This is a genomic window from Paenibacillus sp. TY11 (assembly GCF_059772165.1).
This window is the reverse complement of record NZ_JCBAIQ010000006.1, coordinates 57,672-115,191: the sequence shown is the minus strand read 5'-3', so window position 1 is coordinate 115,191 and position 57,520 is coordinate 57,672. Positions and strand designations below refer to the sequence as shown.

64 protein-coding genes, 1 pseudogene and 1 riboswitch are annotated in these 57,520 nt (G+C 44.0%); of the genes and pseudogenes, 12 read left to right on the top strand and 53 right to left on the bottom strand.

The genetic code is table 11. The annotated features are described in order from the left end of the window. Positions 1-104: 104 nt before the first annotated feature. The 7 genes from AC6EJC_RS08165 to pdhA form a co-directional block, all read right to left on the bottom strand. Positions 105-593, bottom strand: a complete 489-nt coding sequence (locus AC6EJC_RS08165; RefSeq protein WP_444953518.1) for a dihydrofolate reductase — start codon at positions 591-593, stop codon at positions 105-107. Positions 594-610: 17 nt separating this feature from the next. After that, entirely contained in the window at positions 611-1,405 is a 795-nt protein-coding gene (gene thyA / locus AC6EJC_RS08160; protein WP_444953517.1) for a thymidylate synthase, read from the bottom strand. Position 1,406: 1 nt separating this feature from the next. Next, positions 1,407-1,544 (bottom strand): hypothetical protein, encoded by a 138-nt coding sequence (locus AC6EJC_RS08155; RefSeq protein ID WP_444953516.1) that lies wholly within the window; start codon positions 1,542-1,544, stop codon positions 1,407-1,409. 113 nt (positions 1,545-1,657) lie between these two features. Continuing rightward, positions 1,658-3,079, bottom strand: a complete 1,422-nt coding sequence (gene lpdA, locus AC6EJC_RS08150; protein ID WP_444953515.1) for a dihydrolipoyl dehydrogenase — start codon at positions 3,077-3,079, stop codon at positions 1,658-1,660. A 3-nt stretch (positions 3,080-3,082) separates the two neighbouring features. Next, entirely contained in the window at positions 3,083-4,696 is a 1,614-nt protein-coding gene (locus tag AC6EJC_RS08145) for a 2-oxo acid dehydrogenase subunit E2 (RefSeq protein ID WP_444953514.1), read from the bottom strand. 34 nt (positions 4,697-4,730) lie between these two features. Further along, complete coding sequence (locus AC6EJC_RS08140) at positions 4,731-5,711, bottom strand: alpha-ketoacid dehydrogenase subunit beta (RefSeq protein ID WP_013310510.1); 981 nt, start codon at positions 5,709-5,711, stop codon at positions 4,731-4,733. A 100-nt stretch (positions 5,712-5,811) separates the two neighbouring features. After that, positions 5,812-6,879: a pyruvate dehydrogenase (acetyl-transferring) E1 component subunit alpha gene (gene pdhA / locus AC6EJC_RS08135; RefSeq protein WP_013310511.1), complete on the bottom strand. Its 1,068-nt coding sequence runs from the start codon at positions 6,877-6,879 to the stop codon at positions 5,812-5,814. A gap of 255 nt (positions 6,880-7,134) precedes the next feature. On the opposite strand from pdhA, the gene AC6EJC_RS08130 reads away from it, so the two are divergent. After that, positions 7,135-7,869 (top strand): alpha/beta hydrolase, encoded by a 735-nt coding sequence (locus AC6EJC_RS08130; protein WP_444953513.1) that lies wholly within the window; start codon positions 7,135-7,137, stop codon positions 7,867-7,869. Positions 7,870-8,021: 152 nt separating this feature from the next. Here AC6EJC_RS08130 and AC6EJC_RS08125 read toward each other — a convergent pair whose 3' ends face one another. Next, positions 8,022-8,486, bottom strand: coding sequence for a low molecular weight protein-tyrosine-phosphatase (locus AC6EJC_RS08125; RefSeq protein WP_444953512.1), 465 nt, complete (start codon positions 8,484-8,486; stop codon positions 8,022-8,024). 148 nt (positions 8,487-8,634) lie between these two features. Here AC6EJC_RS08125 and AC6EJC_RS08120 point away from each other — a divergent pair, with 148 nt between their 5' ends. Continuing rightward, positions 8,635-9,276, top strand: a complete 642-nt coding sequence (locus tag AC6EJC_RS08120) for a thiamine diphosphokinase (RefSeq protein ID WP_444953511.1) — start codon at positions 8,635-8,637, stop codon at positions 9,274-9,276. Positions 9,277-9,557: 281 nt separating this feature from the next. Next, on the top strand, positions 9,558-10,055 hold the full coding sequence (locus AC6EJC_RS08115; protein ID WP_442436819.1) for a C40 family peptidase: 498 nt from the start codon (positions 9,558-9,560) through the stop codon (positions 10,053-10,055). 65 nt (positions 10,056-10,120) lie between these two features. Here the strand turns inward: AC6EJC_RS08115 and AC6EJC_RS08110 are convergent, their stop codons facing one another. The 26 genes from AC6EJC_RS08110 to metH form a co-directional block, all read right to left on the bottom strand. Continuing rightward, positions 10,121-10,813 carry a response regulator transcription factor gene (locus AC6EJC_RS08110; protein ID WP_444953510.1) on the bottom strand — a complete coding sequence of 231 codons (693 nt, stop codon included), beginning with the start codon at positions 10,811-10,813 and terminating at the stop codon, positions 10,121-10,123. Positions 10,814-10,950: 137 nt separating this feature from the next. Next, positions 10,951-12,009 (bottom strand): ThiF family adenylyltransferase, encoded by a 1,059-nt coding sequence (locus AC6EJC_RS08105; protein WP_444953509.1) that lies wholly within the window; start codon positions 12,007-12,009, stop codon positions 10,951-10,953. Beyond that, the gene (locus AC6EJC_RS08100) at positions 12,006-12,773 is read right to left on the bottom strand and encodes a thiazole synthase (RefSeq protein WP_444953508.1); all 768 of its coding nucleotides are present in this window, start codon (positions 12,771-12,773) and stop codon (positions 12,006-12,008) included. Before AC6EJC_RS08100 ends, AC6EJC_RS08105 begins: the two co-directional genes overlap by 4 nt. A 2-nt stretch (positions 12,774-12,775) precedes the next feature. Beyond that, positions 12,776-12,979 carry a sulfur carrier protein ThiS gene (thiS, locus tag AC6EJC_RS08095; protein WP_444953507.1) on the bottom strand — a complete coding sequence of 68 codons (204 nt, stop codon included), beginning with the start codon at positions 12,977-12,979 and terminating at the stop codon, positions 12,776-12,778. After that, entirely contained in the window at positions 12,976-14,124 is a 1,149-nt protein-coding gene (gene thiO, locus AC6EJC_RS08090; protein ID WP_444953506.1) for a glycine oxidase ThiO, read from the bottom strand. The genes thiS and thiO overlap by 4 nt, the downstream gene beginning before the upstream one ends. 64 nt (positions 14,125-14,188) lie before the next feature. Beyond that, positions 14,189-14,782 carry a thiamine phosphate synthase gene (locus AC6EJC_RS08085; protein WP_444953505.1) on the bottom strand — a complete coding sequence of 198 codons (594 nt, stop codon included), beginning with the start codon at positions 14,780-14,782 and terminating at the stop codon, positions 14,189-14,191. Positions 14,783-15,048: 266 nt separating this feature from the next. Further along, positions 15,049-15,157, bottom strand: a riboswitch (TPP riboswitch). 95 nt (positions 15,158-15,252) lie between these two features. Continuing rightward, positions 15,253-16,806 (bottom strand): ABC-F family ATP-binding cassette domain-containing protein, encoded by a 1,554-nt coding sequence (locus AC6EJC_RS08080; protein WP_444953504.1) that lies wholly within the window; start codon positions 16,804-16,806, stop codon positions 15,253-15,255. Positions 16,807-16,989: 183 nt separating this feature from the next. Continuing rightward, a complete protein-coding gene (locus AC6EJC_RS08075; RefSeq protein WP_444953503.1) occupies positions 16,990-17,979 on the bottom strand; it encodes a hypothetical protein in 990 nt (329 codons plus the stop codon). Further along, on the bottom strand, positions 17,966-18,520 hold the full coding sequence (locus tag AC6EJC_RS08070) for a hypothetical protein (protein WP_444953502.1): 555 nt from the start codon (positions 18,518-18,520) through the stop codon (positions 17,966-17,968). The genes AC6EJC_RS08075 and AC6EJC_RS08070 overlap by 14 nt, the downstream gene beginning before the upstream one ends. 1 nt (position 18,521) lies before the next feature. Continuing rightward, entirely contained in the window at positions 18,522-18,917 is a 396-nt protein-coding gene (locus tag AC6EJC_RS08065) for a hypothetical protein (protein WP_444953501.1), read from the bottom strand. Positions 18,918-18,957: 40 nt separating this feature from the next. After that, the gene (locus AC6EJC_RS08060) at positions 18,958-19,437 is read right to left on the bottom strand and encodes a hypothetical protein (protein WP_023988985.1); all 480 of its coding nucleotides are present in this window, start codon (positions 19,435-19,437) and stop codon (positions 18,958-18,960) included. Positions 19,438-19,488: 51 nt separating this feature from the next. Further along, complete coding sequence (locus AC6EJC_RS08055) at positions 19,489-21,573, bottom strand: hypothetical protein (RefSeq protein ID WP_444953500.1); 2,085 nt, start codon at positions 21,571-21,573, stop codon at positions 19,489-19,491. Beyond that, positions 21,563-23,398 (bottom strand): pilus assembly protein CpaF, encoded by a 1,836-nt coding sequence (locus AC6EJC_RS08050; RefSeq protein WP_444953499.1) that lies wholly within the window; start codon positions 23,396-23,398, stop codon positions 21,563-21,565. The genes AC6EJC_RS08055 and AC6EJC_RS08050 overlap by 11 nt, the downstream gene beginning before the upstream one ends. Beyond that, positions 23,399-24,256: a hypothetical protein gene (locus AC6EJC_RS08045; protein ID WP_444953498.1), complete on the bottom strand. Its 858-nt coding sequence runs from the start codon at positions 24,254-24,256 to the stop codon at positions 23,399-23,401. It lies immediately after the preceding gene. After that, positions 24,253-24,966 (bottom strand): hypothetical protein, encoded by a 714-nt coding sequence (locus AC6EJC_RS08040; protein WP_444953497.1) that lies wholly within the window; start codon positions 24,964-24,966, stop codon positions 24,253-24,255. Before AC6EJC_RS08040 ends, AC6EJC_RS08045 begins: the two co-directional genes overlap by 4 nt. A gap of 21 nt (positions 24,967-24,987) precedes the next feature. Next, positions 24,988-25,974, bottom strand: a complete 987-nt coding sequence (locus tag AC6EJC_RS08035; RefSeq protein WP_444953496.1) for an SAF domain-containing protein — start codon at positions 25,972-25,974, stop codon at positions 24,988-24,990. A 41-nt stretch (positions 25,975-26,015) separates the two neighbouring features. Next, positions 26,016-27,509, bottom strand: a complete 1,494-nt coding sequence (locus AC6EJC_RS08030) for a protein kinase domain-containing protein (protein WP_444953495.1) — start codon at positions 27,507-27,509, stop codon at positions 26,016-26,018. Positions 27,510-27,715: 206 nt separating this feature from the next. Then, on the bottom strand, positions 27,716-28,774 hold the full coding sequence (locus AC6EJC_RS08025) for a 23S rRNA (cytidine(2498)-2'-O)-methyltransferase RlmM (protein WP_444953494.1): 1,059 nt from the start codon (positions 28,772-28,774) through the stop codon (positions 27,716-27,718). 22 nt (positions 28,775-28,796) lie between these two features. Next, positions 28,797-29,570, bottom strand: a complete 774-nt coding sequence (locus AC6EJC_RS08020; protein WP_444953493.1) for an ABC transporter ATP-binding protein — start codon at positions 29,568-29,570, stop codon at positions 28,797-28,799. Then, entirely contained in the window at positions 29,567-29,881 is a 315-nt protein-coding gene (locus AC6EJC_RS08015; RefSeq protein ID WP_444953492.1) for a thioredoxin family protein, read from the bottom strand. Before AC6EJC_RS08015 ends, AC6EJC_RS08020 begins: the two co-directional genes overlap by 4 nt. Further along, a complete protein-coding gene (locus AC6EJC_RS08010; RefSeq protein ID WP_444953491.1) occupies positions 29,878-30,216 on the bottom strand; it encodes a cyclic-phosphate processing receiver domain-containing protein in 339 nt (112 codons plus the stop codon). The genes AC6EJC_RS08015 and AC6EJC_RS08010 overlap by 4 nt, the downstream gene beginning before the upstream one ends. Before the next feature lie 76 nt (positions 30,217-30,292). Continuing rightward, a complete protein-coding gene (locus AC6EJC_RS08005; RefSeq protein ID WP_444953669.1) occupies positions 30,293-31,141 on the bottom strand; it encodes a deoxyribonuclease IV in 849 nt (282 codons plus the stop codon). Then, the gene (locus AC6EJC_RS08000; RefSeq protein ID WP_444953490.1) at positions 31,131-31,949 is read right to left on the bottom strand and encodes an Fpg/Nei family DNA glycosylase; all 819 of its coding nucleotides are present in this window, start codon (positions 31,947-31,949) and stop codon (positions 31,131-31,133) included. Before AC6EJC_RS08000 ends, AC6EJC_RS08005 begins: the two co-directional genes overlap by 11 nt. 70 nt (positions 31,950-32,019) lie before the next feature. Further along, a complete protein-coding gene (nucF, locus tag AC6EJC_RS07995) occupies positions 32,020-32,844 on the bottom strand; it encodes a 5' nucleotidase NucF (RefSeq protein ID WP_444953489.1) in 825 nt (274 codons plus the stop codon). Between the two features lie 491 nt (positions 32,845-33,335). After that, complete coding sequence (gene rnz / locus AC6EJC_RS07990; protein ID WP_444953488.1) at positions 33,336-34,265, bottom strand: ribonuclease Z; 930 nt, start codon at positions 34,263-34,265, stop codon at positions 33,336-33,338. 79 nt (positions 34,266-34,344) lie between these two features. Beyond that, positions 34,345-37,785: a methionine synthase gene (gene metH / locus AC6EJC_RS07985; RefSeq protein ID WP_444953487.1), complete on the bottom strand. Its 3,441-nt coding sequence runs from the start codon at positions 37,783-37,785 to the stop codon at positions 34,345-34,347. 280 nt (positions 37,786-38,065) lie between these two features. Between metH and AC6EJC_RS07980 the strand changes: the two genes are divergently transcribed. Continuing rightward, positions 38,066-38,608, top strand: a complete 543-nt coding sequence (locus tag AC6EJC_RS07980) for a 1,2-dihydroxy-3-keto-5-methylthiopentene dioxygenase (protein WP_444953486.1) — start codon at positions 38,066-38,068, stop codon at positions 38,606-38,608. Between the two features lie 101 nt (positions 38,609-38,709). Here the strand turns inward: AC6EJC_RS07980 and AC6EJC_RS07975 are convergent, their stop codons facing one another. The 4 genes from AC6EJC_RS07975 to AC6EJC_RS07960 all read right to left on the bottom strand — a co-directional run bounded on the left by AC6EJC_RS07975 (position 38,710) and on the right by AC6EJC_RS07960 (position 40,973). Next, positions 38,710-39,504 (bottom strand): HAD family hydrolase, encoded by a 795-nt coding sequence (locus AC6EJC_RS07975; protein ID WP_444953668.1) that lies wholly within the window; start codon positions 39,502-39,504, stop codon positions 38,710-38,712. A gap of 152 nt (positions 39,505-39,656) precedes the next feature. After that, positions 39,657-40,166 (bottom strand): hypothetical protein, encoded by a 510-nt coding sequence (locus tag AC6EJC_RS07970; RefSeq protein WP_444953485.1) that lies wholly within the window; start codon positions 40,164-40,166, stop codon positions 39,657-39,659. A gap of 123 nt (positions 40,167-40,289) precedes the next feature. Continuing rightward, a complete protein-coding gene (locus AC6EJC_RS07965) occupies positions 40,290-40,496 on the bottom strand; it encodes a DUF896 domain-containing protein (RefSeq protein WP_444953484.1) in 207 nt (68 codons plus the stop codon). A 108-nt stretch (positions 40,497-40,604) separates the two neighbouring features. Continuing rightward, the gene (locus AC6EJC_RS07960) at positions 40,605-40,973 is read right to left on the bottom strand and encodes a LysM peptidoglycan-binding domain-containing protein (protein ID WP_444953667.1); all 369 of its coding nucleotides are present in this window, start codon (positions 40,971-40,973) and stop codon (positions 40,605-40,607) included. 189 nt (positions 40,974-41,162) lie between these two features. Here AC6EJC_RS07960 and lexA point away from each other — a divergent pair, with 189 nt between their 5' ends. From lexA to AC6EJC_RS07940, 4 genes are all read left to right on the top strand, one after another. Continuing rightward, positions 41,163-41,789: a transcriptional repressor LexA gene (lexA, locus tag AC6EJC_RS07955; protein WP_013310545.1), complete on the top strand. Its 627-nt coding sequence runs from the start codon at positions 41,163-41,165 to the stop codon at positions 41,787-41,789. A 278-nt stretch (positions 41,790-42,067) separates the two neighbouring features. After that, the gene (locus tag AC6EJC_RS07950; RefSeq protein WP_444953483.1) at positions 42,068-42,370 is read left to right on the top strand and encodes a hypothetical protein; all 303 of its coding nucleotides are present in this window, start codon (positions 42,068-42,070) and stop codon (positions 42,368-42,370) included. Positions 42,371-42,604: 234 nt separating this feature from the next. Beyond that, positions 42,605-42,769 carry a hypothetical protein gene (locus AC6EJC_RS07945; RefSeq protein WP_444953482.1) on the top strand — a complete coding sequence of 55 codons (165 nt, stop codon included), beginning with the start codon at positions 42,605-42,607 and terminating at the stop codon, positions 42,767-42,769. 41 nt (positions 42,770-42,810) lie between these two features. Beyond that, positions 42,811-42,951, top strand: coding sequence for a hypothetical protein (locus AC6EJC_RS07940; protein WP_444953481.1), 141 nt, complete (start codon positions 42,811-42,813; stop codon positions 42,949-42,951). A 383-nt stretch (positions 42,952-43,334) separates the two neighbouring features. Here AC6EJC_RS07940 and AC6EJC_RS07935 read toward each other — a convergent pair whose 3' ends face one another. The 5 genes and pseudogenes from AC6EJC_RS07935 to AC6EJC_RS07915 form a co-directional block, all read right to left on the bottom strand. Beyond that, positions 43,335-44,138 (bottom strand): discoidin domain-containing protein, encoded by an 804-nt coding sequence (locus AC6EJC_RS07935; RefSeq protein ID WP_444953480.1) that lies wholly within the window; start codon positions 44,136-44,138, stop codon positions 43,335-43,337. Positions 44,139-44,253: 115 nt separating this feature from the next. Then, positions 44,254-44,475 carry a hypothetical protein gene (locus AC6EJC_RS07930; RefSeq protein ID WP_444953666.1) on the bottom strand — a complete coding sequence of 74 codons (222 nt, stop codon included), beginning with the start codon at positions 44,473-44,475 and terminating at the stop codon, positions 44,254-44,256. A gap of 280 nt (positions 44,476-44,755) precedes the next feature. Next, positions 44,756-45,022, bottom strand: a complete 267-nt coding sequence (locus AC6EJC_RS07925) for a transposase (protein ID WP_444953665.1) — start codon at positions 45,020-45,022, stop codon at positions 44,756-44,758. Between the two features lie 137 nt (positions 45,023-45,159). Next, positions 45,160-45,279, bottom strand: a complete 120-nt coding sequence (locus AC6EJC_RS07920; RefSeq protein WP_444953664.1) for a transposase — start codon at positions 45,277-45,279, stop codon at positions 45,160-45,162. A gap of 274 nt (positions 45,280-45,553) precedes the next feature. After that, positions 45,554-45,670 (bottom strand): annotated as a pseudogene (locus AC6EJC_RS07915) (excalibur calcium-binding domain-containing protein); the annotation flags it as partial. Between the two features lie 188 nt (positions 45,671-45,858). Here AC6EJC_RS07915 and cysK point away from each other — a divergent pair. Beyond that, complete coding sequence (cysK, locus tag AC6EJC_RS07910) at positions 45,859-46,797, top strand: cysteine synthase A (RefSeq protein WP_444953479.1); 939 nt, start codon at positions 45,859-45,861, stop codon at positions 46,795-46,797. Positions 46,798-47,263: 466 nt separating this feature from the next. On the opposite strand, the gene AC6EJC_RS07905 is transcribed toward cysK, so the two are convergent. Further along, entirely contained in the window at positions 47,264-47,614 is a 351-nt protein-coding gene (locus tag AC6EJC_RS07905) for a YolD-like family protein (protein ID WP_444953478.1), read from the bottom strand. Between the two features lie 120 nt (positions 47,615-47,734). On the opposite strand from AC6EJC_RS07905, the gene AC6EJC_RS07900 reads away from it, so the two are divergent. Next, positions 47,735-48,337 carry a bZIP transcription factor gene (locus tag AC6EJC_RS07900; RefSeq protein ID WP_444953477.1) on the top strand — a complete coding sequence of 201 codons (603 nt, stop codon included), beginning with the start codon at positions 47,735-47,737 and terminating at the stop codon, positions 48,335-48,337. A 188-nt stretch (positions 48,338-48,525) separates the two neighbouring features. On the opposite strand, the gene AC6EJC_RS07895 is transcribed toward AC6EJC_RS07900, so the two are convergent. The 4 genes from AC6EJC_RS07895 to AC6EJC_RS07880 form a co-directional block, all read right to left on the bottom strand. Continuing rightward, the gene (locus AC6EJC_RS07895) at positions 48,526-48,786 is read right to left on the bottom strand and encodes a CPCC family cysteine-rich protein (RefSeq protein ID WP_444953663.1); all 261 of its coding nucleotides are present in this window, start codon (positions 48,784-48,786) and stop codon (positions 48,526-48,528) included. A 503-nt stretch (positions 48,787-49,289) separates the two neighbouring features. Then, positions 49,290-49,673, bottom strand: a complete 384-nt coding sequence (locus AC6EJC_RS07890; protein ID WP_444953476.1) for a hypothetical protein — start codon at positions 49,671-49,673, stop codon at positions 49,290-49,292. Between the two features lie 14 nt (positions 49,674-49,687). Further along, a complete protein-coding gene (locus AC6EJC_RS07885; RefSeq protein WP_444953475.1) occupies positions 49,688-50,017 on the bottom strand; it encodes a hypothetical protein in 330 nt (109 codons plus the stop codon). A gap of 208 nt (positions 50,018-50,225) precedes the next feature. After that, the gene (locus AC6EJC_RS07880; RefSeq protein WP_444953474.1) at positions 50,226-50,528 is read right to left on the bottom strand and encodes a hypothetical protein; all 303 of its coding nucleotides are present in this window, start codon (positions 50,526-50,528) and stop codon (positions 50,226-50,228) included. Positions 50,529-50,956: 428 nt separating this feature from the next. Between AC6EJC_RS07880 and AC6EJC_RS07875 the strand changes: the two genes are divergently transcribed. After that, on the top strand, positions 50,957-51,229 hold the full coding sequence (locus AC6EJC_RS07875; RefSeq protein WP_444953662.1) for a tyrosine-type recombinase/integrase: 273 nt from the start codon (positions 50,957-50,959) through the stop codon (positions 51,227-51,229). Positions 51,230-51,271: 42 nt separating this feature from the next. Beyond that, positions 51,272-51,616 carry a tyrosine-type recombinase/integrase gene (locus tag AC6EJC_RS07870; protein WP_444953473.1) on the top strand — a complete coding sequence of 115 codons (345 nt, stop codon included), beginning with the start codon at positions 51,272-51,274 and terminating at the stop codon, positions 51,614-51,616. Between the two features lie 113 nt (positions 51,617-51,729). Here the strand turns inward: AC6EJC_RS07870 and glnA are convergent, their stop codons facing one another. From glnA to AC6EJC_RS07845, 5 genes are all read right to left on the bottom strand, one after another. After that, positions 51,730-53,058: a type I glutamate--ammonia ligase gene (glnA, locus tag AC6EJC_RS07865; RefSeq protein ID WP_444953472.1), complete on the bottom strand. Its 1,329-nt coding sequence runs from the start codon at positions 53,056-53,058 to the stop codon at positions 51,730-51,732. A 117-nt stretch (positions 53,059-53,175) separates the two neighbouring features. Continuing rightward, positions 53,176-53,589, bottom strand: a complete 414-nt coding sequence (locus AC6EJC_RS07860) for a MerR family transcriptional regulator (RefSeq protein WP_007430683.1) — start codon at positions 53,587-53,589, stop codon at positions 53,176-53,178. 83 nt (positions 53,590-53,672) lie between these two features. After that, positions 53,673-54,926, bottom strand: a complete 1,254-nt coding sequence (locus AC6EJC_RS07855; RefSeq protein ID WP_444953471.1) for a methionine gamma-lyase family protein — start codon at positions 54,924-54,926, stop codon at positions 53,673-53,675. A gap of 111 nt (positions 54,927-55,037) precedes the next feature. Then, positions 55,038-56,324: a GTPase HflX gene (gene hflX / locus AC6EJC_RS07850; protein WP_264453672.1), complete on the bottom strand. Its 1,287-nt coding sequence runs from the start codon at positions 56,322-56,324 to the stop codon at positions 55,038-55,040. A gap of 113 nt (positions 56,325-56,437) precedes the next feature. After that, positions 56,438-57,421: an AAA family ATPase gene (locus tag AC6EJC_RS07845; RefSeq protein ID WP_103048819.1), complete on the bottom strand. Its 984-nt coding sequence runs from the start codon at positions 57,419-57,421 to the stop codon at positions 56,438-56,440. Between the last annotated feature and the right edge of the window lie 99 nt (positions 57,422-57,520).

The following is a 57,520-nucleotide window of genomic DNA, read 5'->3' as shown; positions in this document are numbered from 1 at the left end:
GTAAAAGTAATGAAAACTTATGCAACTTTTTGCATCAACACCAAAAGGATTTTTTATATGGTTTATTAATTTTTCAAATGAGTGGGGTCGGATACAGTCTATTCTTATTCCGTTCTCTCGTAAACAACAAAACGGTACTCATATGGATTTCTGTCATCCTTGATACCCGGAGTCTCACTAACTATATTCCAACCGTTCCAATCCAGCTCAGGGAACGTTGTATCGCCTTCAAAAGTCTCCTCAATCCGAGTCACAATCAGCCGATCGGCATGTGGCCAAAACAGTGCATAAATCTCTGCTCCTCCAATGACCATTAGCTCCTCCTGCTTTGCTAATTGGAGCCCTTCTTCCAGTGAATGAATCACTTCCGCACCTTCCACCTGATAGCGCTGATCTCGAGTCAAGACGACGTTACGTCGGTTTGGCAGGCTTTTTCCTCCAAAGGATTCCCACGTCTTGCGTCCCATGAGTACCGTTTTATTAATCGTCTGTTCTTTGAAAAAGGCCATGTCTCTAGGGAGGCGCCAGGGAAGTTTGTTATCTCGGCCGATCACACCATTTTGTGCCATAGCCCATATCATTGAAATGCCCATTTTTCCACCTCCTCTAATCAGATGGCGACAGGCGCCTTAATCCCTGGATGATACTCGTAATTTTCAAAAGCAAAATCGTCATAGGTATAATCAAAAATCGAATCCGGTTTGCGCAGAATTTTTAACTGAGGCAACGGATAAGGATCACGTTCCAGCTGTGTATGCACTTGTTGCATATGATTTGAATAAATATGCACATCGCCGCCTGACCAAATAAATTCGCCGGGCTCCAAACCACACTGCTGTGCAACCATATGCGTAAGCAATGCATAACTCGCGATGTTGAACGGCAGCCCTAGAAAGGTATCCACAGAACGCATTGTTAGCATACAGGAAAGCTTCCCTCCAGCTACATAGAACTGAAATACAAAGTGACATGGCGGCAACTTCATGGATTCGATTTCTGCCACATTCCAAGCACTGACGATGTGTCGTCGTGAATCTGGATTATTTTTAATAGCCTCAATGACATTCGCAATTTGGTCAATATGTTGTCCGTCTGTTGTTTCCCACGAGCGCCATTGCGATCCATATACAGGCCCCAGATTCCCCTGCTCGTCCGCCCACTCATCCCAAATGGTAACTCCGTTCTCCTTGAGATAAGAAATATTGGTATCTCCCCGCAAAAACCATAACAGCTCATGAATAACGGATTTCAAATGTACTCTTTTGGTGGTCACCAAGGGGAAGCCCTTGGCCAGATCAAAACGGAGTTGTCTTCCGAAAACAGATAGTGTACCCGTTCCTGTACGATCCTCTTTTTCCACTCCATTCTCTAAAATATCCTCCAGCAATTCCAAATAGTTGCGCACGTTATTTCTCTCCTTTGAGCATGAATAAAAACCTAGCATCACCAAATTCTAATCTTAAAAATTCTCTTTCTGCACCAATATCTATATTTAGTTTATCATGTACGGTACTTTGTTGACCATGTACTGTGTGAATTTTCATGGTAGTCCTGAAAATCCTATAGTTTGAAAAAAAAGAGACAAAGAGCGCAAATATAGCGCTCCTTGCCTCTCTTTGTCATATATGAAAACCAAAAACGAGATAATAAAATTAGATTAGCGACGTGGTGCCAATGCGTGGATCGGATGACCCAGCACGACTTCCGCTGCTTCCATAACGATTTCGCCCAATGTAGGGTGAGCATGAATAGTCAAGGAGATATCTTCGAGTGTAGCACCCATTTCAATCGCCAGACCCAGCTCAGCAATAAGGTTGGAAGCTTCCAGACCTACGATTTGTGTGCCCAGTACAAGACCTGTATCAGCGTCAGCTACGATTTTTACAAAGCCTTCAGCAGCGTTCAGGGAAACGGCACGACCGTTTGCTCCATAAGAGAACTTGCCAACTTTGACATTGTAGCCTTTTTCTTTAGCTTCTGTCTCTGTGTAGCCTACGCTGGAGCATTCTGGGTCTGTGAAAACGACAGCTGGCATACATTTGTAATCAACTACAGACGGCTCGCCTGCGATTGCTTCAGCTGCCACTTTACCTTCGTAAGAAGCTTTGTGCGCCAGAGCAAGACCAGCTACGATATCGCCGATTGCAAAGATGTGAGGAATGCTAGTACGTCCTTGGTGGTCAACTTTCACCATTCCGCGTTCATCCAGTTCTACACCGATCAGATCCAGACCCAGTTCACCGTCTGTGTTTGGACGACGTCCAACAGTTACAAGCAGATAATCAGCAGTTACTTCTTTGCTTTCGCCGTTAACGGAGAATTTCACCGTTACGTCTTTATCTGTTTGCTCTGCACTTTCCGCTTTAGCGCCAGTGAAGATTTCGATGCCAGTTTTCTTCATGCTTTTCGCAACGATCGAAGTCATATCTTTGTCGAAACCAGGAAGCACTGTATCCATACCTTCAATAATCGTTACTTTGGAACCGAATTTGGAGTACATTTGTCCAAGCTCTGCACCAATGTATCCACCACCGATTACGATCAGGCTTTTCGGAATTTCAGGCAGGTTCAATGCTTCTGTAGAAGACAGAATGCGTCCGCCAAATGGGAATGGTTTCAGTTCGATTGGACGGGAACCTGTTGCGATAATTGCATTTTTAAAACGGTAACGTGGTGATTCATGTTCGTTGAATACACGCGCTTCGTTTTCGTTGATGAACATGCACTCACCATTGAAAACTTCAACTTTGTTGCCTTTGAGCAAGCCACTTACGCCGCCTGTCATTTTCTTAACAACGCCGTTTTTGAATTCTTGTGTTTTAGCGAAGTCCACTTTTACATTTTCAGCCGAAATACCGAAAGACTCGCCATGTTTAGCTGCTTCGTATTGATGAGCGGCAGAGATCAAAGCTTTGGATGGAATACATCCACGGTTCAGACAGACACCGCCCAGCTCAGATTTGTCAACGATCAATACGCTTTGTCCCAATTGTGCGGCACGGATGGCAGCTACATAGCCGCCAGGACCCGCACCGATAACCAATGTGTCAATATCCAGAGAAGCGTCTCCTACTACCATTGATTACACCTCCATAACAAGCAGCTCAGGGTTAGCGAGCAGCTGTTTGATATAGTTCATGAAGTTTTGAGCAGTTGCACCGTCAATAATACGGTGGTCAAAGCTCAGGGAAAGAGCCATTACTGGAGCGGCAACAATTTCGCCGTTTTTCACGACTGCTTTTTCACTGATGCGGCCAGTACCCAAGATCGCAACTTCAGGGAAGTTGATGATTGGAGTAAAGAACATACCGCCTGCAGAACCGATGTTAGTGATGGAAATTGTGCTTCCTCTCATTTCGTTCGCAGCCAATTTTCCATCACGACCGCGCACAGCCAGATCACGAATGGAATCAGCAATCATCCAGATACTCTTACGATCAGCATCTTTGATAACAGGAACGATCAAGCCGTTGTCTGTATCTGTAGCGATACCGATATTGTAGTATTTTTTGTAGACGATTTCGTTTGCTTCTTCGTCGATCGAGGCATTCAGAGCCGGGAATTGACGGGAAGCAGCCACCAAAGCTTTTACGATGAATGGCAGGTATGTTACTTTTGTGCCTTTCTTCTCAGCAATTGGTTTGATACGAGTACGGAAAGCAACCAGTTCAGTTACATCCACTTCATCCATAATCGTAACGTGTGGAGCTGTATAAGCCGATTTAACCATAGCATTGGAAATAGCTTTGCGGATACCTTTAAATGGTACGCGTTCTTCCTCAGCACGTGGATCTACTGCTGGTGCAGATGGTGTTGCAGCTTTCGCTTCTTTCTTAGCAGGCTCTTGTGCTTTTGCAGCTTCTTTCGCTACTGGTGCAGCCGCTTGACCTCCACCATTTTTGAAAGCTTCTACATCTTCTTTGGTGATTTTACCATTTTTGCCGGAGCCACTCACTTGAGCGATGTTTACACCTTGCTCACGAGCAAATTTGCGGACGCTAGGTGTAGCCAGTACGTCTTTGTTAGAAGCAGCAGGTCTTGCAGCTGGTTTAGTGTTAGCTCCGCCTTTTGCAGCATCCTCTTCTTGTTTCACAGCAGCTGGTGCTTCTTCTTGTTCAGGAAGCTCACCCTCTGCAGCGATTACAGCCACAACTTGACCTACGTTAAAGATGTCACCGTCTTTGGCAAATACTTCTTGAACCGTACCATTGACTGGACAAGGAACTTCAACTACAGCCTTATCGTTTTGTACTTCCATGATGATATCTTCATCTGTTACTTTGTCGCCGGGCTTGATGTGCATCTTGATGATTTCGCCTTCGTGAAGACCTTCACCCAGCTCTGGGAATTTATATTCAAATCTAGCTGTACCTGCAGCTCCTCCTTGTGCAGCAGCACTTGGCTCAGGGCTAGCAGCTGGTGCTTCCGGTGCATCTTCTTGTTCAGGGAGTTCACCTTCTGCATCAATTACAGCTACGACTTGACCTACGTTAAAGATGTCGCCGTCTTTGGCAAATACTTCTTGTACTGTACCATTAACCGGACAAGGAACTTCAACTACAGCCTTATCGTTTTGTACTTCCATGATGATATCTTCATCTGTTACTTTGTCGCCGGGCTTGATGTGCATCTTGATGATTTCGCCTTCGTGAAGACCTTCACCTAGCTCCGGGAATTTATATTCAAATTTAGCCACGTTTAAAACCTCCCAAATTTACGGTGTGCTTTAATTAAAATTCCAATACTTTATTAACCGCATCAATGATACGTGTTGGCGTTGGCAGCCAAGTATCTTCAATTTGAGCAAAAGGATAAACGGTATCCGGACCTGCTACACGCAGAACGGGTGCTTCCAGATGCAGGATTGCTTTTTCGTTAATTTGTGCAATAACTTCAGCAGCTACACCGGAGCTCTTTTGCGCTTCTTGAACAACGATGGCACGATTGGTTTTTTGAATAGAAGCAACAACGGTATCAATGTCAATCGGGCTAATGGTACGCAAATCAATGATTTCTACTTTGATACCTTTTGTTTTTTCCAGCTCATCAGCAGCTTTAATCGAAGTGTGTACCATCATACCGTAAGTAATGATCGTTACATCGGAACCTTCACGAACTACATTAGCTTTGCCCAGTTCAACTGTGTAATCATTCTCAGGAACTTCAGCGCGGAATGCATGATACAAGTTCAAATGCTCCATGAAAAATACTGGATCGTTATCGCGAATAGACGCGATCATAAGACCTTTTGCATCGTAAGGGTTGGAAGGAACAACAACCTTGATACCAGGTGTTTGAGCCAGAAGACCTTCCAAGGAATCTGTATGCAGCTCGGCTGCCTTAACACCGCCACCAAAAGGTGTACGGAATACGATTGGAGAATTGTAACGTCCACCGGAACGGTAACGCATACGTGATGCTTGAATTGCCATTTGATCGAGTGCTTCAAAGATAAAGCCTACGAACTGGATTTCAGCTACAGGGCGGAAGCCTTGAATACCCAGACCCACAGCAAGACCCCCGATTGCGGATTCCGCCAGCGGAGTATCGAATACACGTTCTTCGCCAAATTCTTTTTGCAGACCTTCTGTAGCGCGGAATACGCCACCTACATGACCTACGTCTTCACCGAAAAGCAGGACGTTAGGGTCGCGTTTCAACTCTACGCGCAGTGCGTCACGAATCGCTTCTTTCATGTTCATTTGTGCCATTTGCTTCATTTCCTCCTTAAACATTGACAGATCAATTTCAGTTCAGGTCAATCGAAAAGCAGACCGGATCGGGTTACCGCCCGGTCTCTTTCAAGTTCAATTATTTAAAATCAGCTTTTTGTTCTTCCAAGTGCTTAGGCGTTGTTTCGAACATGCTATCGATCAGGCCAGGAATTGTCATTTTTTCTGTTTTCTCGGCTTTCTTGATCTCTTCGTTCACTTTTGCCTTAGCTTCTTCTTTTACGCGAGCTGTATCTTCTTCAGTCCAAAGACCTTTTTTCTCAAGGTATTTCGCAAAGCGGGCAATTGGATCTTTCGCATTCCATTCGCCTTCTTCTTCTTTAGAACGATATTTCGTTGCATCATCAGAAAGGGAATGCGGACGGAAACGGTACGTTACGGCTTCAATCAACGTAGCACCTTCGCCATTACGTCCACGCTCTGCAGCTTCTTGAACGGCTTTAATAACTGCAAGCACGTCCATGCCGTCAATTTTCACGCCTTTAATACCAGCAGCTACTGCTTTATGAGCGATCGAAAGAGCAGCCGTTTGTTTTGAAAATGGAGTCGTGATCGCGTATCCATTGTTTTGCACAAAGAAAATAACTGGCAACTTGTATACACCAGCATAGTTCAGGCCTTCGTAAAAATCACCTTCGGAAGAACCGCCGTCACCTGTATATGTAATGGCGACTTGTTTTTGCTTTTTCAGTTTGTAACCCATTGCAATACCCATAGCATGCAAAATTTGCGCACCAATGATGATTTGCGGCATCAGTACATTAACACCGTCCGGCACTTGGCCGCCGTGTTGATGACCACGGGAATACAAGAAAGCTTGGTATAATGGCAGGCCATGCCAAACGATTTGCGGAATATCGCGGTAGCCTGGAGCAATAAAGTCTTCTTTTTGGAGCGCATATTCGCTACCAATCATGGTTGCTTCTTGTCCGGATACCGGAGCGTAGAAACCGAGACGTCCTTGACGGCCTAAATTAACGGCACGGTCATCCCAAGTACGTGTAAATACCATTCGATACATAATTTCTTTCAATTGATCATCTGTAAGTTTAGGCAACATATCTTTATTGATAATTTCACCATCAGGAGAAAGTACGGACAGCGCCTCAACTTCCTCTGTGTAAACTTCATAAGGAACCTTGCTCATTTTCTTCACCTCAACAAAAAAATTTGAATATCAAGTTCCGCTGTTATAGGATTATTATACACCTGTTATATCGCTCGCGTCAAAGATTTAGTTATTTTTTTTGAGTTTGCCACATTTTTGTGTGTGTAACAGGGTATGTTTTTTACTGTAACAGCTTAGTACATGATTGAAATTTTAAACATCTATTGCAATCAGGGTAATCTTAACTTATTGTGATCCCGAATGCAAAATAATACCCAAGAAAGGTGACGAAAAATGACGGATTCTCGGTATTTAAAACGAACCATCCTTAAAGACGAAGTAGACAGCCGCTTTCTTGGCGAGACCAGAACTCTCCGGATTTATTTGCCGCCCGGCTATAATGAAATATTGAGCTACCCGGTCGTATACTGTCAGGACGGAGAAGAATTTTTCAATTTTGGGCGCATTGCAACTCACGCAAACCGTCTCATTCTGGATGAAGGCGTCGAACCCTTCATTATTGTAGGCGTGGAAGTGAACACCAAAATCAGAACTCAGGAGTATGCTCCCTTTGGCAATCGTTTTGAGGCGTACACTGCCTGTTTTGCAGAAGAGATTATTCCCTATGTGGAACAAAAGTATCCTATAAGAAAAGATGCAGCGTCCCGCATTCTGGCTGGGGATTCACTGGGAGGCAGTGTGTCTCTGCATTTGGCTTTGTTGTATCCTCAGCTGTTCAACCGCATTATTAGCCTCTCAGGTGCTTACTATGAAGCTTCGCAGGAAATCATCGCCCGTGAGAAAGATCTATCACATCTCCGGGTGTGGATGACGGTTGGTCTTCAGGAAGATGCATTTGAGAGTGATACTGGCATTTACAACTTTGTAGAGCTTAACCGTCTATGCGCAGATTTGCTGCGCGAACGGAACGCCGAAGTTTCTTACCGTGAAAAGGATGGCAAACATTTGTGGGGCTTTTGGCAAAACGAGCTGCCTGACGCGCTAATGTATTTTTTGGATCGCGCCTGAGTAAAAATTCTCCCAGGCTGCAAAAACTATGGGGAATGGAGCATTGACCGGACTAGGTCATGAAACTCCTTCCTCTTTGTTTTATAAGTTGGTTGCGCTTTCAAAATTATATAACGAAAAACGGCAATTATTGCCGCCTTCTGTCGTTCACATTATAGCTTTTCTTCTATGATCTTGTCCAGCAAGGCATCGCACCCTGCGTCCATTAATCGATAGGTCTCTTCAAAATTCCCAGTAAAATACGGGTCGGGTACTTCTCTCAGCTTTTCTTGAGGTAGCAAATCCATGAATTTTAGAATATCAGCATCCGCTCCACCTGCAAGCTTACGCATGTTTCGTTCATTGGAATCATCCATGCACACGATATAATCAAACGCGTCAAAATCACGGCCCGTTATTTGCCGCGCCTGTATGCCTTGTTCGCTAATTCCGTGCAGTTTAAGTTGCTTTAGCGTTCCCTCATGCGGGGGATTTCCGATATGCCAGTCGCCTGTCCCGGCCGAGTCCACCTGTATTTCTGCGCCTAATCCCCGTTCCTGCGCTTTATGTCTCAGTATCGCCTCCCCCATGGGAGAGCGGCAAATATTGCCCAAACACACAAACAAAACGTTAATCATTTCGTTCTCCTTCCTATTTCACGTTACACTTCCTTTTTCTGTTCCATTGTAGCCGTGTCCTCCAAAATTGTGCAAGCCATATTTAACGCGGTATACTTAAAAGCTGATGGACATTTAGACCGTATGACAGAAAGAAAGGATGTTGGATATGACGAAAAAACGAGCCATTGTATTTTCAGGCGGTCGTCTTAATGAAGAAGATTTACAACAAATACAACCCGAAGATTTTATTATAGGTGCCGATAAGGGTGCTCTTTTCCTGATTGAACACGGTATTACACCACATGTCTCTGTAGGAGACTTTGATTCGATAACACCAGAGGAAAAAGAACAGGTAGAATCAGCAAGCCAACGTATGATTGCATGCGATCCAGTTCTTAAGGACCTAACAGATACTGAGCTTGCGTTGGAAATCGCTATGGACGAACAGGCAGATCATGTACTCATGCTTGGTGTGACTGGCACCCGGATGGACCATACACTGGCTAATGTTCAAATATTGGTACGCGCAATGCAGCATCACATTAGCTGCGCTATTATGGACGCACATAATTATATTGAGCTCACCGGATCAACGTTGGAGATCAAGCCTATGGGCTATACATATACATCGCTGCTTCCTATGACCGCTGAAGTAACAGGTATACACCTGGAAGGATTTATGTACCCGTTGCATAATGCTACCCTCAAAATGGGACAATCGCGTGGTGTCAGCAATAAGCTAACGGCTTCAAAAGGTACGATTTCCATCGAAAGCGGCCTACTGCTCGTTATTCAAAGCAAGGATTAATTATGACATTGTTGTAACTATTATAAAAGTTGTTTTTTCGCTCAAAATCCTTGATTCACAAGAGTTTTTTTCATTTATTCAGATCCATGAAGCGATATATTTTTTACAAATTGTAATTTTTAATCGTTTTTTAATAATCGCTATGTAAGCCTTGCCCTTCAAGGATTTGAGAGTGCTTTTCCAACTATTAGGCGGCTTCAAAACTGTTATACTCAACGCTGTCAGTTAGTTAGCAACTCAGCAAAATATTGCACAAATCAATTTCTGGAGGTACTTACAACATGAATATGCAGAAAATCATAAAAAAGGTAATTATCGCAGGTGTCGCAGCCACTATCGGCTTTGGTACTTTTGCAATTGAGGGAACAAATACGGCACAAGCTGCCACTACTACTTCAGTAGGCCAAAAAGTAATTAACTACGGCGAAAAGTATATGGGAACTCCTTATAAGTTTGGAGCTTCCACAAGCACTACGCGCAATTTTGACTGTTCTTCTTTCATGAAGCACATATTCAAGAAATACGGAGTGAATTTGCCGCGTACTTCTGTTCAACAGTCCAAAGTCGGACATGCTGTATCCAAGTCAAATTTAAAAAAAGGTGACTTAGTGTTCTTTTCAAGCGGTAGCCGTGCCACAGGTCGCAACATTACCCATGTAGCAGTCTATATGGGCGGGGGTAAAATTTTACACACTTACGGCAGACCTGGCGTGACCATCTCTGATTTGAACTCCGGCACCTGGAAAAAAACATACATTAAAGCACGTCGCGTGCTATAGTATGGAACTCATTTGAAATATGCAAGCCGGGACGAACAGTTCCCGGCTTTTTATATGCCTCTATGTTATTCTGCTTCAAGTGGTGTTCTGAGTGAATAGCCAATACCTCGTTCCGTACGAATCATTTTAAACTTATACCCCTTATCTACTTTAACCCTCAAATGCCTGATATACACGTCTACTACGTTCGTATCTACGATATAATCATGTTTCCAAACATCCTTCAAAATTTGCTGCCTGCTACAAACTTGGTTGAGATGTATCGCCAGATGAAGCAAAAGCTCGAATTCTTTCGGAGTTAATTCCAGTTTTTGTCCCCCTCTGCTCACCATTCTGCTTGCATTGTCTATATGTAAATCACCCGCCTCGATTGTCCTTTTCACATCACGTTCAACGCCAAAAATTCGCAATAAATTAGCTACTCTAGCCTGAAAAACTCTAGGATAAAAGGGCAGAACGATCACATCATGTGCTCCTTGTTCAAAGCAGGAAACAACATGTCCCTCCTCATCTGATGAAGTCATTGCAAATAGCGGGATATGAGGATGGTTTTGCTGCAATGTGCGAATCAAGCCTTGGGTATCCGCCTGTTCATCTTCTATGTTCAGGAGTAGCAAATTCACAGGATTGTGGGCTGCATAAGAGCTAGCATCCGATGTATTGCGAACATGAACCACCTGATAACCTGCCTGCTCCAATGGACGAACAAATACAGCAGACGCTTCATTTTCATCCACAAGTAAAATTAACGGGCTCATCTTTTCACCCACCTGGTTTGGACATAGCATTACATATTGGATACGAACAAGTTTGTTATAAGCTAAAATCATTTTTATATATTGTAACAAAAAAGCAGAAAATCATTCTCCAAAGAATGACTTTCTGCTTCTATGGTTCAGCCCAAATAGCGATGATACAGACTTCTTGCTTTTGCCACGTCCCTTGTCCCGTGGATCAACGCTCTGCCATCTGCAAAAACAACCAAGCGATGCTCGTTCGTACTAAAGGAAACCAGAAACGGATTCCGCTCTACTTTTCCCTCCCCCAAAGAAGCAAATCTATCTGCTGTTTCTTCAAGATTCAGATGTGTCGGGTTTGCTGGTCTAATTTGAACGGTATCCCTGCCGCACAAAACATCAGTTTTCTGCCGATGAGAGACCGACAAATAGGGATACGTCGGTTGGCTGCCGCAAGAAGGACAGTTCGCCTTTTTAACGCTATCTACTGCTATTGCTACATACTCATTTTTCCACAAATCAAACGAAAGCAGCTTTCCTCTCAAATCTTCCGTATATCCACCAAGAAGTTTGAAAGCTTCCGTAGTCTGGTTAGCCGTGACCATCTGTACTGCCTGCGGAATAATCCCGGCGGTATCACAGGTTTCCCCTCCAAGAGGCAAAGTTCCCAGCAAACAGTGAAGACAAGGTGTTTGACCTGGTAAAATGGTGTAGGTTACACCATAGCTGCCCACACACCCCCCATAAATCCAAGGAATGCGATGCTTTAGTGCCATGTCGTTCATAAGAAGTCGGGTATCGAAATTATCGGTTGCATCCATCATGAGATCTACCCCCTGGATCAACTCTTCCAGCTCTTCTACCCCAACATCCAGTACATGTGCATGTATGACCGTTTCCGAATTAATATCCTTTAATCTTCGCTGGGCAGCGACTGCTTTGGGACATCTTTGCGCAGCATCACTTTCCTGAAAAAGCTGCTGGCGCTGCAAATTACTCCATTCCACATAGTCCCTGTCTACGAGGCTTACCGTACCTATACCTCCACGAACGAGCGTTTCCGCTATGCCTGTACCCAGCGCTCCGACACCTATGATTAGTACGTGAGAGGATGCAAGCCGGCGTTGTCCTGTCGGTCCAAAGGGTGTGAATCTTTCCTGTCTGGAATAACGGTCACTTTGTTGTGGTCCAGCACCTTTTTTTTCAGTTATCTTCATGCCTGAACCATGCCTTCTGTTGGACTGCTTGCTGAAGCATAACGTTTTACAGGAATCATACCGGCCTCAAAACCATATCTGCCAGCACGAACAGCCAGTTTCATGGCCTCGGCCATTTTCACAGGGTCCTTCGCTCCCGAGACGGCTGTGTTCAGGAGAACAGCATCTGCCCCCATCTGCATCGCCATTGCCGCGTCACCGGGTGAGCGAATACCCGCATCGACTATAACCGGAACTTCCGCTTGTTCAATAATTAGCTCTAATGAAAACGGATTGAGCAAACCATGTCCTGTACCAATCGGTGAAGCTCCGGGCATAACGGCATGTACTCCAAGCTCTTGCAACCTCTTCGCTAGAATTACATCATCCGATATGTAGGGCAGCACGATAAAGCCTTGCTCCAACAGTTTTTCACTAGCTTTCAACGTTTCAAAAGGGTCGGGCAGCAGCGTCTTGCTATCCCCAATAACTTCCACCTTAATCATATCGCACAGACCGGAGGCTTTTGCCAATTGAGCAATACGAATCGCCTCCTCTGCTGTTGTAGCTCCTGCTGTGTTGGGAAGAAGTGTATACCGACTCAAATCCAGCGTATCGAGAAAATGCTGCTTATCCCGTTCCTCCAAATTCAATCTCCGCACAGCAAACGTTAATATTTCCGTCTCAGCAGCCTCTACGGCTTGGGATTGGATATCCAGATCAGAGAATTTTCCTGTTCCCAACAACAGCCTCGAGGTAAAAGATGCTTTTCCAATGGTTAACATGATCAACCGCCTCCCACAAAATGTACAATTTCTAGGCAATCTCCATCTTTCAGTACCGCTTCATCATGATCTTCACGGGTCAATATATGCCGATTCAGCTCCACCACTACGGTTTTCACCTTTACATCAAGCTCATGCAGCAATTGATCCACATGAGTGATTCGATTAGAAAAGGTCATGTTCTGGCCGTTAATCGTCAGCTTCATAAGCTTTCCTCCTTTAGGAGCTCAGAAGAAAATCTGCTTATTCCAAGTTCAGCCGCAGCAGCCCCTTTAAGCATAGCTGCCATCGCACGTCCGGTAGCATCACTCAACAGGACACCGTTGCGATAATGCCCGACTGCAGCATATAAGCCCTTTGCCCCAGGAACAGGGCCAATGAAAGGATGCCCCGATGCTGCCTGCGGACGTAAGCCCGCCCAAGCGCGTATAAAAGAAGCTTCACGGACGCGCGGTAGCCAGGCAGAGGCACGTACCAGCAGCCCCTCCAAGCCTCCTACGGTCACCTCTTTGTCATATTGAAGCGGAAGGCTCGTTGCCCCAATCCAAAGCTCGTTATTCTGTTTAGGCACGAGGTAAATATCATCGGTATAAATGGTATATTCCAGCGGATGATCCTTTAAGGAGACTGCTACCGCTTCGCCCTTGACCGGATAAAGTGGATAATCAAACCCAACCTGCTCTAGCAATTTCATGCTATCCAAGCCTCCGGCAATAATGACCTGATCGCAGGAAAAAAATCCACTATCTGTTCGTACACCGCAAACTCGACCATCCTGTATGACCAGTTGCTCTGCTTGGGTACCAGACCATACCGTTGCTCCCAGCACCGCAGCTGCTCCCGCATAAGCACGGCAAAGCTGGACAGGGGCCACTTGTGTCTCCTTTGAACGATATATAGCCCCGATCGCTTGATCATCCAAACCCGGAATCCGTCGGGCCAACTCCCTGGCATCCCACCACATAGGACGATCATCCTCACGCATATTAGCAGCTTTCCAGCGTTTTTGACCCTCAGCTTCCGAACGGAAAGGGGTCACAAATCCTTCTGTACGGAATTCCACTGATATACCGGACAAACGCTCCAGGTCACAGACAAGCTCAGGGAATGCATCTCGACTTGTGTGAGCAAATCGTGCCATCTCAGGGTTGGTGAACTCTTCGCTTTCCGCTGCCAGCATTCCAACCGCTGCTCCTGAGGCTCCCTCACCCGGGATCAATCGTTCCAGCATGATCGTACTTCGTCCCTCCTTAGCCACATGATAAGCAATGGAACTGCCGATGACACCTCCACCTATGACCAAGCATTCAGCGTGTCCTATCGCTTTTGTCTCTGTGTGTATCTTTAGCATTTGTTCCGTGTCTCCTCTCCATAAACCATTCTGCTTTCAGCTTTCTTCTAATCTCGTTTCCCAGCTACAAGCTGTGAACTACAAGATCTGCCATTCGCCTATATTCCATCGCAGCTGCAACTTGTGACTCGGCCTCCCATATACCAGACATCACCGCAATTCCGCTTGCTCCTGCAATATACAGCTCCGGAATATGGTGCGGTTGTATGCCGCCCAGCGCAATCACAGGAATGTTCGACAGCCTGCATATGTGCTCAAGCTGTACTATCCCCCGTGGTACAACACCGGGCTTACAATGGGTCTCATATACATGACCATAGAGTACATAGTCCGCTCCTGCCCGTTCGGCAGTCTGCGCCTCCTCCAAGGAATGTACAGACACTCCACAGCGTGTACCCTTTGGAAGTAGGCTTTTCACATCCACAACAGGCAATCCATTAGCTGGTAGCTGGACAGCTCCGGCCAAGGTAAGTAAAGCTACATCCACACGGTCATTTACTACAATTTGCTGCAAAGGAACTTCTTGTTCCACCATGCTGCGAGTCAAAGAAAGCAATGCAGAGGCACCCTTCTGCTTCAAACGTGCGTGTACATAATGAACATACGGACAAATAGCAGCAGCCACTTGGACCGCTTGTGCAAGAGTGCCCTTTTCCATCGTAATTGCGTGTAATTCGATCTTATCTTCACCTCACATTGGACTAATGGATCTAAGCTTAACCAGCCACGTTTACCAGCAGTAATGAAAGGGGATTGTATGTGAATCCGTCTACGGTAGCTCGAACAAATTAAAATGAACGAAACGTAAAAAACCACTTCCCCAAAGGAAGTGGTTTAACGAACGTCCAATAATCGAACGGATAATTATATCCGTATACGTATATCGTCCCACGCACAAACAAAAGTAAAGATGATGTTACCTTGTTTGTACGGCGCTCACTTCCCTACGCTGGCATAACCCAGATCAGGTGCAAAGGGTCCGAAATCCATTTATTCCGTCTCAGCCGCATGGGCGGCTCCCCTAGTGTGACTATTTTATTGTATCAGCTAAAGATAGCTTAGCATATTTTTCTAATTCTGCAAACCCCACTTCGTGTGAAATATGCTTGAACTGGATTTTAGTTGATTTTAATTAACTTTACTGGACCACTCTTCCACATTCCACGTTTTGGTTACCCAATCCTCGTAAAAGTCCGGTTCGTGAGATACAAGCAATACGGTCCCTTTGTATTCCTTCAAGGCACGTTTCAGCTCATCCTTTGCTTTGACATCCAAGTGGTTGGTAGGCTCATCGAACAGTACCCAGTTGCTTTCACGCATTAACAGTTTGCAAAGACGGACTTTGGCCTGTTCTCCACCACTGAGCGCAGATAGCGGACGCGTGATATGCTCATTCTTCAAACCGCAGCGCGCCAAATGCGCTCGTACTTCATGCTGGTTCAAATGCGGGAATTCATTCCACACATCGTCAATCGGTGTAATTTTCTCCGCCTTTACTTCCTGCTCAAAATAAGCGGGCTGCAAAAAATCACCTTGATAGGTTTTACCGCTGATTGGTGGAATTTTTCCCAGAATGGTTTTGAGCAATGTCGATTTACCGACTCCGTTGTAGCCGACAATTGCAATCTTTTCGCCACGTTCAATCGTCATGGACATTTTAGGCAAAAGGGCATGTGTATAACCAATCTCAAAATCAATACCCTCAAATACCGTCTTTCCGCTCGCACGTGCTTCTTTGAATTGAAAGGTTGGCTTCGCGGCTTCTTCAGGCTTATCAATACGTTCGATCCGATTAAGTTGCTTTTCACGGCTCTTTGCTCGGCCTGATGTAGATGCACGCGCTTTATTACGCTGAATAAAATCTTCCTGTTTCTTAATAAAGTCCTGTTGCTTCTCATAAGCATCAATATGCTGAGCTTTGTTCAGATCCGCCATTTCAAGAAACTTTTCATAGTTAGCTGAATAACGGGTCATCTTGGCAAATTCAAGATGGTAAATAACATTAACGACCTGGTTCATAAATTCAGTATCATGTGAAATAAGGATAAAAGCATAGGGATAATCCTTCAAATATCGCGTAAGCCATTCAATATGCTCTACATCCAAATAGTTGGTAGGCTCATCCAGCAGCAATACATTTGGCTTTTCCAACAGCAACTTAGCAAGAAGCACCTTTGTCCGTTGCCCACCGCTAAGTGCAGATACATCCCGATCCAGTCCTATGGCTGAGAGACCCAGTCCGTTCGCCATTTCTTCAACCTTCACATCAATGAGGTAAAAATCCCCCATATCCAGTTGCTCTTGAATTTCACCCATCTGTTCCAGCAGCACTTCCAACTCTTCGGGAGAAGCATCCCCCATTTTGTCAGTAATCTGCATCAATTCCTTTTCCAGTTCCAATAAAGGAAGAAAAGCATCTTTCAATACATCACGTACCGTTTTGCCTGGTGTCAGCTTAGTGTGCTGATCCAGATAGCCATAACGTACACGTGGAGTCCATTCTACTTTACCCTCATCCTTAAGCAATTTTCCAGTCAGGATGTTCATGAGTGTCGATTTACCGACACCGTTCGCTCCTACCAAACCTACACGTTCCCCCGCAAGCAATCGAAAGGAAACATTTTTAAATAATGCGCGGTCCCCAAAGTTGTGGGATACATTTTCTACAGTCAATAAACTCATAAGCTGTTTTTGGCTCCTTATTGTAATCGGCGTTGCCGACTGTTCTTATTTCATATGCATTTCGTTTCTTTCAAAGTTTTATTGTAGCACATCCAGCAACCTTATCGGAATATTGAAAACAGCGAATTTTAAAGTTTTTAATATGGATCTGCCTAAAAAAAGAAAAACCACCCGTTAGAGTGATTATTTTAAGCCATTATAACATTTGTACTCGAAGTACCCCTCAGCTGCAGCAGATTTTTCATCCGTAAAACGTTCACTCGCTTTAAAGGGAGCTGGACATGAATCTCTATAAAAATATTTCATTCCAGTATCTGGTTCTACGCCACCGATAATGGCTTGCTTTCTGACGACTCTGCCACCAGCAAACCCATAGTTATTGTAATACCTGTCTCCGACCGGAATGCCTTGGATAAACGCGATCAGACCCACATCATCTACCGTGTTGTACCACTCCTCTTGCGGAATGATCGGTAGTGTGAATGTATAGGATATGCCGTTACGTGCAGCTTTTTCGTTATGGACATTAATAATTCGCGCCAGGTCCTCTTGAACGCTGCCAACAATGGTGGAACGACGTATTTGCTCAAAAGTTTCTGAATTATTCAGTAAAGATATGGGGGTCTGACCCTGAAGTTCCTTTTGAAAGCCCTCCAGCCACCTGTGATTCCGCGCATCATATGCGTGCACATAATTATCCAAGGTGAACCCTACACTATTGCCTACTGAATCAACATAGGCATAGGGCTTTTTTTCGCTCCATTTGGGGCCAATGGCAGCTTGCCCATGCTCGTCTTTATACGTTTCTGAAGCGAACGTATAATAACCGTCATAATCCAGAATCACAATGGCTGGTATGTAATCCAATAATGCGCGTTGTGCTACTGTATCCCCTTCAATGCCTACATTAAGAAAAAGGGTGTGCAAGAATGTGTCCAGCGCTTCTTCTTTATCTACACGAAAAAACTTATCCGATCCGTATCCGGCCTCGCGTTCCTGACGTTCATTCTGTGAGAGCACAACACCTGCATCCTGAACTGCGGTACGGAGAGCCGACGTATATTTCATTTCTAGCTGCTGCACTTCACGCTGATTCTGCACCCGTAAGTCACAAACTACACCAAAGGGCAAAAACAGCAGTATAAATATAACTGCAAAATCAGTAATCTTCATTCAGAACCATGCCCCCGTAAGAAGCCGTAACTGCCGGCTTTCCGCTATCTGCCCCACCCAGAAGCCATGATTTGTACAAATCCGCAGGAGTCCGATTCGTATTATTTAATCGTACCGTAAAATAATCCCCGGCCATCAAGGTATACTGACGTGTCTGATGTGACTTTGGCTGCCGATCCTCAGGAAACAGTACAGGCAAGATTTGCGGATTATAGTACCCATCATATACAGTTTCATAATTGTCCAGAAAACTGTCTGGCTTCGCGGCATCTGCATAGTCCGGTACATATTTTTTGTGCATATGCTCCAAATCAACTTCGTACGTATTGCCTGTCAATTCCAAATCACGCATAAAATCGTTATACATCGTCGGTGTAATGTAACCTTTGGTTCTTACCATATCAACAAAACGTACAGTTGAATGATATGCATTTAACCCGGATATATCATCCTGCCGTTCAGCAGCTTGAGCTGCGGGTACGATGTACAAAAGCAATACAGCGAGCAGCGCCCCCAACAACTTGGATATTGTTTGAACCACTTCAGTCTTCCCCCAATTTCTCAAAACGTACAGATGTTATGTCCCCATTCCCATTACGCTGTGGGTACATGGAATATAAAGAGGAAGCATCCAGGGTAGATACATCAGGCTCAAACGGTTCAGAATACACATCGTACTCTGTCCCGTCGACTTGAATCGAAATCCCCTCCTGTAAGTTCATGCGAATTGCCTGTATGACCTGAGTTCCTTTAATCCGTTCCGGCAATCCCACCCCAGCAGTACGGGCTATTCGCCCTTCAGAATGCTCCTCTTGCTGTGATCTTAATTCCAGTGCACCATCCAGCTGGCTGGACAAGTCTGCTGCCGTTACACATGCGGTTATGAACAGAATAACTGACACACCAAGCCGCAGCATACTTGAAGCGTGATCAGACATACTCTCATCCCCCTTATGAATATTATCTTTGCTGTAGTGCTTAGGACTGGGTAAACAACAACCCACGGACAACGTTCGATTTGTCCTTGACGATTTCAGCCTTGAATTTGCCACTTGGATTTACGTATTCATTCTCTTTCTCATTAAGCGTATTCGTGATTTTCCCAGTCTTATCACTGCCGCCATTCACGGCGCCATACTGTTCACTGTCTGGGCTAATGTTCAGAGCATTACCATACCACTGGCCTGCCATATTTTTACCGGTTTTAATCTGAATGCCGAATTGGTCCTTCCCCTGAAACTTCCGCAGCGCATTGGTCACCTGGGAACCGCTAATCGTTGTGCCGTCATATACCGTAAAAGAGGCTTGAGACAATTCGGTCTGGATATCAGCAAAATTGTTTTGTGCCGTTTTAGTCGCCTCCTGGGCTGAAATAAACAGTATAACTACAATCGTAATTAGAGCGATGGTCAAAAATATCCCAGCGGCTACCTTTAGAGCTGTTGATGCGTTATTCATTATTTTTCTCTCCTCAGCTTGTTATTTTAAATTAGTCATAGTAGAACTTTCTTACTGAATTTTTTGTATTTGTTCATAATAGTTATCCATTTGAACAAAGCTCATGCCGATCAACGGAATCACCAAATATAAAAAGATAAGACCATACATCGGGGCAAAACCAATCATCCTTCCCCAGATAGCCTTGCTGTCTATTATTTTTTCATACTCCTGTCTTCTTTGTTCGAAATAGTAGGACATATGGGATTCCAAATCATCAAAGGCCTCTCGAATCGTAATTTTACCCAAAGACAAATGGAGCTTGTCCACTAGACGTTGAAACTCCGGCAAAGGTGCCTCTTCTTTTAGCAAGTCAAGAGCTGCCTCTGGCCCGTGTTCATAATGAAGCAAACATTTTTGCAGAGGTCTTTTGAATATAACTGAAAATCTATTCAGCCACTCCAATATTTCCTCGACAGACATTCGTTCCATAACCCGTAGAATGGAAATAACTGTTTGAAATTGATACACCTCATGCCTCATATCCAACCGACGCATTTTTCGTTGCAAATATAATAAAAGCATAGGCATTTGATAGGCTACATACCCAACAATCAAACTAATCAGCACTTCCCACCACTTGATGTATTCATCATTCCAAACTTTCAGCTTTTGGAGGATACGCCGAGTATTTGTGGATAGTTGTTCAGGAGTAGCAGTTCCATTAGCATTATGCTCTAAAGCAGCGTACGTCTGTTCGTATGTGCTGTTCATCCTCATGTTCAGCGAATGCATGATTTTGCGATCAATCTCACTCTGCTTCAAAGCTTCTTTTTGCTCCTCCGGACTTAAACGTCCAAACATTTGACCTGATTGTACTGGGGCGTGAAGGATATACGTTTTCTCAGCTTCATGTAAAATAAATATCGTACTGATACTGAGCACCAATCCTACGATAAAAAGAGCCATTCTGCGTATGTAGAGCCACTCCAGCTTAACCTCCGCACCACTTTCCTTTAATAGACGGGTTATTTGGAAATAAGAAGACATATGCTGACGCGGAATTAAAGAATCCACCACATTTCGAATGATGGGAAAACGGTATAGCTTCTGCTCCCAAACCCTCCGACCTCTACCCGCACGATATCCTGTCTCATCGTTCTGTTGCAGTTTCTGTAACAGGAAATAAGATACGATTATCACAATATAAACGGACAATTTCGTGATATAACCCAATTTTCCCTGATAAAACTCATCCATGGATGGAAAGCTGGATCTCGCCCATGTCTCGATTGGGGTGGTAAAGAAAACAGGTGCCAGTGCGATCACGTTTAGACTTTTTAACAGATAGTCCAGTTTATTTCTTCGCAGCAACTCCAACTGGATTTCGCGTGCGAGACTACCGAGCCCCTTCAAATAAATGGATCCACCCTCCTCAACCCGGTCACCAAACTCCATTACCATATACGAGATACCGGCAAAAGCTTTTAAAAATCGATTAGGAGCCGACTCATAGTATCTTTCCAATGCTTCGTGCGGATCAACATCTGTTAGCGCCTCATGGACGAGTCGTGCGTGTCTCCCCGCCTCTGCCTCCGCCAAATCAGCCGCTTCGGATATGGCTTCCTCCACCATGCCGTGCTGATGGTAATAATGACGTACATTGGCGAACAATTCGATCATCTGTGCAAGTAGCCTTTTTTCCATCCGGCTAATGGCCATATCCAAAATAAGACTGTTGATTACCACTCCGCATAAAACGGCCAATATTGAAAACTCTATTCCTGGCTTCATCATGACCAGCACAACGCCACTGCAAGCAAAAGCCCCCCAGATGAACAGTGTCATCTTCATAGTCTGTAGGCGAAGCTTGTACTCATCGTAGGCATGCTGACCAGCTAGTCGCTTACGTACACTCGTGATGTATCCGGATAAGAAAGGGACCTTCATACATAGCGTGTACAACTTATGCAGTAAGGCTTGCAGCTCACGTTGCAGTACCGCTTTTCCCTTGCGTCCTTCCTGCACAGAATAAATTCGTCCTCTGCGAACTGCATGACTACTGCGCTTACGCAACCCCCACAAAACTATATATAGAAGCGCAAAGCCCCCACCTGATACTAGTAAAATCCATAATAAAATTTCTTTAAGACTCATAGTCTTCCTCCCAATAACGGGTCAAAAAACTGCGGAAATCTCTGGCATCCTTTACATTCATCTGCTCACACATTTCTTTTACACTTTTGGCTGTTAAGGGCTCCATCGGTATATAGCTTCCGTTCCGATATTCCATAACGTGGCGATAACTATAGCTCGATGAAGCATTGGAGCCTGCATCCGTATGATCCGGGTCACACGGCACACATTCTGTGATCCGTTCGATGTAGCGTCGCCCTTCCGCATCACGTTTGAGATGCACATCAAAGTTAATGACATGAACTACCTGTTCCTCAGCGATGCCTTCATGCTGAAATACTCCTGTTTTGAGCAATGAATTACGAAGTGAAAACACGAGATCACGAAATGTTTTGGCATGATGAGTAAAAATGGTGAACAGACTGGCAACCTGCGACATTTGAATCATCCAAGCAGCTACTTCATCACTTGCTACTTCGCCTAGTATATTGACGGTTCCATCTGTTTTTTTCTGCAAGTCAAGTCCTTGTTGTCCTGAAATATGGTCCGTTTCTCGAAAGGTAAGAATGTTACGGCGACTGTAAATGCTGCGTAGATGCAGTTCAAAGGCCATTTCCTGAACACGAAGCGTATACGAAGCATAAATATGCTTGACCATCGCCATTAACAACGTCGTCTTACCTGAACCCTGCGCGCCTGTAATAGCAGTAATCCGGCTACCTTTCATTAAATAAGAAAGTAACTGGATTGGAAAATCAGCATTTTGTCCCTTAATTAACTGTTCCAGTGATGCGCTTTGAATATCGAATTTACGAACAAAGAAAGCCCACGATTCTGAGAAAGGAGGACGCACCACCACTACCCGCGACCCATCCTTCATTTCGTTGACCTTATAACCATTCGCTTCGGAAAGCTGTCCCGGGTAATTGTATTTGTAAATATTTTGGCACACCCTTTTAAGTTCACGCTCAGATCCGAAGGAAAGGAACGAAAGATGGATCGTTTTACCTTTATAAAAAATCCATACGCTCTCATAACCATTGGCAGTAGGCGCAGATGTTTGTTCAAATACATACCCATCCGAAGGCCAGTCTGATGATGCAGGAATCCCACCTTCCGGCATACCACTGACGCCCCCACTTACACCGTCGATCCGCTGGTCACGAATATCATCAATGACGGAAAAGCCTTTGTAATGCTGATAAATCCGCTGGACAATAATATCCACTTTCTCCAAAAAGGAAAGGGGGCGGTACTCACACTCATAGATATAGCGGATATCCTCTGCGGTAACGAGATAACTTCCATCTTCTTCACCTTGCTGTGAATACCTCATTTCGGCCAAGTCATAAGTATCCAGTAAACGTGATAGTGCATCAGCGCCAAACTTCTGCTGGTATTGGTAAAATATAATTTCGAATTGATCCTGTATGCTAAACAACTCAGGTCTGGAGAATGGCATAACAGTATCGACGATTTTCTCGTTCAAGCCGTAACCGTTAATCAGAAGCTCAGCCATCAGATTTTTAACAAAACGTTTATCTCCAATGCTGCCATTGGCACAGTCCTTTAACGCCCTGCGTAGTTCCGCCCTTTGATGGATACGCCGTCTATATTCCTCTTCATGCAATCCGGCATCCGCCATCTGGCTATGACTTAGTTCATGAAGTGCATTTTTGATATAATCTATTAATGTTTCGAATGTGGCATCTTCGTTCTTTTTTTCTACCCGAAGGGTTGAATGTCGCGAGTGAAGATTCCCTCGGTATTTAACAATAATCAGTACGATGCACATCAGTACTATACAGGTAAGAATCAATCCGTTGATCATTTGAGTGGACAGCATTTAAGCGCCCCTCTCCAAAGCCTTGAGCCGAAGATCGGACTCTGCCGCCTCCAGAATAGCTTTGCTGATATGCCGTATACTCTGCCCCCATCCTACGGGCATAAAAAGCTTGAGGTGCTGCTCTTTTCCACTTCGTACCTCACGCTGCACATGGCCGATCACATCCCTGCGGTTCCATGCGTCCATAAATCCGGTGCTATAAGGGACTGTATACAAAGCGCCTTTGTAGCCATATCTCCTGCGAATATTCGTTTCATTCACTTGAGAATGCACATCATATTTCCCAAGTACTATTAATAAGGGTAACGATGAGTAAGTAGATAACGGAGACACGGATTCAAAATAAGCATCTAATTCTCGCATATTCTGAGTGAGTGAAAGAACGGCCAGTTTGGCTCGTGCACATGCTTCATGCTGTACAGCCCCCCACCCTACTCCACTTCCTGCATCAATCAGCGTTAAATCATAATATTGATTCGCTGTATCTATTACTGCCCGTACAAGCCCTGGGGATAGTAACGGCGGTGCAGCTCCAAAGCTGGAGGTTCCCTCAAGTACATCCAAAGTATGTTCGAGTACAGGTGTCGTATAATTACGAATATTTTCTTTAGACAGTGTCCCTCGCAGAACTAAACGTGCGGCAGCATCCCAGCCCCCTTCCTGAAGCTGTAGGGTTGGATCATCCATACCATACTCCTGTATAGGAAATCCTGATTCAATACCGGTATATCTACGACCCAAATGAGTCAATAATAGTCTTCCTCTATATAGATTGCCTATGGTAATTGCTATTGCTGCTGCCAAAGAGCTACTTCCACTAGCCCCCTTAATGGGGCTCCAAAACAAAATGGTACTCATGCTCTACTCCTTTCCGCACGCTTTAGCGCACGACGACTCACTTTTAATTCCCAACTCATCCATTCCCCAATACAACGGCATAATTCTTTCTTATACATTCTGGATAGCGGTTTGAGTAGTAGCTGTTTTTTATGCTCATTTTCCAGTTTCAGAGCAAGCAGCCCCTCATCCCATGGCAGTACATATGGCTCTTGCTGCCAAGAAGCCGGGAAATGGTTCATGTATTCCCACAGATACGGCTCCTCCAGACCACAATCCACGGCCTGTAAAAATAGCTTGTGAAATACAAGATCTTTGGGGAATTCGGGTTGACTGAATAAATGCTCAAGCCAATTCTGTCCGTTGTGCATTAGCATACGGCTATAATCACTGACCCAAACTCGCAGTTCTGCCCCTTTCCAAACAGAAATTGGACAAAAATCAGGTAACTCTACATCCAAAATAACAATGTCATAAGCCTGCTCCGCCTTTTGATCAGTCATCATACCGATATGCAGGTCTTCCCATGCTGTAAATCCAATTGCTACATCAAAACCACTAAACTGCGTAATGGGAAGTGGTTTGTCGAGCATCCCTATGCTATACCGATACTGTCCCCGCAGCGTAGCATCCACAAGCAGTACCTGTTGGCCTGAAGCTGCTAATATGCTGCTGATGTATAACAAAGTATCGCTTTTGTCACAAAGCCCGGCAAATATCCATGTTTTCATACTTCCGTTCCTTTTCTCTCATTATTTGGCATATGGATCAGAGCTTCCGTCCTGCGTCAGAATCTTTGTTTGTTCTTGATGATCCTGCTCGTTCTCATATTCATTTCTTGTATCATCAATCCCGCTTGCTGGGTTTTCTATAGTAGCACCCGCATGCTGAGCTGCAATTTCCTCACTCAGACTTCTTTCCACAGGTGTTGAAATCACATTGTTTGACGAATTAATTGCATTTTCAAGCGAATCCCGCAGCTGCTTGGACAGCTTTTGTTCAGCAACACGTATCAAATTCGGATCACTATTCATTAACGCTAACACCTGCGCATTAGGCGGATAGGTCGGGATTGCCTTGGGCTGAAATTGGGGATCCACATACGTCAGAGCATAGATGGATGCTTTATGCAGATAGGCATCAACAATCGCACTCGAAAGCGATAATATTTCTTGCTCATTCAAAGTCACCCAGACAATTGGACCTTCCAGTCGGGAAATCTTCTTTTTGGATAATAGAATGTAATCCTGACCTGTTGGAAATTGAATGCGGATATCCACTTCGTCCCCCGATTTCAGGCTGTTGGGCAGTACCACCACCTTTAGCTCACGGTTGCGTAAATCTTTAGGTGTGGGTTCATCAGCAGTAATCATAGCCGATGTAAGCACAGACCCTTTTTTCAGCTCAATCTTGGCTGTGGTGCCGGAAACTTCACTTTTATCTGCCAGCAAATTTGATGGGGCCTGAGAACCGGGAACTTTAATTCCCTTCAAATCATTAGATGTAATCTGTTCACCTGGAGAAATGTCACGGACAACCGCCCAGCCTTTTTTCGCGGTTCGTTGCTCCTGTTCATACACTTTCCATTTCAGCTCTGCCTCCACTTCAGCCTGTTTCCTGACCTCATTCATTTGATGGGTATTAACCATAAGGTAGCCCACAAAGATAATGCCAACAATCCCCGCGCCAATACAACCGGCGTATAGTTTTTGCTTACTGCTTTTTCTTAGCTTGGACACACAACTTCTCCCCTGCCTCTTTTTGATATATACCTTTTTATTTAGCGCTGCCGTTTAAGGAATCCGAAGAGTTTTTTTCGGGTATCTGGAACGACTCCGCGAAACAGCTCATCCAGCACCTGATCCATCTCATCATCCCGTTCGAAGGGGTCTGAGTGGAACGGTAACGCAAATACTTTATCGTGATCCAGCTTCTTACGAAGCCTGCGAACCGCCTCCGAGGTTGCCAATGGCAAGCAGTAATTCCATTTATGCTGTGGGTGGCGCTGAAGAGATCGGGCTAGCCCTACTATATCCTGAACTCTCCATTCGGCCCCTGAGCCAACGACAAGCGGATAATCGGCTCTCAAAAATTCTTCCAGTCGTTCATTGTCCTGCCCACTCCCCAAATCCAGTACGATAAATCTATAGGAGCCGCCCAGCAAAGAAATGACATCTGCACGAGATGTTTGCCGCCAATAATGTACTCCATCGACTTCAAAACGCCGACTTGAACTCGCTCGTCCAAAGGGTATATCTTCCACGACTTCTTGAAGTCGGGCAAATGCTTTGGCTGTGCTATGCAGCTCAACCAAGGCTACGGAGCGGGACCTTCGAGCCAGATAGTGGCTCACCGCAATTGCTGTGTGCGTAGCACCGGAGCCGGAAGACACACCCAGCACAGCCACTACCCTTGTACCTGCATAATCCATTGAAGCATCACTAACGGATATTCCTTGTTGAGCAGGCTGAAAATCAGCACTCCGCCGCAGCTCTCCAATGACCTCTTCGGCAGACTGAAATCGTTCCTCAGGATGCTGACGTAGCAGCTTTCGAATCACCGGAATCAAATGACGAGGCAATTCCCCGCGAATATAGCCTTCTACTCCCGCCGTCCACTCGCTATATTTACCACCCGTACATAGATACAACAGTAGCGCTCCCAAACTGTACAGGTCCGATCGAGCATCCGTTTGTCCTGTTCCATATTGCTCCGGGGCAGCGAAGCCCACTGTACCGAGCTTTACCGTATCCTGATCCAGCTCAGCCTTATAACTCCTTGCTATTCCAAAATCAATCAGTTTAAATTCCATTTCCGGTGTCAGCATAATATTCGTCGGTTTAAGATCCCGATAAATGACTGGCGATTGACGGGTATGCAAATAATCCAACACATCTAGTACCTGCAAAGCGAATGGGACGATTTGCTCCTGTGGAATATAGCCTTGGTAGCCCTTTATGTATGCTTCCAGCGTAATTCCTTCGATGTAGTCCATGACCAGATATACCGCACCAGATGGAGGATGCTCGAAAAAATCAACAATTCTCGGTAAACGTGGATGGCTTAGCGAAATCAGCATCTCTGCTTCCGTCCGTACAAGCTTCATCACTTGTGGATCGGCAATCGACTCCTTCACTGCCCATTGCTTGCCTGGCAGCTTTAAATCTTCTGCCATGAACACGCTGCTCATTCCTCCCGAACCCAACGTGCGAACAATACGGTAACGCTCACCGACAATTGATCCGTATTCTAATTGTGATGGTTGCTTTATCATTCTCCTACCTCCCTTCTATAAGCAGACAACGCAAAAAAGGGAAAGCCGCCGCGAAACAAAGTTTCCATGTTGCCATGAAAACGATTTTCGCGGGATGCTTTCCCTTGATTTAAACATGATTATTATTTTTAAGGAACAATTTGGACTTATTATATAGCACACCTGTATCTATTGTAAAGTATTATTTTCCATACTTGTGTAAAGTATTATTTTCCATACTTGATCATGTACAGGGTAATCTCATCTCGGTTATGGAATAGCTGCTTAGCTCGCTGAATCTGCATGTCGGACTCTTCAAATGAAGCAATTACATCATGAATGAGCGCCAAGGGCTTTTTATGCATTAGCTTGACCGTAACGATAGCAGTACCACCACTCCGCAAACTATATAGTAAATCAGTAACGAGCCTTGCCATCTGCTTCGGACTCCAGCTCATATCACAAACCAGTAGATCGAACGTATTCTCTTTAAATTTGACTTCACTTGCATTTTTACGCAAAAAAGTCAGATTGGCGTACTTCATCAGTGATGGCTCCATCTTTGCCGGATCAACCGCCGTAACCTTCAGTCCCCGCTCCAGCAAGAAGGAAGTCCATCCACCCGGTGCTGCCCCAATATCCAGTCCCTGATGGAAAGCCCCAAAATCAATGCCGAACGTCGCTTCTGCTTCCAGTAGCTTGAATTTGGCACGAGAGATTTGTCCGTCCTCCTTCTGAAAACGAACCGCGCCTCCGCTCCAATCCGATAGGTTGTCCTCAGGGCGTGATACGCCTGCATACCACGTATCCGTATCTGCAAAAACGGACACAATAACATCGGCGCCTTGTACCGTCTGCTCCATAGGTAGATCACTTAATTGTTCACTCAAAGCCTGCTTGAGCGCACCTGCGCTTTCAGTCCAACTGCTATTAGATCCTTTACGCACTTGCAAAGAAACACGTTGATCTGTAAGTTCCCTGCGATTACGGATAAATGCAACTAGACGCTCCTGCACCTGAACCAGATCTGTTCCTTCCTCCTGAAAATGAACAGGAAACAAGTGACGTAAAAACATCGGCGGCTGACCTGTAATCGTCCTCACTGCCTCAATTTCTTCCGCAGGTAAAGTAGCCAGAAAAATTTCACCGGGTAAAAGCATCGTACTTTTCACAGAGCCAAATAATCTTCTAAGCTCCTCTTGAGCATAGGGTGCAAAACCGTGATTGGCCGTACAAATAAATCTTGACGGTGACAAAGTGGATTCACTCTGTTCATCTGTACTCATGTATAGTTCCTCCAAAATAACGTTACCCTCCAGTGCACACCCGAATCCAGGGACGTTCTCCATCCCATTCCAGCTCAACCGGAACTTCATAAGTGTGCATAATCAATTCTTTCGTCAAAACTTCTTTTTTTGGTCCAGCTGCTGCGACCTTACCATCACGAATCAACGCAACATGCGTAAAGAGGGGGACAATCTCCTCAATGTGATGAGTCACATAAACCACTGATAAGTCTCGCTTGCGGAGCCGATCAATCTCGACCAGCATTTTTTCCCGCTCAAATAAATCCAACCCGGCACAAGGCTCGTCCATAATTAGCAGACGAGGTTCTGCCATGAGTGAGCGGGCCAGCATCACCTTTTTACGTTCTCCTTGAGATAACGTCCCCAGCGGGTGATGAATTAGGTCACCTAAATTCATACCCTCCAGCAGAGATACAGCCTTTTCTTTTGCCTCCGTCGGAATCTCCTGATAAAAGCGCAAAAAAGCATACGCACCTGTAGCGACCACTTCCCAAACGGGATCTTTTAGCGCCAGCTTTTCCAGCAAGGTCTGGCTGATATATCCGATCTGCTTGCGAACTTCCCGCACATCACATTGACCATACGTTTGCCCAAGCACTTCAACCGTGCCACGACTTGGAAACATATACCCTGTCATCATTTCCAGCAATGTTGTTTTACCGGAACCATTGCGACCCAGAATAGCCCAATGTTCACCTTCTCGTATTTCCAGGCTTACATCGTCCAAAATTCGTCTTTCTTCCCACTGCAATGTAATGCTCTTCATGGATATCATTCCATCACGCTCCTTATCCTGCTCAGCAAGTGTTCTACAGATACCATTTTGTAGATGATTTCAGGATTTTTGTTCTCACCATTATATATAAGAAGCGCGGGAACGCTGGAAATCCGGTACTCCTGCACCAGTTCAGGAATATAGTTAATGTTGCTCTGCACCACTGCGTCTTCAGGGAGCAAATGCTCTGCTACCTCCAGCATTCTACGGGCAGCCGCGCATGTTCCGCACATGGGAGTGTACACAAACAAAGCCAGCTTGCATCCCTCCCATATGGCACGGCGCGCCTCTTTTTGTCCGATCTCCTTCATCGTTCAGACTCTTTTCTGATCTCTCGCATACGCTCCTCGGGTATTGGTCCGTTATGCACGGTGACTCCCTCTGGCTTATTCTCATAGAGTAGCTCATACATGGCTCGCCGCCCCTCCGGACTGGAGGAATGCAAGTAAATTTCACGTGGGTATAACTGTTTGCCTGCAATAGCAGCAGCCACATCCTTTCCCGTAGGCTGACCTGGACCCAAATCATAATCTAGCGATAGTATCGAAATAGGGTATTCATGAAGCAGCAGCAAACACTCATCCGCATCCCTTGCCAGCTTAAAGCCCGGAGGACAAGGCCGATAATCGTCCATAAACAAATGCATCAACATTTCCTCCTTTTCCCCAAAATGTAAGCTCACATAAGCCTCAAAGATAATGATTATCATCTATCAGACGGATTTATTGCCAGCTTTGAATCATTCGAATATCCTCCTGATGTGTCCCATCAGGTCCCGCCTCACTTTCCAAAACGACGGGAATACCTCTTACAGCCCTCTGTTCTGTCATCCAACGCATGCCCTCAATACCAATATAGCCTTGCCCCACACGCGCATGTCTGTCTTTTTTAGAGCCATACGGGTATTTGGAATCGTTCAAATGAACTCCACACAGGGCTGACCAATAGCCGAGACGATCCCCTTTTTCGATCAAAGCCTCGTCCATTCCACCGTTCCACAATCCCGCTGCATATGCATGACAAGTGTCCAAGCAAAAGCCGATACTGTCAGGATACCGGCACAACTGACGGATCTGCACCATTTCCTCAAGCGTGGTTCCCATGGGTCCATGATCTCCCGCCTGATTTTCGATCAATATTTTAGCATTTCCCTGCCAGCCTTCCAGCACATCATTAAAACAGTTAATGATATTACGGTAGCCCTCTAGAGGGTCTAACGAATGCATATGACCAAAATGAACGACAATCCCTTTTGACCCACAGGCTTCAGCAATATCCAGATCATTGCGTAATGAAGCAATCGTCAGCTCATAAAGTTCCTGACCACGCTCGGACCCATGAGCCGGATTAACGGGATATGGTGAATGAGCAATGGATTGAAGCTGGTGCTCTAAACAGTAAGCGTTGCAAGTAGCAGCATCAGTAGCACTCCATTCCTTCAGCCTAAGACTACGAGGATTTTTCGGGAAATATTGAAATGAATGTCCCCCCTGCTCTCGCGCACGCATAGCGGCTTTGGAAAAGCCACCACGCGTACTCACATGGGAGCCGATGAGCAATTTAGGCATCATGCTGCTGTACCGGGCAATAAAATGCTTTTTTCCCCGCCAGTTCAACCCTTACAATTTTCCCGCCACTTGGAGATTCTTCTCCTTCGCGGTCATATACTCGACACTGATGATCAAATCCACCTGTTAGCGTGTCCCCCTCCATTAGAGGCATTTCCATGTACCCGCCTTCCGCTGTAGCTTCACGTAGTACGGATTGAGTGGCATGATATAGCTTTTCCACTTTTTCTGGCGACTGCACAATGTTCTGTACTTTGGAACCCGGTGTAAATCCGGCGATATAAGCAATTTCGTCTGAATAACAATTGCCAATACCCGAAAAAATCTGCTGATTCACCAGCGTTGTTTTCAAAATTCCCCGGCGTCCCTTCAGCCGTGCTGTAAACTTTTCCAACGTCATGCGGCGGTCTAACGGATCAGGTCCCAGGTCTGACAATGCCTCCTCTGTTTCTTTAGCCGTCAGCAAGTGCAGATAACCTAAGCGCAGTCCCATAAAATAAAGCTTTACTCCGCTAAAATCCAATTCGATCTGAACCGTACGGTTTGGGCGCTGCTCCTCCGTTCCCAGATACAACAGTCCTCCCAGCATCAGATGAAGTACAAGCCGCCCACCCGTGTTTAAATGAAAAATCAAATGCTTGCCTCGACGCTCTAAATATACAACGGTCGTTCCCAGCAATTGCTTCTCAAACGTTTCCACTTCAGTATTAATGGACTTTTCACGGCTAACCGTCACTCCAGTAATCGGAATGTCCAAAATTTGTTTTGATAATAAGATTCTGTAGTTTTCCATTTCAGGAAGTTCCGGCATAACAACATCTTTCCTTTCGTAGCTACATAGCTTTTAATTCTCGCAAGTTTTGTAAGACATATACTTTCTATTATTTCAGCTCTTCTTTCATCCAGTCCTGCAGTTCAGCGAGATTGTCAAACATCAGGTCAGGTTTCACTCCAACGGTACGCACATGCTCGTTCATATTAGCGCGGGTCGTCACGCCCGACAGGATCAGAGCTGTTTTACAACCTGCTGCTGCACCTGCCGCAATATCTGTAAGCATATTATCGCCCACAACGAGAGCTTCATCCGCCCTAATGTTTAAGCGGTTCAGCGCATAGTTCATCAATACGCTTGAAGGCTTGCCGATGACAATAGGCTTTACCTGTGAAGCCGCTTCAATTGCAGCTCCAATCGTACCTGCACCTGGCGTTAGCCCATCATGTGAAGGCAATTGGAGATCCGGGTTTGTCAAAATAAAAGTTGCTCCTTCCCGAATCCAACGCATGGCAGCGGCCAGCGCATCATATGTAAATTGACGATCTATCCCCTGTACCACATAATCAGGATGGTTCTCAACAAGCTGCAAACCGGCCCCTGTAAGTGCATCGCGTAATCCTGTTTCACCAATACAATATACACGAGCTCCAGGAGTTTGCTGTGCAACATATTGTGCAGCTGCTAACGCTGAAGTATATACTTCATGGCTGGCCGCTTCAATTCCCATACCAACCAAATGCTCGGCCACCGATTCGGGTGTGCGTGAAGCATTGTTTGTAACATAAGCATAAGGTATCTGATCTGTACGCAATCGGGATATGAACAGATCCGCACCCTTGATCATCCGATTTCCATGATAAAGTGTTCCATCCAGATCAATCAGTAACGATTTTATCGCAATCCCCTCCCCCACTTCAAATCCATTCATCATCACATTGAAAATTTTAATTCATCCCATGAATGATGTTCTCCCTCTTATTTAACCACCTTAATTATTCAGGTCATAAAATAATAATCGGCCATCTCCATTCATCTCATCTATCTTAAGTCAAAAATGCTTATGAAGTCCATGAATTGCTGGTAAACCGTCCAAAATAGCGCCATTCCTCGCTAAATGCTGTCGCTTTCACATGACATAAGCTCACTTCTTCGTCGAAATCCATCGAAGGTGCTACTTCTTCCAAGAAAATTTCCTGTATTTCCTGGCCATGCTCAAGAAACAAAATCCTTTAAATTCGATATATAGAAAGTCAAATATGACACGCTTCCATATGTGGTAGCACAAATTCATCCCACCCCACCGTGTGCCGCTCTCATCTCTTGTCGCATCCTGCGCTTTCCCGGAAAATAATTTCGGGTTAAAAACAAAGGCACCGGAGCAAGCCCCAGCACCCATGCACATATCTTCTTTCCAATCGTTTATTAACCGATATCGGGTACCGGTAACAACACATGCTGCTCCGCAAGCAATGAATTGGGAAATATGCTTCTCGCTTCTTCCAGCAACGGCTGAAGCTGCTCCTGATCTTTATACCTGGAACTAAAATGCGTCATGATTAACTGACCCGCACCTGCTGCTTTTGCAGCTTCCGCTGCCTGAAGCGCCGTACTATGATGATACTCGTACGCTGTATCCGCCAGCTCATGCAGAAAAGTGGCTTCATGAACGACGACAGTTGCATCTTGAGCCAGCACTACCGTATTCGGACAAGGTCTCGTATCTCCTAAAATAGTGATGGTACGCCCTTTTTTCGGTGAACCCAATACATCCTGGGGATGCAGAATAACTCCACCCTCTACCTCCACGCTTTCTCCACGCTTTAACTTACCGTATACCGGACCGGGTTTGATCCCATATCGCTCCAGCAGTTCTTGGTTGAGCTTACCGGGCTTATCCATCTCTACAATTCGGTAGCCATAGCTGTCGATTCGATGATCCAGCAAAGCTGATTCCACCCGAAATTGACCGTCATCAAACAGAACCCCACCCGTATGCTCCACAATATGTAGCTGGTAATTGATACGCGATTGGCTGATCCCTAAAGATAGTTCGATATATTGCTTGAGTCCAGGCGGTCCATATACCGTTAGTGGTGCCGTGCCCCCCTGATACGCCCTGCTCGACAACAGACCCGGCAGACCAAAAACATGATCCCCATGCAAATGGGTGATAAATATTTTTTCAAGTCTGCTTAGCTTGAGCGGCGAACGCAATACCTCCTGTTGAGTGCCTTCGCCGCAGTCGAACAACCACATGCTTCTTCGTTCTTCCAGCAAACGAAGTGCAATGGACGTTACATTTCGCTGAATCGTAGGCACCCCTGCATTTGTACCGAGAAAATAAAATTCCATGACATTAACCTTCTTCCTGCTGACCAGCAAAAAACCTCCGAAGCTCGGAGGGTATTTGCTATCCCATCTGATAAAGGTGTTAAACCTTTTCGACGTTAAAATACTGCGCCTGAGGGTGGCTGAACACCATGGCTGATACAGAAGCCTCCGGTTCCATCATAAACCCTTCCGTCAGCTCAACGCCAATATCCTCAGGTTTTAACAAGTGGAACAACGGCCCCTGATCCTCCAGATCCGGACATGCCGGATAGCCAAAGGATACTCGTATGCCTTGATATCTAGCACCGTGTCGCTGTTTCATCGTCATATCGGCAGGGTCCGGGAAACCCCAGCTATCCCTGATAATATGATGAAGCCGTTCCGCCAGCCCTTCTGCCACTTCGAGCGCCACCGCTTGAAGTGCATGAGAGCGCAGATAATCCCCCTTATCTTTCCACTGGGTAGATATCTGCTGAATGCCATGACCAGCTGTAACGACCATGAAACCTACATAGTCCATAACCCCGGATTCCACTGATTTCAAAAAATCAGCCAGACATAGATAAGGCTCTACCTGCTGACGTGGGAACGTAAATGTGTGCAGTACCTTGCTCACATCCGACGGATCATAGATCAGAATTTGGTCTCCTTGGGACTGCGCCGGAAAGAAACGATACATAGCATGTGCCTGAATAATTCCGTCTGTAACAGCTTCAAACATGATGCTGTCCACGGTTTCCTTCAACTGAATCGCTTTCGGATCTCCCGAAGCCAGCAGTTGCTCAACATTTCCTTTTAAACCAAGATGATGCCCCATCAGCATCTGCATATTCACATAAGGCAGAATATAATTCAGTGGATAGTTACGTAGTACATGGCGATCCGTATCCGGTGGAATATAGACGGGCAAATCCTGAGCAATGTTAGAGCGCACAGCCCGAGTAAGCTTAGGGAGCGGCTTGACTTCAACAACTGTTGCCGCTTCTGCCTCCCGTTCAGCCTCCATGTCCTCAGCCATTTTTTTGCGAGACTCAGGGTTCATAAGCTTATTGGCAATATCCAGGCCATCCATAGCATCTTTCGCATAGGCAACCAGACCATCATACTCAGGACGGATACGATTTTTAGTGAACTTACGCGTTAAAGCAGCTCCACCAACCATGATTGGAATATCAATATTCGCATTTTTCAAATCCTGTGCGGTTAGTACCATTTGTTGTGCTGATTTAACAAGCAGACCGGATAAGCCAATCATGTCGGCCTTTTCTTCACGATAAGCCTCAATAATACGTTCTGGTGGTACTTTTATACCCAGATTCACGATATGGTAACCATTGTTGGATAGAATAATCTCCACCAGATTCTTACCAATGTCATGCACATCACCTTTGACCGTAGCCAATAAAATCTTACCTTTTACCGAGGATTCATTCTTCTCCATGAACGGCTCTAAATAGGCTACTGACGCCTTCATCACTTCAGCGCTTTGCAGTACCTCTGCAACAATCAGTTCATTATTGTTAAACAGCCGTCCTACTTCTTCCATTCCCTTCATCAGCGGGCCGTTAATAATCTCCAGCGAAGAATATTTGACGAGCGCTTGCTCCAGATCCGGAATCAGTCCCTCCTTACTTCCCTCCACTACATAGGAAGCCAGTCGTTCTTCGAGCGAAAGGTTGGATATCTTTTCTTTTTTCTCCACTTTCTTGTTGCGGAAAGCTGCTACAAAAGCGGATAAAGTATCGTCATTTGTTCTATAGATCAAGTCTTCCGCAAGTTTCCGTTCATGCTCAGGAATGGATGCATAACGTTCAAGCTTCTCAGTGTTTACAATCGCATAGTCCAGACCTGCTTTGGTGCATTCATATAAATAGACGGAATTGAGCACTTCACGACCCGCCTCCGGCAAACCAAAGGAGACGTTACTGATGCCCAGGATGGTATGAACCCCGGGAAGCGCTTCTTTAATGATACGAATGCCCTCAATCGTTTCCTTAGCTGAACCGATATATTGCTCATCACCTGTTCCTACTGGGAATACGAGCGTATCAAAAATTAGATCCTCCGCCGCCAGACCGTAACGGTTCACCAACAGATCATAAGAACGTTTAGCTACCTCAAGCTTATCCTCACGCGAAATAGCCTGTCCACGTTCATCAATCGTTCCAACAACAACAGCCGCGCCGTATTTATGAATAAGAGGAGCCATTTTCTCAAATTTCTCTTCACCATCCTCCAAATTAATGGAGTTAATAATTGCCTTACCTTGCGAATATTGTAGTGCTTTATCAATGACTTTGATATCCGTGGTATCAATCACCAAAGGCACCTTTACCTTGTTCACAACCAGTTTCAAAAAAGCTTCCATATCCGTCATTTCATCGCGGTCAGGATCCTGCACACAAATATCAATGACATGTGCTCCGCTTTTTACCTGAGCGCGGGCAATTTCAGATGCCTCTTCATATTTTCCTTCCACGATCAAACGCTTGAATTTGCGGGAGCCCAAGACATTCGTTCGCTCACCAACCATATACGGACGATTGTCCTGTTCAATATATACAGGCTCAATACCTGATACAGCAGGAGGATGATGACCTACCAGCAGACGGGGCTCAAACTGCGCCATATGTTCACTCATAACCCGAATATGCTCAGGCGTGGTACCACAACAACCCCCTGCAATATTCAGCCAGCCTTTTTCAGCGAAAGCAGCCATTTTACGAGCTAATGAATCAGGAGATTCATGGTATTGACCATTTTCATCGGGTAAGCCCGCATTTGGATAACAGCTAATAGCTGCAGAGGACATTTCAGACAACGAGCGAATATGATCACGCATAAACTCTGGACCTGTGGCACAATTCAGCCCAATCGAGATTGGATGTAAGTGTTCCAGTGATATGGAAAAGGATTCGATATTTTGTCCGGCCAACGTCGTTCCCATGGGCTCAATCGTGCCTGAGATCATTAGCGGAAGCTCGATACCTGTCTGCTCAAAAGCCTGTCGAATTCCGATACTTCCAGCTTTGACGTTAAGCGTATCCTGTGATGTCTCCAATAGTAGAACATCCACCCCGCCTTCAATAAGCGCCAAGGCCTGCTCTTGATAGCTTTCAATCAACTCTGCAAATGTAACGCCACCTGTGACAGACAAGGTTTTCGTGGTTGGACCCATAGCTCCTACAACAAAACGGGGCTTGTCCGCGGTGCTATATTTATCCACTGCGTTTCGCGCCAGTTTGGCCGCCACCAGATTAATTTCACGGGCACGTTCTGGTATATCGTAATCCGCCAAAACGACGGATGTTGCTCCAAATGTATTCGTTTCAATCAGATCTGCCCCGGCCTTCAAGTATGCTTCATGAATCCCTTGAATGACATCCGGTCTCGTTAAGACCAGCATCTCGTTGCAGCCCTCCAGCTCTTCCCCACCAAAATCATCGGGCGAAAGGTCCTCCTGCTGAATCATGGTGCCCATGGCCCCATCAAGAAGGAGTATTCTTCGTTGTAACGCATCCTGTAAGCTAACTTTATCCAAAATTTCTTCACCCCCGCAAAACGTTAAATCCTAGTTTAGCAGAAACCGTATCATTTAGATAGATTGAAGTAAAAACATACGTTTTATGCAGGTTGTTCTTTGTATAAACGACTCATCTAATCCATTTTTGTAGTTTGTAGCATTATTGAACGTACTTAAACCCGTATCCTTTAGCTATAGCCATTGCAATATAAAATGTTGCAATCCTGTATTGTACAACGGTTCAAGACATGGTATTCTTTATACAATATTAATCCAAGTGGAAAAGAGGGATAAATACATGGCCGAAATCTTAATACGTAATACCAATGAACGAATTAGCGGTGAAGAACAAGTACGTGAATTTTTGGAGAGTCACGAGGTATTGTATGAACATTGGGATGCTTCCAAACTGTCCGGGGAGTTGCAAGAAAACTTCACCCTAACAGATGATCAAAAAGCCGCTGTTCTCAAAACATTTGAACCCGAAATCAAGGATTTAGCCGCACGTCGCGGATATAAAATATGGGACGTTATCACCTTATCTGAAGCAACGCCGAATCTGGACGAGCTGCTGGCCAAGTTTGAGCAAATTCACACCCACACCGAGGATGAAATCCGTGCCATTGTCGCTGGTCAAGGCATCTTCATCATTAAAGGCCCTGAAGAGATCGGCTATTTTAACGTAGAGCTTTCACCGGGGGACGTTATCTCCGTACCTGAAAATATACCTCACTTCTTCACTTTAATGGAGAATCAAAAGATCGTCGCAATCCGCTTGTTCATCGAAGAAAATGGCTGGATTGCCGAACCGTATGAAGATCCAACCTTCATTAAAGCATAATTACGAAATCATCCTTGTGTGAATAAAAAAACTCCCTCTGCTCTGTAACAATCGAGCGAAGGGAGTTTTCTTAATACTCGTTTCTAAAGACTATGGATTTCTTACTTTAACGATTGAATAATTCCGTCCAATTCAGACAGATGCTTGATTTCGAACTTGGGCTTGATCTCTGTGGTGTTGGTTTTAGCATTTCGGTTCACCCACACCGAGTGTACACCTGCTGCCAACGCTCCTTGAATATCAGTCGTCAGCTTATCTCCTACCATTAAAGCATGTTCAGGCTCAATACCAAGAAGCCCCAAAGCATGCTGGAATATAGACGGATCAGGCTTGCCTCGACCAAATGAACCTGAAATGACAACATGATCAAAGAAAGGAGCTAATTGAGGAACTCCATCCAGTTTCTCCTGTTGTAGATCAGGGGAGCCGTTTGTCAGCAATAACAGCTTGTATTGTCCCTTCAATTGTTCTAAAATCTCAAACGTTTCTTCATATACATGTGGACGCGCGCGTCTTTCCGAAGCAAATTGGGTAGCCAGCTTTTCCGCCAATTCCTCATTATCTATCCCCAGTTGCTGGAGCCCTCTGCGCCATGATTCCTTTCGATAAACAGGAGCCAACTGTTCCAATTGGCGGAATTCAGGCTGCTCACCTGCTGTAAAATTCGCCCACAATCCTTCAAACGGATTAATGCCGATCATTTGAGTAAAACTAAAGGTTTCATAGGACTCATACAAAGCGCGTGCTTCCTTGCGGACGGCTTCCTCCAGAGACTTCGGATCAACGCCTGCTTCACCGGAGCCTGTTTGGCACGCTGCATCAAATGCCTCTTCTACACTACGTTCATCCCACAGAAGGGTATCATCAAGATCAAACATTACCGCCTGAATCGTCATCTGAATTATCCACTCTCTTTCCACTATATATGTACGCCTGTTTGCTAGGTTACCTATTCGGATCATCATGTGTGTCCATATTAAGCAAGCGGCCGCAACATGTTATATATAACATCATGCGGCCTTACTTACAGAGCTACAGGCTAAATCAGTTATTTCTTGTCTATCTGTATCTGATTGGATAGCGCAAACTTTTCAAGTCGCTCTGCAATGGCATCCGTGTCATAGCGTCCCAGTGATTTTGTGAAAATAAAATTACCGCCCTTACCTTTTCTTTCAACGGTTACGTAACCCTTTTCAATCTTGATGGCTTTCATGTCCCCTGCCGTCATTGGACGTTCTCTGCCACCTTTCAGCATATAGAGAGTATCCTTTCCCACCTTCAAATAAGGACGACGGATAAAGAAGATAACAGCCAGCATCAAGTACAAGCCGAATACAAGCCAATCCATTCCTCGCATGCCGGTCTTAGTCAAAAAGTAACTCATGAGCATGTACAATACAGCAAGACCAGCCAGCATGATTGGCACAGTAATATTACGGCCACGGAAAATGTCCATTGCAGAACCTGCGCCGTTAATGGTTTGAATGCCTTGTTTTTTGCGCGATTTATTCAAATGTGCTGTGTTTTTGCGTACTTTTCTTTCAAATGATCGGGCCATCTCTCAATTCCCTTCCCAGATATATTACATTAAACAATTGCCTCAAGGCTGATCTATATAGATACCGAGAAAGATACCTAAAAACGAAAGGTAAATTATGCAGGCTTGGCCGCTTTAACGACATTAATGCTTCAGCCCGCCATTTCCCTTCGACGTATCATCGTCCACAAATTCAATTGTTTCAAGCTGCTGCCGAAAATTACGGCGAATGTTACCTAAGTAAATTTCCCGAAGATTGGCGCGCTCTGTGGTCTCCGCTTCCGTCAATCCCTCGGATTTTGCTTTGCGCGCTAATTCATTAATGCGCTGTACCAAGCTGTCTATATCCAAATTGTGTCCCCTCCATAAAAGCAAAGATATAATACACTTTGACATGTAGAAAAGAGCTTGTCAAGGCTTCCGCATTACGCTCCCTGACAAGCTCTAATAGTCTGTAGATCAGAAGTGCGGAAGCTTGAGTACCTGACCTGCCTGCACACCCCGATCCTCCAAACCGTTAATCCGCACAATTCCTTCTATATATACCCGTGTATCCATTCGTTCCGGTTTATGATTCACGGCAATCTGCCACAATGTATCCCCAGGTTGTACGGTCAGTTTGGTCACTTCTTCCTTGGAAACTGAAGGAGCTGCGAAAACCGTAAGCACACCTGCCCCTGCAATCCAAGCGACAATCACTAGAATAAGAAGCTTAAGTAAAAAAGTATTAGTAATAATCTGTACAAAACGCACCCTACCCTCTTTTCGGGTCTCCTGTATATTTTCTAAATTCATCGGAAAAATACTTTGATAAGTACTATATTTCATCATTGGCCGTGTCCTCCAAACGTTTGTTCTTATGTTTTTCACAATATAACACGAACATTTGTTTTGTTCAATAGAAAAGAGAACAAAAGTTCGCAATTATTTTTAGGGATTATTTAGAACTTATGTTTGTACGAACGGAGGTTCTATGCTATAATTTTCCCAAACGTTACTAAATGGGGTTGATACGGTATGTCTAAGATTTCGAGCCGCCAGCAGGCCATTCTTGAATTTATCCGCAATGAAGTGCGTCTAAAGGGATACCCCCCTTCTGTACGCGAAATAGGCGAGGCTGTCGGATTGGCCTCCAGTTCTACGGTTCACGGTCATTTGGATCGTTTAGAGAAAAAAGGACTCATTCGCCGCGATCCTACCAAACCACGGGCTATTGAGTTACTCGGTCAAGACGAATCGGATAATAGCAACTTGATTAATTACTCCATTAGTCGTGTCCCCGTCGTCGGCAAAGTAACTGCTGGTCTTCCTATTACGGCGACAGAAAATATTGAAGATTACTTTCCTCTTCCCCAACACTTTGTTGGTGAGGATAAAATATTCATGTTATCTGTTGTAGGCGAAAGCATGATTGAAGCTGGTATTGCTAACGGAGACTATGTAATCGTACGTCAGCAGCAGACCGCCGATAACGGCGACATTGTTGTAGCTATGACAGATGAAGACGAAGCTACTGTTAAAACCTTCTACAAAGAAAAAGATCATATTCGCCTTCAACCTGAAAATCCAGCCTTTGAACCTCTTCGCCTGACACATGTCAGCATTTTGGGCAAGGTTGTAGGACTTTTCCGGGACTTCCACTGATTTCTCGTTTCTTCTTCCCCGTCATTCTATCCACTAATACAAAACCGGCTGCCTAGGGTAAGCCGGTTTTGTATTGTCATTATGTTTACTATGTATCTCACAACTATTCTTTCCTTTTCAGCAACCTATATTGTATCTACTATAAAAATCCGCCCCCTCATCTTAAATAATCCCCCACTGATCTTGATCTGCTGTACTGTTATTGGTGAAACAAATGGATCTTTCTTTGTTCTAGATAAATATGATATATTACTCATAGCCTCTATAGGAGGAATTAAATGAAAAAAAATATAATTTCAGCGTTTGTTGTGATATTTATCGCCATAAGCTGTGCAGTTCCAACAATGGATCATTTGTATGCAAAAGAGAAATCAAACATAACAACCTACGATCGTATTCAGTACATACAAATACTTATCCATTTCAGGTATTTAGAAAAGCAACTTGAAGCTACAATTTCCGAAAGAAATAATTACCCAGAAGACAGCCAAGAATATAAACAACTCTCAGAACAACTGAATCATATTCTTGCCCAAGAGGCGTACTTCGAAAAAAAACTTAAAACCCTTAATAGTAAATAATATTCATACTAAACTGCATATTATCTTTATCTACACTATTTGACTCATGCTGACCTGCTGTAACATTCTCCTACAACGTAAAGTTGGAAAGGCGAAGGCAGGTTAGCATGAGTTTTTTGTTAAACATTAGGAACATAGGTAGCAGCTTTTTTTACTTTTAATAGATTTATGCTGATACATTACTAGCACAATTGACATATGTATATAGCAGACCTAAGCAAAGGAGATATGCAGATGATCAGAAATAGAGTTAAAACGTATAAGCATCGCATCGGGAAAAACAAATATCTGGTCGTTAAAGTCTTTCAGGCCGCAGCTGCTAAAACAGGAAGCGGAAATGCACTAGCAACCAATGCATTGAATATCAAAATTTCCAAGCGTAAGCGTAAACACCACTAAGATTCAACCGTACCTTCATTTCTTTGAAGGGAGGTGATATTATGAGCAGAAGACATTTCAGACGTGATTTGAGAAGAAGAAGATTAAACATCCGTTCCAATCAAAGAGCCATTGCGCGCGCAAGAGGTAACGCACTGGCTGTTAATCTGTTTAGCGTAAATGATAGACAACGCAGACGTTAATAATCGTTTTCAAGCAAAAAGCGGGAAGGATTCTTCCTGCTTTTTTGTGTTTACACGGCACACCAAACTGCTAAATCCCATCGCACTGCTTAAATTCATCGGCCTTCCTTTTTTTTAAAAAAACTTCATCGATGGATACAACCTACACTCGCACTTGGGTTAAAGCAGTGATGAAAAATTCGATATTTGCTTTTACGATGTTTATATGTGCAGTTCATGCTAATCCACTATCTACTGATATCGTTCAAAAGAAATCACCACATAAGCACCAAAATTATCAAATATCAAAAATGTTTTTAAGAATCACAATCTGAATTACATACTGCAAATAAAAAGGATCATACCAGCTATATCTTGGTATGGTCCTTTTATTTGTAGCAAAGTTACTTAGAGTACTCACTTACTTCAAACGTGAGGATACGATCGAACAGCATGTAATCCTTACGGCTACTGAATGGTCCCTTGTTGTTGTCATGTTTGTTAATGGCGTATGAAGCCGATCCAGATCCAGCTTGTTTGCCTTCATACCAGGCAATAAAGTCTTCAACCTCAGTCATGCTTAAGTCAAATTCTTTCTCCAAACCGGTTGTCATGGTAACTACTAGAATAGCATGGTCCCCGTTTGAAGTTGGATCCTCTGTTCCTGGATTAGGAGTGGAGCTCGATACTTTAGACATCATCTCTAATTCGCTAAGAGCTAGATACTGACTTCCATTGTTGGCTGTAATATTAATTCTATAATTCTTATATGAATTAGAATTAGAAAAAGAGAATTTTTTGGGAGTGCTATTTACCCATCCAGTAATATTTGACTGAGTGTCTAGTACGTTCCAAGTAATCCCGTCATTTGAGCCTTCGAAAGTCCAATTTTTAGGGGCTCGGTCAGTTGCCGTCGTCTGTGGATATATAACATATTGCTCAATAACTTCAGGATTGGAAAAGTCATATCTTAGCCAAGCAGTAGTTGTACTTGATGTCCACGCACTAGCAATAGTGGCAAATTCCTTGTTAAATGCCTCATATGCGTATGAATATTCATTACTTGCGCTTGCTACTCCAGATGGCAAAATGTTAGTTGTCATTTTTGGAATTACATTTTCTGAATACTCTGCTTCAGCAGCAAAAACATTTGATAAGGGAAGAGATAAAAGGACTAAAAATAAAATTGTAATACATGTTTTCTTCATTAGGATAATCCTCCAATATTTTTAATAGAACTAAGAATAATTTAATTAAGGAATTGTGTCTAAACATAAACTTGCTGATCTATAAATATAATCCATATATTTGCATATTTATTTTTTATTGGGCATGAAAGAGATCGTACCAGTTACCCGCAGCGCCCTTCACATCTACTCTAAATTCAAACTGGTCTCGCATGAAATGCTTTCCGTTAATCTTGATCGACTCAGGCGAAAACTTTTCCACTGGCCCACCATAATCCTCAAACGTCACACGTAATTCTTCATCCACGCACACAACATTTACTCTTACCTGACTTAATGCAGCTGCAAACAGTTCGATACCCGACCTTTGTGATTATTGATCAAGACGATCAACTTATACTGGATAAAACACGAATATGTAAATTCACCTTGCCATATGAGTCCATTGGAGCTCAGAAAAAAACGCACTTCACTAGGGCGTGTCTTCAAACTCAAGCAAGCCAGATCATAATGGAAGCCAACGTCAGAAAAGCCTTGAACGTACACGCCAATTTATCATAGCGAGTCGCCAGGCGACGGTAGTGCTTTACTTTGTTAAAAAGCATTCCACCAAATGCCGTTCTTTGTAGAGATCCCGATCATATTCCGCTCGAACATGGCGATTCTTCTTGCTCGGGATGACCGGAATCGCCTGCTGTTTTTCTATAAGAGCATCGGATGGCATTCGTACCATAAGCTCGGTCGGCTAAAACCTGTTTCTTTGTGAGCTTCATGGTTCGGAGCAAGTCGTACCCCTTCACCGAGTCATGAGCTTGCCTACCCGTCAGTTCAAAACGAAGAGGATTTCCCAAGGCATCGACTACGCCATGGATCTTGGTGCTGAGTCCTCCACGGGAATGTCCGATCGCTTGCTTGGCTGCCCCCCTTTTGCGCCCGAGCCATGCTGGTGGACTCGTATCATGGTGGTATCGATCATGACATTTTCTTCGTCGCGCTCTTGCGAAACGTGCTTAAGAACCTGATCCCAGATTCCGGCCTTCTGCTAGCGCCGAAAACGAGTATACACCGATTTCCAATAAGGATATCGTTCCGGCAAATCTCGCCAAGGAGCACCCGAACGTGCCACCCAAAGCATCGCATTTAACATTTGTCGATTGTCGATTGTCTATTGCCGGCCGCCCCCCCATGTGGTTTTCGCTCAGGGGGAAACCAATCTTTAATCCGCTGCCATTCATCATCTTTGTTTTCGTATCGTGTATTTATCTACTTTATTTAACCATTTGAAACGATATGAACCAGTTTCCTGTTTGAAGACACGCCCTAATCTCTATCAAAATTCTCATCCCTTTTTTTGTAGAGTGGAAAACTAATTAATGAACGCATAAAAAATCCTCGGATATGTACCGAGGAATCGTTTCTAACAAAACTCATCTTTCTCATGCTACTCCATCACCATCACGATCCAGCTTCCTACTGTAACCTGGTTCTCCCTCATGTATCGGATCAGTAGCGGCAGCACGAACCGCAGAGCAATTTTTGTAGTATGCATGCTCGATGACTCTCTTGGTTCAGAATTAGTTTGAACGACTTCCTTTTTAGGAGTAACAACTTTAGGCTTAGACTGTCTATATCCATTCCCGCTCCGCACTATGAATTAACAGGACATGGTTATGAAGAAAAATTCGTGATAATATCTATGTCATAGTAAGTAGATATGAATTAATTATTTGGAGGGATAATTTTGACTAGAATTCACCAAAAGTTGACAGAGTTAATTGGAAATACTCCTTTGTTAGCACTGTTGAACTACAGCCAAATCCAAAATATTGAGGCAAACGTGGTAGCCAAGTTGGAATATTTTAATCCGGCTGGTAGTGTTAAGGACCGTATTGGATATGCTATGATTAAAGACGCCGAGGAGAAAGGCTTAATCAATAAAGACTCCGTTATTATCGAGCCGACAAGTGGCAATACTGGGATCGGACTTGCATTTGCAGCCGCGGCTCTTGGATATAAACTTATAATTACACTTCCTGAAACGTTTAGTATCGAACGTCGCAAGCTTTTGACTGCGTTTGGTGCTGAGCTTGTGTTAACACCGGGATCCGAGGGGATGAGAGGCGCTATCAAGCGTGCTGAGCTCTTGGCTGCCGAAACACCAAACTCTTTCATACCACAGCAATTCAGCAATCCTGCCAATCCAGAAATTCATCGCAAAACTACAGCGGAAGAAATCTGGCAGGATACAGACGGCGATGTAGATATTTTTATCGCGGGCGTAGGTACAGGTGGAACTATTTCGGGCGTTGGCCAAGTATTGAAGGAACGCAAACCTTCTGTAAAAGTGATAGCCGTTGAACCGTTCGACTCACCAGTGCTGTCTGGCGGTACTCCAGGTTCACATCGACTACAGGGACTCGGTGCTGGTTTCATTCCAGATAACTTTAATGAAGAATATGTGGATGAGGTTTTCAAAGTTAAAAACGAAGATGCGTTTGAAACTGCACGCCTGCTTGCCAAAACAGAAGGGCTGCTTGTTGGTATTTCTTCTGGGGCTGCGGTTTATGCAGCAACACAAATTGCGAAGCTTTCAGAAAACAAAGGCAAGACGATCGTGGTCATATTACCTGATACAGGTGAGCGTTATTTGTCCACTCCGCTTTTCTCAGACGTAGAATAATAACAAGCCAAAGGCAGGGATCCCCCTGCCCCTTTTGTTAATTTTCCAGCCACGAGAAGCAAGCGCCCATAGAATTGTTTCATTAACCTGAATTGATTCCTTTCTTCGCTAGCGGTCCATTTTTTGCACAACAAATGGACCGCTAGCGAAGAAAGGATTACCTTGGCCCAGCGCGATGTCGTTGTGCTCATCAGGCTTTTGCTGTAAAAGTGGGTTTCTCCGTAGTAGTCTTGTACCAGTCTGTAAGCCTCTTTCTTTAAATTGACGCGGGTGTAACACATCGTCATCAGGAAGTCTTCGATTGCGATATAAGGATTGATCTGCTTTTTTAGTTAATCAGCTAAAACACTAGCGTCAAATGCTCCTAGAAAGACTCCGGCCGAATTGTCGTAGGTAAGGCGGTTAAAAACATTTTTTTGTTTGTTGGATACCGTCAGTACAATATTTATTATCTCTTATATTTTTGCTAGATACTTTCAGAAATGATTTCTTCCAACTTAATCCAGCTAAAATCATCTTCCACACGAGACAGCTTTACTTCCCGTCTAGCAGTGTTGATTACTGTTACAATGCCACGCAACTCCGCATCATCAAACGGGCTAAATACTACCAGTGTGACAGCCGTACGTGAGTTGTAAGAGTCTATTAACTCCTGCTCTATGAGTTGCACTTCTTGATCGTCCAACTCCGGTTTCTTCGCCGTTGTCGATCTTTCATTAACTTTATGTTCAGGGATGATAATCCGGGAGCTTTCCCATAATCCATTTTCTTCGAGTTTTTTTACCCACCTTAACCGCCTCCTGATTGTTATGTACAAATTATAATCAGAACATACGTTCTAGATAAGAGTTTTTGTATGTATATCTAAAACTTTTGTACTAGAAAAATATTCCTAGGTCTGATAGACTATACGAAAATGCAAAATCAGGGGGATAATATGAAAATTGTAACAGGTATATTGGTGACTGCCGCGTTTCTAACACTTGCAGCTTGCTCGCCTAAACGAACTGCCACAACAAATGACACCAAACCAGCTACTACTACGGCAACGAATACTGCTGCACCAGCTGCACCAGTGGAACAAAAGCAAGAAGATACGGTTACACCTATTAAAAAGGGCGAGACTGTTACAATACAGGATTACGCTGATATAACAGTAACGGGAAATAAGATTTCAAAGAAAATCGAACCCTCTAAACCGGGAGACTTCCACACACTATACGAATCCAAAGAAGCAGATTCCACCTTCTTTGCTCTAATTATTAAAGCCAAAAATCTTGGGGCAGAAGGAATTAAAGCGGATAAAATAGCGAAAGTAAACCTAAAATTCGATAATAAATATGATTATGATACATTCAGCACTATTGAGGAACGTGGTGGTGAAGACTTTACTTACACCAACATAACCAGTGTAGACCCACTTAAAACGGGAACACTGTACTATCTTTCAGAGATACCCAATGAGGTGGCTAAAAGTGATAAGCCATTAAAAGCAGAAATAAAGATTCAGGATAAAGTTTACGAATATACGATAAGATAAAAAAATGACCCCGGAGCAATCCGGGGTTTTCTCTACTATACAGTAATGATTTCCTCCAGTTAATTAAACAAACTAAATAAGATACAAAACGAATTAGTTGGCAAGTCATAAAGTCGAAAAAACAAGTCCCAGCTAGGTCCCGAGACTTGTTTAATTAATAGAAATTCAATTTTGAACTAACGTTCCAGTTAGTTATAGGGTTCCCAGTTCGGGTCGCATATATCTTTATCTGAGGCTTTTCTCACAAACTCTATGCATTTTTCTTCGCAAGCGCCAAATACTTTATAATTTTGCTGGCCCTGTCTTAAAGATACTATGTTTGCCCCGCCATCATAATCAGGATCTGCAAACTGAACACCATCATCTTCCCAAAAACAAATTTCACAAATATCATGTGTTCCAGGCGGTTCATCATCTAAGGTTTTGTAACCCCAGCAAGGAAAGTATATTTTCCCACCGTTATAAGACCTCTCCTTATTATGTATCTGTTTTTTGTTCCGTTAGCCAGTATGCGAGTCCTTCATTACTTGTAATTAAAAGAGATAGGAAGAAACCTTTCGGATACATTTGCTTCAAACATCAATATATCGGTCTGTATATCCTGTCTATATCTGTATCAAGCACGAAACCAACCTCTGTGTCATCTTCAAAACGTAATCGATCAAAATTATGAAGTCGACAAAATATATCAGGTAAATCTCTAATATTAAGAGTCAGCATTTTTGCTTGTATATACTTTTGATATAGTTCTTCTTGTGTGCATATAGGACCAGTAATCAAATTTTGAAAAAAGTAACCTTCAATTTCAATAATCATAGAATCACCACTGGGTAGTTAACCAATCTTTATAAATTTAGAATACTATAACAAATAATCAACTAAAGCGCATGTTAACTTAACCTTTGTGAACAAATTAAAGCTCCCTTGCTACCACATTTGCTTATGATAGCTTCTATTTTTCCATTAATTTATTAAATATCTCTCTATCGTTGGAAGTAAAGTCGGAAATCCGTTTCTTTTTCTCGTATGTGTTGGTACTTGAATCCAATTTAATGAAGCTATTTTCACCAATCACATATACGATATTTTTTTCTATTTTATATGACACAATATTATCAACAGCTTTTTCCAGTGGATCAGCAAGATGATTATAAAGTATTAAAGGGTCGTGCGGCCCCCCTCTAAAAATTTGAAAAGTCCCGTCACCAAAATATTCTACGGTATCTTTGCCTGATGGGTATTTATACTTCGTATTATCCCCAAAATTCACCAGGAAAATTAGAGTAGTAGTTGTAACTAGTATAGCAATCAAGATAATGATGTATCTACGCTTCATCTGCGATTTATTCCTCACTTCCAAGCTTTTTTTGTATCAGTTACTGTAACATAAGATGTATACTCATTGAGTGTTCCCCATGATTCCATTAAATTTGTTAGGTTGGCCGCAGCCCAACCGAGTTTGTTGTCCCCAGTAAACATTTGTTTTAAATTATATACATCATAATATGTTGTAGTAATTTTCCATTGTCCGTTTTCATATGTTCCATCTATTTTGTACTTCATTTTGTGAAAAGCGTTATACAAATCTCTATCACTTTCAATTGCAATAGACCCATAACTTGAAAAACTTTTAACTTTTTTGTCGTTAGCTTTTTGTACTGCTTTATCAATTATATACATATTATGTTCTTTAGATTTTTTAATTTGCTGCGCCTCATACGACCACTCGTTAAAGTGTAAATGTCCTGGCTTTACGATCAGGATAATGTATTACAGTGTCTGTCGAATCTTTTACCTGCTCTACGCCTCGCACCCAAGTCTTTTCTAGTTCTACAGAGGATTTTCAAACGGGAAAGTATTATTTCCTGCATACACTAACATATTCTTACTATATGCGCCTTCCAGTACTTTTTTGCGAGACATCAGACTGATCCTTTTCTCTTGTTTCCTTAGGTTCTAACTGAGGACTGTATTGAATTTTTCCCAATTGATCTTCTTTTTGTTTTAAAACAAGTTCAAACTCAAGCATCTCTTTGCTGGTATCAATCTGTTCTTGATACTTATCTACATAAGCGTGTGTAAACGTAATATCTCGGATCGCGTTTTCATTTCTAACGACTTGGACGTTACATTTTCGATAGTAGTCCTCACTATCAGGTTTATATTCCGTGTTTGCCCATGTGTACAGCATGTTGGAATTATCCGCATTTTCTATAACTGAAGGAAGCGAATGAAGCGGAATTTTGCTTCGAATATGTAGTGAATGAGCCAAATCTGAAGACTTAGCTAAAAGGTTTATGGAACTATTATTCTTATAAGTAAAGCCAGTGATTTCACCCTTTTACAAACTCGATTGGCTCACCACCGGATTTGCGTTCTATTCTTAATGAAATGCTCATTGAAATAATCTCTTCTGTTAATTTAATCTAGTTTTATAGGAAAAATTTATTAAAAATAATTTCCAAATATTAATATATACGAAAAATATTAAATAGTAAACATATTTTCAACTTGATAAAAGACGTAAAAAATCCCCGGTTACCTGGGAAGCGCTAGAAAAGGCTATTACGCTCGGTAAACTGGATAAGAATCCGTGTGAAGGTGTGACTTTCAGCGGGGATTAAGAAATCAGATAAGGTAAAATTTATTGAGTCAGAGCACATTCCTGAATTTCTAGCAAATGCAAAAAAATACGGATATATTTATTGGTTTTTCTTTATGTTTATGTTAGAGACAGGCATGCGAAAAGGAGAAGTTGGCGCGTTACAGTGGCCAGACATTGATCTAAAAAACGGTTTGGCAACCGTTAGTAAAACTTTAGATTATGATCTCCCTGAGAATCCTGATGATTTATTTGGCATACAAAGACATTCAACTCAAAAAGAACCATAAAAATAAGTAACACTTTATTGGCTGCATTAAGACACCACCTAAATGTTCAAAATCAAAACAAGACCACTTTTAGGCGAAATGTATAGGCATGATCTTAATCTAATTATGTGTCGTACAGATGGGAGTCCGATCCCAAAATCGTCTTTGTTCAATTCATTTTCTAGGATATTAAAACGAACGGGACTCCCCCCCTTACCTATCCATTCTCTTCGACATACGCACGCAGTATTGCAATTAGAAGCTGGGGCTGAAATGAAATATGTGCAGGAACGTTTGGGACATGGTAGCATCCAAATAACTTCTGACATCTATGCACACATTTCTAAAAAAATAGAGATGAATAACATGGAGAAATATGAGTCTTTTACTAAAAATTTATTTCGATAATAAAAATTTTGGGGGCAATTTGGGGGCAATTATAAATCGACTTAATAAAATTCTTCACCTACCCACAAACAAAAAAATCCCTCAACGCTTAGAGCGCCAAGGGATTTCACATTTTAGTAAAGCGTCAGATATTGATCACGTTCCCATTGATGCACTTGGGTTCTGTACATATCCCATTCAATTTCCTTAAGCTCGTAGAAGTAAGCCAGAGCATGGTCGCCCAATGCTTCAGAGATGACTTCGCTCCGAATAAGCTCAGACAAAGCTTCTTTCAAGTCTGCAGGCAGACTTGGAATACCTTCTTCGATCCGCTCTTCCTCGGACATCACGTAAATGTTGCGATCAATCGGAGCTGGCAGAGCCAACTGACGTTTGATACCATCCAACCCGGCTCTCAGCATCACTGCCAAGGCTAAATAAGGATTCGCTGCCGGGTCAGGGTTACGGACTTCGACGCGAGTGCTCAGACCACGAGATGCGGGAATCCGAATCATCGGACTGCGATTACTTGCAGACCAAGCAACATAACAAGGCGCTTCATAACCTGGTACGAGACGTTTGTAGGAATTCACCGTTGGATTCGTGATCGCTGCCATTGCACGTGCATGTTTAAGAATACCAGCCATATAGTGGCGGGCCGTCTGGCTCAATCCGAGTTCGTCCGTTTCATCATAAAATACGTTTTCATTGTCCTTGAACAACGATTGGTTACAATGCATACCGGAGCCGTTCACGCCAAACAAAGGTTTTGGCATAAAGGTAGCATGCAGACCATGCTGGCGAGCAATCGTCTTAACAACGAGCTTGAACGTTTGAATCTGATCGGCTGCTTTAACCGCATCTGCATATTTAAAGTCAATCTCATGCTGACCAGGTGCAACTTCATGATGGGATGCTTCAATTTCGAAGCCCATCTCTTCAAGCTTAAGTACAATTTCACGACGGCAGTTCTCACCCAAATCCATCGGAGCCAGGTCAAAATATCCGCCTTGGTCATTCAGTTCTGTAGTCGGCTCGCCTTTTTCATCCGTTTTGAACAAGAAGAATTCAGGCTCTGGTCCGACATTCATCGAAGTGTATCCCAATTCTTCGGCTTCCTTGAGTACACGTTTCAAGATGCCCCGCGGGTCACCTGCAAACGGAACTCCATCCGGCTTGTAAATATCGCAGATCAAACGAGCTACGCGATCCGAGGTTACCCAAGGGAATACAACCCAAGTGTCCAAATCCGGATATAAGTACATGTCAGATTCTTCAATACGCACGTAACCTTCAATGGAAGAACCGTCAAACATCATTTTATTATCCAATGCTTTTTCCAGTTGACTTACCGGAATTTCAACGTTCTTAATGGTACCAAGCAAATCTGTAAACTGCAAACGAATAAAACGAACATTTTCTTCTTTCGCAATCCGGAGGATATCTTCTCTGGTATAACTCACACTAACCTCTCCCTTTCTGTAACGACTATATACAAATCGGCTGTTCCATTAATTACTTAAATGATGAGACCAGGTTTTTAAGTAAAGCGACCTTATGCCAAGAGGTAAGTCAAAGCATTATCTCTTATTGAAAAACCGTGATAATTCGCCTTGGATCAGGGATACCTGTCCTGGTCTTTTGCCTGCAACAAGTTGTTGTTTCAGCAAGCGGTGAAGCTGAGTATCGGACATTTCACGGCGTTTGACTTCCGTATCTGCAGTAATAACCGTCGCTTCCTCCGATTCCTTGGTAACCGGGTTCATGACTTGTTTAATTCCCGCAATGTTAACACCCTTCTCGATCAATGCCTTAATTTCAAGCAGACGCTCTACGTCATTAAAAGAAAAAAGACGTTGGTTCCCCGATGTACGGGCAGGAACTATCAAGTTATGCTGTTCATAATAACGAATCTGACGTGCTGACAAGTCCGTTAGCTTCATGACAATACCTATTGGAAATAAGGCCATATTTCTGCGAATTTCGTCGCCCATTTGTCATCAACCTTCCAGTGATCTATTATTCACCTTATTGTACATTTAGCTGATGCAAAGTGTCAATGACATGTTAGAAAAACTCACAATAATTTACGTTCTTTCATCGTTTGCAGGGCCATAAGCACTCCATATTTGACATGAGAGTAGGTTAAGCCCCCTTGCATGTAACCAATATAAGGCTCACGAATCGGAGCATCTGCGGATAGTTCCAAACTTCCCCCTTGTATGAACGTGCCTGCAGCCATGATAACCGGATGCTCATAGCCTGGCATATCCCATGGCTCTGGCACCACATGGCTATCCACCGCGGCCGCACGCTGAATGCCCTGCACAAAAGCAATTAGATGCTCTGGTCCGCTAAAAGAAATAGCCTGAATCAAATCCGTACGCTCCTCATGCCAGGCAGGTTTGGTCTCAAAGCCCATTTCCTCAAAGACCGCAGCTGCGAATACACTTCCTTTAACCGCTTGCCCGACTAGTGTTGGAGCAAGGAATAGTCCCTGAAATATGCCGCGTGTAGTACCTAGCATAGCTCCTACTTCTCCGCCGATTCCAGGTGCAGTTAATCGGTAGGATGCCAGTTCTACATACTTATGTTTGCCGCAGATATATCCACCCGTTTCTGCAATGCCACCGCCGGGATTTTTAATCAACGAACCTGCCATCAAATCGACACCGACCTGAGTAGGTTCCAGCTTCTCGGTAAATTCACCGTAGCAATTGTCAACAAAGACAATGACGTCAGGTTTTATCTCCTTCACACGTGCTGTCATTTCTTCAATATCTGCAACACTAAAGGAAGCTCTCCAATCATAGCCGCGTGAACGCTGGATACCGATCACTTTGGTATTGACATGGATCGCAGCCTCCACCGCTTTCCAGTCCACTTTACCTTCTGCTGTCAGTGCGGTTTCTCCATAAGTAACACCAAAATCCTGCAATGATCCTGTCCCGTCGCCGGGCTTACCAATCACTTTGTGCAGGGTATCGTAAGGCCGCCCGGTAATGTACAACAGTTCATCCCCCGGACGCAGCACACCAAATAAAGCAGTAGCGATTGTATGAGTTCCCGAGGCAAAATGCGGACGCACCAACGCTGCCTCCGCACCGAACACATCCGCATAGACTTCTTCCAGCACCTCACGCCCCCGGTCATTGTAAGCATATCCCGTAGAACCCGCAAAATGAAAATCGCTCACTTGCTTCCGCTGGAATGCCTGAATAACTTTCCACTGATTTGCATCTACAATATGATCTATGTGCTGTATACGTTCTTGTATTTTATGTTCTGCCGTTTCCTGAATTTGCTGAATTTCTGGACTAAAAGCTACCATTTACCTTCTTGACCCTCTCTCTTACGCAGCCTTAGGCTATTCATGTTATATTATTGTTCACTTTGAACGATGAGCATTATCATTTTATTGACCCTAAGACATCATTAGATGTTAACCTTCTGTGAACTCGCTGAGCGCATGACCATATTTTTCGTACTCGCCTCTTTGAATTTCTACTTCATAAATGACATCATTGCCATCATACTCTGTCAGCAGTACATCTCCGATTCTATAAAGCACTGAGGTTAGGTCCCCACGTTCCGCAGGAATGCGAAATCTCAGCGTATCACCGCTCAGATGCTCTTGAATCAGTTCACGGATGCGCAACAAATCCCCTTCATCAAATGCGCTAATTTTCAAATAGCCCTCCCCGGAAGGAAGCATTTCTAGTTGCTCAGGGGTGCAAGCATCTTTTTTGTTAAATAATACGATCTGAGGCTTGTCCGCAGCCCCTAGCTGCTGCAAGATCGTCTCTACAACTTTCATCTGTTCGTCGCGCATGTCCGAAGAAGCGTCCACGACATGCAAAATGAGATGAGCCTCATTCGCCTCCTCCAAAGTAGCCCGAAAGGATGCAACCAAATCATGAGGAAGATTTTGGATAAACCCGACCGTATCCGTAAGAATTATTTCTTTGCCACTCGGTAGTTCCATTGTTCTGGAGGTAGGATCCAGCGTCGCAAACAGTTGGTTCTCAATATATACATCGGCTGCTGTCAGTTGTTTCAACAGCGTTGATTTGCCCGCATTGGTATAGCCAACAAGTGCTACCTGAACAATGCCACTTTTTTGTCTACGCTCCCTGTGCAAATATCGGTGACGGGTCACTTCCTCGAGTTGGCGTTTCAGATCACTGATTCGGTCACGAATGTGACGACGGTCCGTCTCCAGCTTGCTTTCACCAGGACCACGTGTTCCGATTCCGCCACCGAGCCTCGATAGGTTTTTGCCGTGTCCAGACAAACGGGGGAGTAAATAGGACAGCTGCGCCAGTTCAACCTGAATAATACCTTCCCGTGTTTTTGCGCGTTGAGCAAAAATGTCCAGAATCAACTGTGTCCGGTCAATAATTTTGAGATCCAGACTTTCTTCCAGATTTCGTACTTGAGCCCCCGAGAGCTCCTGATCAAAAATAGCTGTATTCGCTCCCAATTCTTCAGCAACTGCACGCAATTCCTCTACTTTTCCTTTGCCAATAAACCATTTTGAATCCTTGGCTTCCTTATTCTGTGTCAGGACGCTCAGTACTTCAACTCCCGCTGTCTCAGCCAGTTTCACCAGCTCATCCAACGAGTATTCCGTATTGATGCCAGATCGTTTGACTTCATCCGTAATTAGACTGACCAGTACCGCCTTGTCCTGCATTTCGGTTTGTGTATCATGAGTGGAGTTCGCCATATTGTTTGCTCCTTTATTTTCATCTCAACTCTCGAACAGAGACCGACCTGATGTCCAGGCCGGCCCCCGTTCGATGTCATACAATTCGATGTGATTCAGATTCCTATTATCGCCTATCTTTTGTCCATTTTCAAATCCTCTGGACGCAGCGTCATCAATTCCTGCTTGCCGGGTTGCCCGCTCCTGTACTGATTGAGCAACCTGACAGCTTGGTGCCGAATCGCTTTTTCAATCACGTTACGAACATATCGTGCATTACTAAATGCATGAAGACTGTCATTACGCTCGTTTAGCAAATGCTCCTTCATTTTGAGTATGGACTGAGGCATGAGAATATAATCCCGCTCCTTGGCCATCATCTCGGAAATTTGGATGAGCTGATCCACAGTATAATCAGGAAAATCCAACTGGATTGGAAAGCGAGAAGGAAGACCAGGATTCGTCCGTAAAAAAAAGTCCATTTCCCCCGAGTATCCAGCGAGGATCAAAATAAATTGATTTTTTTGGTCTTCCATGGACTTTACCAAAGTATCAATTGCTTCTTTTCCAAAATCCTTTTCCCCTCCGCGTGCCAAACTGTAAGCCTCATCAATAAATAACACGCCGCCAAGAGATTTCTTTACCAGATCTCGCGTTTTTTGTGCCGTGTGACCAATATACTCACCTACCAGATCAGCCCTCTCCACCTCAATTAGATGACCTTTGCTCAGCACCCCCATTTTTTGCAGCATTTTAGCGATAATGCGGGCTACTGTCGTTTTCCCCGTACCTGGATTTCCTTTGAAAATCATGTGATAGACATGTGCATTGCTCAACAGTCCCGCATCAGTGCGCATATGGGCGATTTGCAAAAAGGCATATACCTCAAATACCAGATCTTTGATGTTATCCAAGCCGACGAGATGATCGAGTTCTTTCTGAATTTCCTGATAAAGACTGAGATACTGCGGTAGCGCCTGCGACTTGGTCGAAGCCACTGCTTCCGTCTCGTCCACAGTCACCGAAGCTATCGGCTCCGGGCTACGCAGCACGACATTGATTTGTCTGGAAGGTCTCTCCTCCGACCGCTTGCCCGCGGCGATTCCCCGTCCGTTCATACATCCATCACCTCAACATTTCTTCAGGCACAGCTTACCCTATTAATGTATTCGGTCCAGCATGTCCTTATTAGCACAAAAGCAACGGGAACGTGCACA

Bases quoted from the DNA above. Each gene is read 5' to 3' on its own strand.
- AC6EJC_RS08060 (WP_023988985.1), bottom strand. From the start codon at position 19,437: ATGAATAACGCATCAACAGCTCTAAAGGTAGCCGCTGGGATATTTTTG.
- AC6EJC_RS08125 (WP_444953512.1), bottom strand. From the start codon at position 8,486: ATGATTAACGTTTTGTTTGTGTGTTTGGGCAATATTTGCCGCTCTCCC.
- AC6EJC_RS07950 (WP_444953483.1), top strand. From the start codon at position 42,068: ATGAAAAAAAATATAATTTCAGCGTTTGTTGTGATATTTATCGCCATA.
- lexA (WP_013310545.1), top strand. From the start codon at position 41,163: ATGTCTAAGATTTCGAGCCGCCAGCAGGCCATTCTTGAATTTATCCGC.
- AC6EJC_RS07870 (WP_444953473.1), top strand. From the start codon at position 51,272: ATGTTCAAAATCAAAACAAGACCACTTTTAGGCGAAATGTATAGGCAT.
- AC6EJC_RS07970 (WP_444953485.1), bottom strand. From the start codon at position 40,166: ATGGCCCGATCATTTGAAAGAAAAGTACGCAAAAACACAGCACATTTG.
- AC6EJC_RS07885 (WP_444953475.1), bottom strand. From the start codon at position 50,017: ATGTATATAATTGATAAAGCAGTACAAAAAGCTAACGACAAAAAAGTT.
- AC6EJC_RS07855 (WP_444953471.1), bottom strand. From the start codon at position 54,926: ATGGTAGCTTTTAGTCCAGAAATTCAGCAAATTCAGGAAACGGCAGAA.
- hflX (WP_264453672.1), bottom strand. From the start codon at position 56,324: ATGGCGAACTCCACTCATGATACACAAACCGAAATGCAGGACAAGGCG.
- AC6EJC_RS08155 (WP_444953516.1), bottom strand. From the start codon at position 1,544: ATGAAAATTCACACAGTACATGGTCAACAAAGTACCGTACATGATAAA.
- AC6EJC_RS08115 (WP_442436819.1), top strand. From the start codon at position 9,558: ATGAATATGCAGAAAATCATAAAAAAGGTAATTATCGCAGGTGTCGCA.
- AC6EJC_RS07940 (WP_444953481.1), top strand. From the start codon at position 42,811: ATGAGCAGAAGACATTTCAGACGTGATTTGAGAAGAAGAAGATTAAAC.
- AC6EJC_RS08120 (WP_444953511.1), top strand. From the start codon at position 8,635: ATGACGAAAAAACGAGCCATTGTATTTTCAGGCGGTCGTCTTAATGAA.
- thiO (WP_444953506.1), bottom strand. From the start codon at position 14,124: ATGCTAAAGATACACACAGAGACAAAAGCGATAGGACACGCTGAATGC.
- pdhA (WP_013310511.1), bottom strand. From the start codon at position 6,879: ATGAGCAAGGTTCCTTATGAAGTTTACACAGAGGAAGTTGAGGCGCTG.
- AC6EJC_RS08065 (WP_444953501.1), bottom strand. From the start codon at position 18,917: ATGTCTGATCACGCTTCAAGTATGCTGCGGCTTGGTGTGTCAGTTATT.
- nucF (WP_444953489.1), bottom strand. From the start codon at position 32,844: ATGATGAATGGATTTGAAGTGGGGGAGGGGATTGCGATAAAATCGTTA.
- AC6EJC_RS08080 (WP_444953504.1), bottom strand. From the start codon at position 16,806: ATGAGTTTATTGACTGTAGAAAATGTATCCCACAACTTTGGGGACCGC.
- lpdA (WP_444953515.1), bottom strand. From the start codon at position 3,079: ATGGTAGTAGGAGACGCTTCTCTGGATATTGACACATTGGTTATCGGT.
- AC6EJC_RS07960 (WP_444953667.1), bottom strand. From the start codon at position 40,973: ATGAAATATAGTACTTATCAAAGTATTTTTCCGATGAATTTAGAAAAT.
- AC6EJC_RS08105 (WP_444953509.1), bottom strand. From the start codon at position 12,009: ATGAAGATAACTGAAAAAAAAGGTGCTGGACCACAACAAAGTGACCGT.
- AC6EJC_RS07900 (WP_444953477.1), top strand. From the start codon at position 47,735: ATGAAAATTGTAACAGGTATATTGGTGACTGCCGCGTTTCTAACACTT.
- AC6EJC_RS08015 (WP_444953492.1), bottom strand. From the start codon at position 29,881: ATGAAGGAGATCGGACAAAAAGAGGCGCGCCGTGCCATATGGGAGGGA.
- AC6EJC_RS07980 (WP_444953486.1), top strand. From the start codon at position 38,066: ATGGCCGAAATCTTAATACGTAATACCAATGAACGAATTAGCGGTGAA.
- AC6EJC_RS08025 (WP_444953494.1), bottom strand. From the start codon at position 28,774: ATGAGTACAGATGAACAGAGTGAATCCACTTTGTCACCGTCAAGATTT.
- AC6EJC_RS08020 (WP_444953493.1), bottom strand. From the start codon at position 29,570: ATGATATCCATGAAGAGCATTACATTGCAGTGGGAAGAAAGACGAATT.
- AC6EJC_RS08075 (WP_444953503.1), bottom strand. From the start codon at position 17,979: ATGAAGATTACTGATTTTGCAGTTATATTTATACTGCTGTTTTTGCCC.
- AC6EJC_RS07945 (WP_444953482.1), top strand. From the start codon at position 42,605: ATGATCAGAAATAGAGTTAAAACGTATAAGCATCGCATCGGGAAAAAC.
- AC6EJC_RS07880 (WP_444953474.1), bottom strand. From the start codon at position 50,528: ATGCTGTACACATGGGCAAACACGGAATATAAACCTGATAGTGAGGAC.
- AC6EJC_RS08165 (WP_444953518.1), bottom strand. From the start codon at position 593: ATGGGCATTTCAATGATATGGGCTATGGCACAAAATGGTGTGATCGGC.
- rnz (WP_444953488.1), bottom strand. From the start codon at position 34,265: ATGGAATTTTATTTTCTCGGTACAAATGCAGGGGTGCCTACGATTCAG.
- thiS (WP_444953507.1), bottom strand. From the start codon at position 12,979: ATGAAGCTGACGATTAACGGCCAGAACATGACCTTTTCTAATCGAATC.
- AC6EJC_RS07860 (WP_007430683.1), bottom strand. From the start codon at position 53,589: ATGGGCGACGAAATTCGCAGAAATATGGCCTTATTTCCAATAGGTATT.
- AC6EJC_RS08140 (WP_013310510.1), bottom strand. From the start codon at position 5,711: ATGGCACAAATGAACATGAAAGAAGCGATTCGTGACGCACTGCGCGTA.
- AC6EJC_RS08100 (WP_444953508.1), bottom strand. From the start codon at position 12,773: ATGTTAACCATTGGAAAAGCATCTTTTACCTCGAGGCTGTTGTTGGGA.
- AC6EJC_RS07845 (WP_103048819.1), bottom strand. From the start codon at position 57,421: ATGAACGGACGGGGAATCGCCGCGGGCAAGCGGTCGGAGGAGAGACCT.
- AC6EJC_RS08110 (WP_444953510.1), bottom strand. From the start codon at position 10,813: ATGAGCCCGTTAATTTTACTTGTGGATGAAAATGAAGCGTCTGCTGTA.
- AC6EJC_RS07935 (WP_444953480.1), bottom strand. From the start codon at position 44,138: ATGAAGAAAACATGTATTACAATTTTATTTTTAGTCCTTTTATCTCTT.
- AC6EJC_RS08045 (WP_444953498.1), bottom strand. From the start codon at position 24,256: ATGAGTACCATTTTGTTTTGGAGCCCCATTAAGGGGGCTAGTGGAAGT.
- AC6EJC_RS08000 (WP_444953490.1), bottom strand. From the start codon at position 31,949: ATGCCGGAACTTCCTGAAATGGAAAACTACAGAATCTTATTATCAAAA.
- AC6EJC_RS08130 (WP_444953513.1), top strand. From the start codon at position 7,135: ATGACGGATTCTCGGTATTTAAAACGAACCATCCTTAAAGACGAAGTA.
- AC6EJC_RS08005 (WP_444953669.1), bottom strand. From the start codon at position 31,141: ATGATGCCTAAATTGCTCATCGGCTCCCATGTGAGTACGCGTGGTGGC.
- AC6EJC_RS08040 (WP_444953497.1), bottom strand. From the start codon at position 24,966: ATGAAAACATGGATATTTGCCGGGCTTTGTGACAAAAGCGATACTTTG.
- AC6EJC_RS08030 (WP_444953495.1), bottom strand. From the start codon at position 27,509: ATGATAAAGCAACCATCACAATTAGAATACGGATCAATTGTCGGTGAG.
- AC6EJC_RS07890 (WP_444953476.1), bottom strand. From the start codon at position 49,673: ATGAAGCGTAGATACATCATTATCTTGATTGCTATACTAGTTACAACT.
- AC6EJC_RS07975 (WP_444953668.1), bottom strand. From the start codon at position 39,504: ATGACGATTCAGGCGGTAATGTTTGATCTTGATGATACCCTTCTGTGG.
- AC6EJC_RS08085 (WP_444953505.1), bottom strand. From the start codon at position 14,782: ATGGAAAAGGGCACTCTTGCACAAGCGGTCCAAGTGGCTGCTGCTATT.
- AC6EJC_RS08010 (WP_444953491.1), bottom strand. From the start codon at position 30,216: ATGCATTTGTTTATGGACGATTATCGGCCTTGTCCTCCGGGCTTTAAG.
- AC6EJC_RS08050 (WP_444953499.1), bottom strand. From the start codon at position 23,398: ATGCTGTCCACTCAAATGATCAACGGATTGATTCTTACCTGTATAGTA.
- AC6EJC_RS08055 (WP_444953500.1), bottom strand. From the start codon at position 21,573: ATGAGTCTTAAAGAAATTTTATTATGGATTTTACTAGTATCAGGTGGG.